The following is a 43,945-nucleotide window of genomic DNA, read 5'->3' as shown; positions in this document are numbered from 1 at the left end:
AAAAACCACATTTTATTACAATTATTTTTTCAGTGCTGTTAGCTTGATGGGCATGTGAGGTGGCCCATAAATATCAAAAAAGCATCATGATTGATCTATTAGGTATAAACGATAGTAAGAGGATAGAGGAATTGGATCGTTTAGGAGTAGACTTGGTATCGCTTCATATTGGAAAGGATTCACAAAAGGAAAAAGCTTTCGATACAAGTCATTTTGCTCTTGTCCGTCCTTTCCCTCATATGGAGGTTACTGTGGCAGGGGGAATTAACTTGGAAACCTTCCCGGACATTATCAAGGAGCACCCTCAGGTATTGATTGTCGGCAGTGCTATTACAGGTGCAGCTGATCCTAAGGGGGTTTCATCCTTGATGAAAAAGCAAATCATTCAATCTACTAAAGGTTAAAAAGAGAGGGACGGATAAAACCTATGAAACAAACGATTGAAACCGTTGCTCAAGAAATACAAGAAGTGCTTTCCCGAATCGGTGAAGAAGAAGCGCTTCACTTTGCTCGTCAGTTGAATCAAGCCCAGCGGATTTTTGTAACCGGAGAAGGCCGTTCAGGACTCATGGGAAAAGCTTTCGCTATGCGGTTGATGCATGGTAATTATCCTGTCTATGTCGTGGGAGAAACGGTGACTCCAAGCATACAGCCGGAGGACTTGCTCATCGTGATTACCGGTTCGGGATCAACAGGGAATCTCTACAATTACGCCACCAAGGCAAGAGAAATCGGAGCGCATATTGGTCTGGTTACAACCAATCCGGAATCGAAGATCGGGGAAATCAGTGAGTTCACTTTAACGATCCCAGCCGCCACGAAATATCGTCGCCCAGGGGAACCGAGTACGATTCAGCCTCTTGGGAATCAATTTGATCAAAGTGTTCATCTCGCTCTCGATGCGATTATCATTTACGCCTTGAAAGAAAAGGTAGAAGGTGACCCGAACCAAATGATGCGAGAGCGGCACACCAATCTAGAGTAAAACGTAAACGCAGTTAGGAAAGGGAGTTTCTAAACATGGCTGATGTCATTGTTTCTTATGATCAATTAAGAGAACTATGCCGCAATAAATTGACTCAAGTGGGGGTAAACCCTGAACAAGCGGAGGTTGTGGCGGATGTTTTAGTACATGCAGATTTACGCGGAGTGCATTCCCATGGCGTGTTGCGTACAGAGCATTACGTTAAGCGAATAAAAGAAGGCGGAATTAACCCCAACGCAAATATTACAGTAAAAGATACCGGACCAGCATCCGCTATTGTAGATGGAGATGACGGGTTTGGACATGTCATTGCTAAGAAGGCAATGGAATATGCCATAGAACTTGCGAAGAAAAGCGGAATTGGAATGGTAGGTATCGTAAACAGCAGTCATTGTGGTGCATTATCCTACTTCGTCAACCAGGCGGCTGAGGAAAACCTCATTGGAATGGCTATGACCCATACGGATAAAGTCGTCGTTCCATTTGGCGGAGCGAAACCGTTCTTTGGTACCAATCCGATCGCCTATGGCTTCCCAGCCAAGCAGAATAAGCCGGTTATTTTAGATATGGCAACGAGCAACGTAGCCTTTGGGAAAGTTCTTCATGCTAGAGAAGCGGGTAAGCCTATCCCAGAGGATTGGGGAGTGGATGAAAACGGAGTCCCTTCCACGGATCCTCATCAAGTAAATGCCCTATTGCCATTTGCAGGAGCTAAAGGTTACGGAATGGCCATGGTGGTCGAGGTCTTTTCCGGTCTGCTTGTCGGAGCGGCTTATGGTCCACATGTGGTTCCCATGTATGGAGATTACAATAAGAAACGAAAGTTGGGCCACTTTGTTTGCGCCATCAATCCAGCCATGTTTACGGATCCGCAAGTGTTCTTGGAGAACATGGACAGCATGATCAGTGAAATCCATGAAACACAACCTGCTGCAGGATTTGATCGTGTCATGGTACCTGGAGAACCTGAACAGTTGAGAGAAGAAGAAAGGCTGGAGAAGGGAATTCCGGTTACGGAGACTGTCTATAACTATTTGGCGGGCCAATAATTTAAAAGCTAGGAGTTGGGGGAAATGACGCTACTGCAGCAAATTGAACAAAACGGAATCGTAGCCGTTATACGTGGGGCGAAGCCGGAAAATATTCTTTCGATTGCGAAGGCACTGCGTGATGGAGGGGTGAAAACTCTGGAGATCACGGTGGAAACTCCTAGGGTTCTAAGCCTCATTGAGCAAGTTTCAAGTGAATTGGGCGATGAAGTCATCGTAGGGGCCGGAACGGTTCTGGATCCGGAAACGGCGCGAGCTACCATTATGGCGGGAGCGAAATTTATCTTTTCGCCTACCGTTAATCCCGAAACTATCAGGATGGCCAAACGCTATGGCGTAATAAGCATTCCGGGGGCGCTTACGCCAACCGAAATCTTAACGGCTTATGAAAATGGAGCCGATGTGATTAAAGTTTTCCCGGCCAATGTGTTTGGACCTCGTTACCTGAAAGACCTTAAGGGGCCGCTTCCGCATATCCCGCTTATGCCGACGGGAGGCGTAGATCTAAATAATTTGGGGGAATACATCCGGGCTGGAGCGATTGCAGCAGGAATCGGAAGTAACCTTGTGAACACCAAGAAGACCATGGATGAAGCGTACCTAGAGCAATTGCGACAAACGGCAGCCCAGTATGTTCAAGAAGTTCATCGAGCCAGATCAGAAAAATAATACAAACGACGGAGGACAATCAGCCGGAATTACCGGCTGGAGGTAAAACAGATGTATATACTAACTATCGATACAGGAACCACGAACACTCGGGTTACCCTTTGGAAGGACCAACAACCGATAAGCAAGGCCTCAAGAGAGGTTGGAGTAAGGGATACAGCGGTTGATGGGAATAACCAAAGGTTAAAGGATGGCATCAAGCAAGCGATCGAGGAAGCAGTTAGCCAGTACGGTATCACGCTTGACGATGTCAGCTCTATCTTAGCTTCAGGGATGATCACCTCGAATGTCGGCTTGTATGAGGTTCCCCATTTGCAAGCGCCTGCTGGGTTTGAAGAATTAGCAGCAGGAATGGTGAAGGTTCGAGTTTCTGATTTTATTGATCGGGATATCTGGTTTGTTCCTGGAGTTAAAAACAACGTCAAAGAAGTCACACTGGAAAACTGCGAAGAAATGGATATCATGCGCGGGGAAGAAGTAGAAGTGGTGGGCTTGATGGATCGGTTAGACATCCAAGGTCCAGCTGTGTTTATTCTTCCAGGTTCCCATACCAAATTTGTATCTATCGATGAGCGGAACAAGATGACGGGATGTTTGACTTCTTTAGCGGGTGAAATGATTTCCATGATCACACATCATTCTATTATCGCAAATGCAGTCGACAAATCGTTCGTCAAGGAATTTAAACAAGAGCTTGTGATTAAAGGCTTTGAGTACAGCCAAAAGGTTGGAATGAACCGTACTTGCTTCACCATTCGAGTACTGGATCAATTCTCGGATTTAAGTAAGGACGATCTCGCTAATTTTTTGTTGGGTGTTGTGTTGGCGGATGACTTGAAGGCCTTGAAGCACAGCCATGCTCTGCATGTATCTGCAGAATCGAAAGTGTTTGTAGCGGGCAAGGACGCTTTAAGTGATGCATTTGAAGCGATTCTTGAAGAAGATGGATATTTTAGAAGCGTTCAAGCGGTAAATACGGATACCTTGAAGGATTTGGCTGGCCATGGAGTCATTCGGTTGGCACAAATGCGAAATGACATATAGGAAAGATGAACGGCAGTCACTATAGACCGCCGTTTTTTTAGATTTTCCGCAACAAATGAGCCAACAAGGCTGCCCTGACGGGAAGCTGATCAATTAACACATGCTCGTACTCGGCATGGGGCCCATCGCCCATCGGTCCGAGTCCGTCTAATGTAGGAATGCCGAGTGCAGCTGTAAAATTCCCATCGCTTCCGCCGCCTACAAAGGCTTCGGTTAATTCGATTCCGATTTCTTCCCCGCTTTGCTTTGCTAGGGTAAACAGCTTTTCGGTTTTTTCGGTGCGTTCCATGGGAGGACGCTCGATGCCTCCTTCTACGATTAGAGAAGTGCCAGTTACCTGTGGCTTCAATTCGTACAACAGCTCACTAATGCGTTCAGCTTCAGTCATGGTGGTAACACGAAGGTCAATAACCGCCTCGGCTTCCTCAGCTACCACGTTGACTCGCGTTCCCCCTCTTGCTATCCCGACATTGAGGGTCGTCCCTTTTTCATAATCGGTAAGGCTGTGGATGTAAACGATTTGCCGGGCTAACTCTTCAACAGCGCTGATTCCTTTCTCATGGTGATTCCCCGAATGGGTGGCTTTGCCCTTGATTTTCAATTTAAACTCTCCAACGCCCTTTCTGCTTGTTTTAAGGGCTCCTGATCCTGAAACAGCCGGTTCAGGGACCAGCACGGCTATACTCTTGCTTGCTTCCTCCTCAATCAGCTGTCGTGAGCTGGCACTCCCAATTTCCTCATCCGACGTGCAAAGGAAGACGATTTTGTGCTTCAATGGAACATTCAGTTCCTTGCAAGCTTTAACTGCCCATAAGGCCTGGATAATCCCTGCTTTCATATCGAAGATTCCTGGTCCATAGGCTCTGTTTCCTTCCACCCGGTAGGTTAAGCGGCCGATATCCCAAACCGTGTCCATATGACCCATCACGAGGATTTGCCCGTCTCCCTCGCCAAAGGTGAAACGAAGATGATTGCCGGTTTTCGTTTGGGGAAAAATATCCGCTTGAACCCCTAGATGATGCAGGAAAAGCTGTTGAAGCATTTTCCCGCAGCGATCCACTGCTTCTTTATCCTCGGAAGGGGATTCTGCCCGGACAAAAGCTTCGAGGTCGCCGAGTATATTCTCTTGATTATGCTTCAAATATGCGAGTACATCTGACAAAGGAAAGCACCTTCCTTGCTTTATATTTTCGATTAAATAAAGTATACCTTCGCTAAAGGGAGTAGGATACCCAATTTTGGAAGGGGAGGCAACTTTTTATAACGAAATGAGAAAAGTATATACTTCTTCGAGTTATCACCCTTATTTCGCATAAAAAGATTTCTCTAAAGGTGGTCGGGCTACCAGTATTTGCTTCAATAAAGCTTTTTTAAAAAGTCTGTTTTATTTTACTTAGGTTTTTATCTATACTAATAGGTATCGACGTTATTTAAAGAAAGGGTTATTACACATGTCAAACGAGTTTCGGATTTGTGATGAATGCCGGATGACCAATGTTAAGTCGCTGGCAGCTAAGTTGAAGAAGTTAGATCCTAGTGCGGAAATCAAGATAGGGTGCCAGTCTTACTGTGGAATTGGGTACAAGAAAAGCTTTTGCATTGTCAATGGAAAGCATGTGACGGCACCATCAGAAGAAGAGCTGTTGGCCAAAGTGGAGAAAACCGTACAGCGTGAAGCCAGGAGACAGGCTGCGAGTACGACTTAGTTAGGGAGAGGGGGCATTTCCAGGGAACGGTGGTTTCTATGGCAGTGGCCCCCTTTGGTCTTTATATAGATACAATAAACATTAACTGATGCAGCCGGTCTTCAACGATTTTCTTTTTTTGCTGAATTTCTTCTGTGGTTTCGGGGTGGCTTTCCAGCAAGCGGTTCAAGGATTTGAGTTCGGCATAGAGCTTAGAGAAATCTTCGATATTATTGATTCTTTTCGTATAGGCTTCCATTGGTGTCCTCCAGAATTGGCTATGCAGACTTTTATTTTATCCCCCTTTCCTAATTAAGGCAATGACAAGAACCGGGGAATTTCGACTTTTTTCTTTCAGTCAAACAGGTGATAATATAGAAAAAGATAGAGAGCTCGCTCGTTAGGAGGGAATTCATGAATTTAAAGCCCAAGATTAAGGGGAATTGGCTGGAAGTGACCATTGAAGCCTCATTAGAAGGAAAGCCAATTGAAGACTTACTAAAAGACGATTTATTTATTTCAGGACGCATGATCCAGCGTTTGACCAGACAGAAGGGAATTTACTTAAATCGTAAAATTCCATTTTTAAAGAAAAAAGTAAAGGAAGGGGACTTCCTGCGTGTGCTGGTCGGTGACAAGGATGAGGGTACGCTGGTTCCTGAGAATATACCCATTGATGTTGTATATGAGGATGAAGAGGTATTGGTTGTCAATAAACAGGCGGGTATTGTGGTGCATCCGATTAAGCCTGGACAAACCGGGACATTAGCCCATGGTGTGGCCTTTTATTGGATGAGCCGAGGAGGGACAGGGAAAGTGAGACCGGTACATCGGTTGGACAAGGATACCTCTGGGCTCATTCTAATTGCTAAAAATAGCTATATTCATCAGCTGCTCGATCGGCAGCTTAGGGAACAACTGATTCATAGAGCTTATTTAACCGTTGTAAAAGGACAGCTATCTGAGAAAAAAGGGACAATTCGTGAGCCGATTGGACAGGACCCTCATAACCCCGTAAAACGCAAGGTAACTGCTAAGGGAGATGAAGCGATCACCCATTTTGAAGTCGTAGAGGAGTATAAGGAAGCCAGCCTCGTGCGTGTTCAATTGGAAACGGGCCGGACGCATCAAATCCGCGTGCACTTCGAGCATAGGGGACATCCTGTTTTAGGGGACAGCCTTTATGGCCAAAAGCATCCGTGGATTCATCGACAAGCTCTTCATGCTTATCAGCTGGAGTTTGTCCATCCTTTTCTAGAGGAAAAGATGCACTTCGAGCAGCCAGCTCCAGAAGATATTAAACAATTATTGGAAAAATTAAAGGAATCCGGAACCAGCGTGTAGAAAAGATAAAGACAGGAAGAATAGCTGGACGGAGGAATAACTTGTGACAGCTCCCATTCTATTAGACGAAGAAAAAGTGTTTAAGGACCCGGTACATAAATATATTCATGTGCGTTATAAAGTCATCTGGGATTTGATTAATACGCCGGAGTTCCAGCGCCTGCGCCGCATCCGCCAATTGGGAACATCCCTGTACACTTTTCATGGGGCGGAGCATAGCCGATTTAATCACTCCTTAGGGGTATATGAGATTATGCGGCGTATGGTAACAAAGTTTAATCTTTCCGAAGATGAGGTTTTACTTTGCCTTTGTTCAGCTTTATTGCATGATGTTGGGCATGGCCCTTTCTCCCATTCGTTCGAGAAGGTGTTTAAGACCAATCATGAAGAATGGACGCAGAAGATTATTGAGGGGAAGACGGAAATTCATCGTGTACTATCAGGGATATCCGAGGTTTTTCCGAAAAGGGTCTCTGAAGTGATTGGGAAGACGTCTCCTAATAAGATGGTCGTCAGCCTGGTCACAAGCCAGATTGATGCGGATCGAATGGACTATCTGCTTAGGGATGCTTACTACACGGGAGTCAACTATGGCAACTTTGATATGGAGCGCATTCTTCGTTTGATGCAGCTTGTCGATGATCAAGTGGTGATCAAGTACAGCGGAATGCATGCGGTTGAAGACTATATCCTATCGCGATATCAGATGTACTGGCAGGTTTATTTTCACCCTGTAACGAGAAGTGCGGAAGTCATTTTGCGCAAGATTTTTCAAAGAGCGAAAGAGCTTTATCAGGATGACTATACGTTTCGTATATTTCCGGAACCCATGCTTCCGTTTTTTAAGGCTGGGAAGATTTCTCTAAGGCAATATTTAGACTTTGATGAGCCGACCGTACTATACTATATTCAAGAATGGTGCAGGGAGAAGGATGGGATTTTGTCTGATCTGTGCAGGCGCTTCCTTCATCGCAGGCTATTTAAATATATCGAATATGATCCGAACGATTATCGCACGTGGTCGGATTTGGAGGCACTCTACTTAGAAGCAGGCATTGATCCGCGTTATTATCTGGAGTTCGATTCTCCCTCGGATTTGCCCTATGATTTTTATCGGTCTGGGGAAGAGGAGGAAGAGCGAATGCCGATCTTGCTTTTAATGCCTAATGGGGCTTTAGAGGAGCTCTCCAGAAAGTCGGAGATTGTACAAGCCATATCTGGAAAACGGAGATTTGACCATAAGCTCTACTACCCGGAGGATTTGGTGTCGGATGAAATCCGCAAGCGCATAGGGGGGAAGTAGGTTGTTGCAAGAACATGCCAAGGTGCTCTTATTGCTGGAGCAGGCAGGAGAAGTCGTGGGGCGTAAGAAGCTGCAGAAGATGGTCTACATAACGCAGAAGCTTCGATTTGATTTTAATCAGCGTTTCTATTTTCATTTTTATGGACCGTACTCTGAAGAACTGACACTGGAAGTGGAGGAGCTATGTGACCTGGGTTTTTTGGAGGAAGTCCTTGAGGATAAAGGCAATTATAATGTCTATCGCTATCGGATTACGGATAAAGGAAAAGATTTTCTGCAGCATGTGAAGGCGGATGTAGGAAATCTTTTGCCTGTTCTAGCCCAGCAGATGAATGCATCCAGTGCGCGTTTTTTAGAACTGGTATCCACTGTATTGTATTTTGAAAGGCTTCCTAGAGAAGAAGTGGAAGAGAAAATTCAAACGCTGAAAGCAAAGTCGAATTACACGACAGATGAAATAACCGATGCCTATACTTGGATTGAAGGGCTGAGGAAGACTGTCCAACTGTCTGGTTAAATTGCCTGAGGATGTGCTATTGCGATAAAATAGGGGCTAGAAAACTTGGCTGACGCTAAGCTCCTAGTGCGGCGTCTACAAGTTTCCTCGTGCTGTCCAAATTATGTAACGAAGTTATAAATTCTGACAGTATAAAGAAAAAGGGGCTGAGCAAACGTTGGATTTATTAAACAACAATAAGAAAAAAGGCATTGACCTGAATATTATCAGTAATACGAATACGCATGGCGGGTTCGGAGCGGGAATGATCAACTTAAGCAATGTTTCCTCGATCATCATAGAAGGCGAGGAAGCTTATATAGATCTAGGCGCCCTTCATGCGAAAAGCAAGGTAGAAAAAGGAATCAAATTCACAACCAATAAGGATGAAGTGCCGAACGGAAAGAAAAGCTTCATCGTCTGGGTGGCAGCTGATCGGAATGAACAGGGACCTTATTATGCTGGGGTCACCTCTTGTGAGATGCTTGTAGACCGCGAAGCGCGCAGAGGCTGGAAAATCCTTGCCGACCACGTGAATCGAATGGATGCGGCAATGAAGCGAAAAGTCATGCTGGATAACTTGGATGCGTCAGAGAAGGCTGCTCTTAAGAAGCTGCTTATGGAAAATAACCCGACCATGTGGGAGAACTCTTCGGATGCTCTGAAAGAGGCATTGGCCTAGGCGAAAATATGAATTTTTTTGGCAGGCAATTGTCTCCTGATCTAAAAAGTTGTAAACTTAATTATGTTGTTTACACACTGAAACAACAGGACGAATGAAAGGGGTAGGATGATTCCTGCCCCTTTTGTTTTGCACTGCATGGAATACACCGATCGGAGGGAGACTATGGTTATCCCGATCGGTGAGGTGAAAGACATGAATAACAATCAAGATCATTTTGCGCGCCATGGTGGCGTCCATTTCTCCAATAACGTTTCTCCTGAGCAAATTAACGAGTTTGTCCGCCAGCTTCCAGCTGGAAAGAGGGATAGTTTGTTTGAAGTTTTGCAGGAGCTGCAGAGCAGTGGGTTGATCACCATTCACAATGATCATGTGTTTACAGATGGTGAAGGAAATATTGGTGGAAGTGAAGAGTGTTAATAGCGACAAATTGCAGGAGGGTGACCCAAAAATTCCGGTTTTTGGGTCACCCTCTACCTTTTTTACATCTATTTTCACGCTAAATCCAAAAAAAGGGAGGCTAATCCCCAAAATTTTCCGTGCTTTTTACAGGACAGCCTCTTTTACCTTGCTATGTTATATTGCAAATATTTAATTCACTTTACCAACTAAATATCCGCTTCCAGAATGGTTTTTCTTTAGGTGCTTGCTCCTCTTTTAAATCCTCCGGATCGGTGCCGGGAGGGAGGTGCTCGGTGCAGTATTCGGTCGGCTCTGTTCCCTCGGCGAAGTAGACGAGTTCTTGCGTCGGGCAATGGGCGGTAGCCAGTTTATTATTCTGCGGGTTAATGTAAACGGCGTTTACCCCATCCGGCACTTCAAACAAGGAAGGTGGTCTTCCCGAGAGGGCTGTTTCCATAAACTCAGCCCATAGAGGGACAGCTATCCTGGCATCATTGATGGGATCCATTTTCTGTCCTTCATCGTAGCCTGTCCAAACGGCAAGAGAGAGCTGCGGCGTAAAACCGACGAGCCAGGAATCATAATCTGTGGTTCCGGTCTTGCCAGCTACAGGACGCTGAAGTTGGTTAGCAACTCGGAAGCCAGTTCCTCCTTCTTCAAATACCCCCTGCATAAGATGGGTGAGAAGGAAGGCGGGTACGGGCTCGGTTACGCGAGTGCGAATCCCTTTCTCTTCAACAATGATCTTTCCCTCCTGATCCTCAATCTTCAAAATCGCTACAGGTTCAACCTTTTCGCCTAGGTTGGCGATGGCGGCATAGGAGGCGGCCATTTCCATCGGCGATACAGGCACTGTTCCCAGAGCAAGGGAAGGGATGGCCGTCATCTGGCTTTGGATGCCCAAGCGCTGAGCAGTTTCCACTAGTTTCTCTTCGCCTAGGAGCATGTGTGTCTTTACAGCGTAAATATTATCGGAACGGGCAATCGCCTCATGGAGATTAATATAATCATGGGCGTAGGAGTCCCCGAAATTCTTTGGAATGTATTGCTTATCCTGTCCGTAGGTGAAAACGGTCGGTTCGCTTTTCAATTCAGACAACGGAGTAAAGCCGTTCTCTAAAGCAGCCAAGTATAAAAAGGGCTTGAAGGAGGAGCCGGGCTGGCGTTTGGCAAAAACGCGATTGTACTGGCTTTCCTTATAATCCCGACCGCCTACCATCGCCTTGATTGCACCTGTCTTGGGGTCCAAGGCGATTAAAGCAGCTTGCAAGGGACGATCTTTAGGCAGATATTTTTCTACGGCAGCTTCTGCTTTCTCTTGCATGTCTGGATCCAGTGTGGTGTAAATTTTCAAACCGCCATGGATAAGCTGCTCCTCAGAAAGCTTATATTTTTCCTTGACTAAGTAGGTGATATAATCGCGAAAATACGGAGCTTTGACTCTTTCTTCCGATGAGACGAGTCCGGGCAGCTGCAATTCCGCCGCATAAGCTAAGTCCGCTTGTTCTTGGGTTATATATCCGTTTGTCGTCATCGCGTTAAGAACTACCCTTTGACGGTTTTTAGACTGCTCCATATTCAAATAAGGAGAGTAAAAGGCAGGTCCCTTTGGAATGCCCGCAAGCATAGCTGATTCTGCCAAGGTAAGCTCTGACACATCTTTGCCGAAATAGGTTTTAGCGGCTGCTTGTACGCCGTACGCGGCATGGCCGTAATAGATTTGGTTCAAGTACATAGACATCAGTTGGTTTTTGGAATAATTCAGCTCCAATTGAACGGTAAGAATAGCTTCCTTGATTTTTCGCTCCCAAGTTTTATCCAGGGTTAAGTAAAGGTTTCGGGCTAGCTGCTGCGTAATCGTACTGGCCCCTTGAACCTTGGCCATATGCTGGATATCGACTACGATGGCTCGCGCGAGACGAAGAAAGTCAAAGCCGACATGGCTGTAAAAGTTTTTATCTTCAATAGAGATTGTGGCCTGGATTAATTCCGGAGGAATTTGCTCTAGGGGAACGACCGTCCGGTTTTCTCCTCCAAAAAGCGTATCAATGACTTCCCCATTATCAGCATAAATCGAAGTGGTTTGTTCTATAAAGGAAGGGGGAAGGGGCTGGGACCTAAGATAAAGCAAAAAGAAAGTTAAGAGAATCGCGGATACAAACATACCAATAAGGCCAAGGGTGAACATTTTTCGCATGAAACGGAACATGCGGCGAAGCGGGATATTACGGATGACTTCCATAGGTTTTTCCTCCTTTCCTGGATTTGGGGCTTATAACTATTTCCAGTATGGGGAATTCTATTAAATCTTATACTACCTCTATTGCATATAGGGAAACGAATGCATATAATGTAATTTGTTGTTTATAACCAGTATGGATAAACTTCTCAACACAGACAAACAATACCTTTAACTGGGCCAAAAATATAGGAAATGAGGAATGGAAAATGGGAGGACTTTGGTTTACTGAAAAGCAAACAGAGAACTTTGGAATCACTATTAAGATCAATAAGACTTTACATACAGAGCAAACTGATTTTCAAAAATTAGAGATGGTTGAAACCGAAGAATTTGGCAATATGCTGTTGCTAGATGGCATGGTCATGACCAGCCAAGTGGATGAATTTGTTTATCATGAAATGGTGGCTCACCCTGCTCTTCATACTCATCCCAATCCAAAGCATGTGTTAGTAGTTGGCGGCGGTGACGGTGGGGTTATTCGCGAAATTATGAAGCATGACAAAGTAGAAAAAGCCGTTCTTGTTGATATCGACGGGAAGGTTATTGAATACTCGAAAAAGTATTTGCCTGAGATTGCTGGAGAACTAGATAATCCGCGGGTAGAAGTGCAAGTGGACGACGGCTTTATGCATATCATCAAGAGCAAGAACTTGTACGATGTGATTATGGTCGATTCTACAGAGCCGGTTGGACCCGCTGCTCCTTTGTTTGAGCGTGGCTTCTACCAAGGGATCTTTGAGGCTTTGAAGGAAGATGGGATTTTTGTTGCTCAAACAGATAACCCTTGGTTTAAAGCGGATTTAATCCAAAAAGTAAACAAGGATGTTCGTGAAATTTTCCCGATTACACGCACGTACATTGCTAACATCCCAACTTACCCATCTGGCATGTGGACATTTACCATGGGATCTAAGAAATATGATCCGATCGCTGTCAATGAAGCAGATATCAAAGACCTTCCTACTAAGTACTATTCTCCTGAGCTTCACCATGCTTGCTTTAAGCTCCCTAAGTTTGTGAAAGCTTTGGTTGAATAGGAGGCCTTGAAATCATGAGATTTGATGAAGCTTATTCCGGCAATATATTTATCGGGGCCCAGCAGGATTATGAGAAAGCTCAGGTCGTCATTTATGGCATGCCTATGGACTTTACCGTAAGCTTTCGTCCGGGTTCTCGCTTCGGCCCGCAACGCATTCGCGAGGTATCGATTGGGCTAGAAGAATATAGCCCTTATGTGGACCGCCTTTTAGAAGAAGTGAACTACTTCGATGCGGGAGACATTCCTTTAGCGTTTGGAAATCCTGGTCGCAGCTTAGAGCTGATCGGAGAGTATGTCGGCAAGCTGTTGGCTGACGGCAAGTTCCCGCTGGGACTAGGCGGGGAGCATTTGGTTTCCTGGCCGATCATTCAGGAAATGTATAAGAAATATCCGGATCTTGTTCTTTTCCATTTTGATGCGCATACGGATTTGCGTGATCATTATGAAGGAGAACCGTTATCCCATGCCACACCTATTAAAAAGGCTTGTGATCTCATGGGTGGAAAGAATGTGTATTCCTTCGGGATCCGTTCCGGTTTAAAGGAAGAATTCGACTGGGCCAGGGAAAACATGAACTTGTATAAGTTTGACGTACTGGAGCCTTTGAAGAAAGTGCTTCCTACGATCGGCAACCGCCCTGTATACCTCACCGTCGATATCGACGTGCTGGACCCATCAGCTGCTCCAGGAACCGGAACCTTGGAAGCAGGCGGGATTACCTCTAAGGAATTGCTAGCTTCCATTCATGCTATCGGAGAAGCGGGAATTAATGTAGTCGGATGTGACTTGGTTGAAGTCGCTCCGGTGTATGACCATTCCGAGCAAACTCAAATTGTAGCATCAAAAATTGTGCGTGAAATGATGCTTTCGTTTATTAAGTAGATGTGAAGAGCACCTTACCCTTGTGCCAGGGGGAAAGGTGCTTTTTTGTTTTGAGCCTTTTTGGTTGGCCGGGGTGCCGGACGGAATAACGGGAGTTTCTCCCGTTATTGGCCCTCCAGTCGCACCTGCCAAGCTCCATCTGAAAAACCATGTCACATTAGCTAACATAACTGCTACATGTTTAAGAAAAAAATTGTATAACTTAATTAAGCAACTTGAACTACGGAAAAAAGAAAGGAAAGAAAAAATAAGATTTGGGTAGGAGGAGAAAAATGAAGCTAGCAGATTTAAAGAAGAGTGGGCATTCCCCCTCACTGGTCGCATCGTTTTTGTACTTTGACGTGAGCTTTATGATTTGGGTATTGTTGGGGGCGCTAGGGGTATTCATTACCCAGGATTTTGGTTTGTCTCCAGCTGAAAAGGGTATGATTGTCGCCGTTCCTATTCTTGGCGGTTCCGTTTTTCGCATCATTCTAGGCATATTAACCGATCGGATTGGACCTAGAAAAACAGCAATTGGCGGAATGGTGGTTACGATGGTCCCTCTCTTGTGGGGCTGGTTGTTCGGAACGACAATGGGGGAGCTTTACGCCATCGGAATTTTGTTAGGTGTTGCCGGAGCTAGCTTCGCTGCTGCCTTGCCGATGGTTAGTCGCTGGTATCCACCACACCTTCAAGGGCTAGCGATGGGGATTGCTGGTGCAGGAAATAGCGGAACCTTGTTTGCCACTCTTTTTGGACCAAGAATCGCTACGGCTTATGGTTGGCATACCGTTTTTGGAATTGCTCTTATTCCCCTTTTCCTTGTATTTATTGCTTATATCATGATGGCAAAGGATGCGCCATCCCAACCTGCACCAAAACCGGTGAAAGATTATTTGCTTTTGTTTAAAATGAAAGATACATGGTATTTCTGTCTATTATATGGAGTAACCTTTGGAGGTTTTGTTGGACTTTCAAGCTTTCTTAGTATCTTCTTTGTCGATCAGTATCAGGTGTCTAAGGTAACGGCAGGCGATTTTGTCACCCTATGTGTGGCAGCGGGAAGCTTTTTGCGACCAGTTGGGGGTTTATTGGCCGATCGGTTTGGCGGGATTCGTGTCCTTACCTTCCTATTTATTGGCTTAGGGCTTATGATGTTCGGGGTGAGCCAGCTTCCGTCGTTTACCATCGTCATGGTTCTCCTGTTCGTTGGAATGGGCTGTCTGGGTATGGGAAATGGGGCTGTTTTCCAGTTGGTTCCTCAACGCTTCCAAAAAGAGATTGGAATGATCACGGGTATTGTAGGAGCTGCAGGTGGATTAGGCGGTTTCTTTATCCCTAACTTATTAGGTACCCTTAAGCAAATTACAGGGACCTACGCGAGTGGCTTCCTTGCCTATTCGTTGGTTGGAATCATTGCATTGGTGATCCTTGTTGTCGCACAGTCCTCATGGAAGAAGACTTGGAAATTGGAAGGCGAATCAGTACGTATATAGAATTCTAGAAAAAAGCTCTCTGAAAAGAGAGTTTTTTTCACGTCTTCTTGTTTTTGCATATGAAAATACCTAAAATAAGAAGAATATAGGCAAAATAGGTGATTCTATGCAACCGGTGAAAATACATATTACAACGCATATGGAGCAGCAGGGACAGAAGCTCGAACAAACCTGTTCCGGAAAACTATTTCCTAAAGGGGAGGGCTGGTATCTTGTTTACAAAGAAGATTTGGGAGAAAACCAAGAGGTATCGGCTACGATCAAGCTCTCCAAGGAAATGGTAACGATTATTCGAACAGGAGCCATCCGCATGAGACAGGAATATATTTTGGGACAATGGACAGAAGGAAAGTATGAGGGTCCTTTTGGCCTAATGTGGATGGAGACAAGGGCGGATCACATAGAGTTTAGCGAAAAGCACGTTTCCTTAAGCTATCACTTAAAGTTAAATGGGGAAGACATGGGCCGCTATGAGGTGGCGATGAAGATGGAGGGTTTATCATGAATATCGTTGAGAAAGTAAAAGAAACCATTGTTGAAGAAATTAAAGAGGCAGCAGTCAAATCAGGACTTGTAGAAGCGGAGCAGATTCCGTCCTTCGTATTGGAAGTCCCGAAGGAAAAGGCACATGGCGACTACGCAACGAATATTGCCATGCAGCTGACGAAAATAGCGAGAAAGCCGCCTCGCCAAATTGCTGAGGCGATTGTTGAAAACTTAAACAAGGAAAAAGCTCATATTTCCAAGGTTGAGATTGCTGGACCCGGGTTTATCAACTTGTATATGAATAATAGTTATCTTACGGATGTGATCCCTCAGGTGATTGCAGCAGGAGATAATTATGGACGGACAAACTTTGGAAACGGAATGAAGCTTCAAGTGGAGTTTGTCAGTGCCAATCCGACAGGCAGCTTGCACTTAGGACATGCAAGGGGAGCAGCGGTTGGCGATGCCCTGTGCAATGTATTGGATATGGCTGGCTTTGATGTAAGCCGGGAGTATTATATCAATGACGCAGGCAACCAAATTGCCAACTTGGCTTACTCCATTGAAGCTCGTTATATGCAGGCACTAGGCAAAGAGTGGCCGATGCCAGAGGATGGCTATCATGGACAGGACATTGTTGAGTTTGGCCAGGAATTAGCTCAAGAAGCAGGGGACAAGTATGTCGGATTGAGCGAAGAAGAGCGATTCCAGTTTTTCCGCAGTTATGGGCTGGAAAAAGAATTAGCCAAGCTTAAAAAGGATTTGAAAGACTTCGGCGTAGAATTTGACGTATGGTTTAGTGAAACTACTCTTTACGAATCGGGTGCGGTAGTTGAAATTGTAGAAAAGCTTCGTGAACGAGGATATATCTATGAAGAGGATGGAGCTACCTGGCTAAGATCGACGGACTTCGGTGATGACAAGAACCGTGTGTTGATCAAAAATGACGGTAGCTATACGTACTTGACTCCAGATATCGCTTATCACCAGAATAAATACTCCCGCGGGTTCGAAAAGCTGATCAATATCTGGGGAGCCGATCACCATGGGTATATTCCGCGGATGAAGGCAGCGATGCAGGCGTTAGGATATAATGCGGACCAACTGGAAGTGATCATTAATCAAATGGTCAGCTTGTATCAAGGCGGAGAGAAAGTGAAAATGTCCAAGCGGACAGGAAAAGCCGTGACCATGCGTGATTTGATGGAAGAGGTAGGAAGAGATGCGGTTAGATACTTCTTTACGATGCGCAGCTCGGATGCCCACTTGGATTTCGATATGGACTTAGCGGTTTCTAAATCCAATGAAAACCCGGTATTCTATGTTCAATATGCGCACGCCCGGATCTCGAGCATCTTCCGCAAGGCGGAGGAAGAAGGGGTAGAATGGCAAAACGCTGGGGCTGACCTTAGCTTGATTACCTCTGAGAAAGAGATCGAATTGTTGAAGAAGGTAGGGCAATTCCCTGAAGAAATCAGTGTGGCTGCGGATCAATATGCTCCTCACCGCATTGTTCGTTATGCACATGAGTTAGCGACTTTGTTCCATAGCTTCTACAACGCTGAACACGTTGTAACAGAGGATCGGGCTCTAACCGTGGCTCGCTTGAATTTGCTGAAGGCGGTGCAAACGACTCTTCGCAATGCATTGAGAGTGATTGGAGTTAGTGCTCCGGAAAAGATGTAAGAAAAAGAAAAAAGGTGTTCCGAAATCATTCGGAACACCTTTTTATATTGGTATTACTATAAAGGTAAGGTAGGGGCTACATTTTGTGAGTAGCCTCTATTTGTTTTATATAGAAAACACACATATAATATTTGATTGTTTCAAATTAAAAATATTGACAAACACTTCAAAAAAATAATAACATAAGTATATATTTAAAACATCGTTTTAAATATAAAACTACGAAGGGTTGTGGTTTGGGGAGAGTATACCCGCAGCTGAAAATATTTAATAATTCTGAATCATTGAATTTGACAAGGGGGAAGGCTGAATGAAAAAGAGAGTATTAAATCTATGCGTATCTGCTTTGTTGTTTGCGGGATTAGTTGGCTGTGGGACCGCGAAGGAAACGGAAGGGGAAGTAGCAGCTCCAAAAGAACAAGCTGCATCTTCTGATCAGCCGGTTGAGATTCGTTACGGCGGAGGTTTCTCCACAGAAGAGAATCTTTGGCTAATGGAATTGGACCCATCTCTTACCCCAAATCAAGGAAAAACTTACAGCTTAAAAATGACCCAGTTTCGTGCCAATGCGGACAGATTGAACGCTTATCAAGCTGGACAGATTGATGCGGGATCCATTGGACAGGGAGCCGCAATGATTACGGCCTCTCAAGGAATACCCATTAAAGTAGTGGCCAGTGTGGCGAAAGAAACCCCAGGAAAAGGCTTCAATGCGCAATTTCTTGCTTTAAAAGAATCGAACATTGCTTCGGTCAATGATCTTAAAGGGAAAACCATAGGCATCCCTGACTTCAAGTCCCCTACAGACATGTGGGCGCGTGCAGCTGTAAGATCGGCTGGACTTGATCCGGACAAAGATGTGAAATATGCAATCATTCCTATTCCATCCATGACTGAAGCGGTCAAGTCGAAGAAAATTGATGCCGGCATGTTTCCATCAGAGTTTGCAGCAAAGGCGGAAAAGAGCGGTGAATTCGTACAAGTGTTTACATCAAAGACAGGAGTCGATGTAGATGAAGATTTTTATGTCATGTTCATGAATCCAGAATTTGTGGAGAAGAATCAGCAGGCTGTCAAAGATTTCTTGGCGGATTATGCAGCCGCTACAAAGTACTATATTGAACACCAGCAAGAGGTAAAGAAGCTGCTGGTTGAGAAGGGGAAAGTAAAGGCCGATCCGGAGTTTTATGTGGACGCGCCTGATTTTAATCGCTCCGAGACAGCCTCTCTTAATAAAGAAGGGTGGAAACAAATTCAGGATATTCTCTTAAAGGATAAATGGCTTGAGGCACCGGTCGATCTGGAGAAGCTCCTTGATACTTCCTTGCTTCCGAATCCTTAATTGTGATAGGGGGAGTGTTCGGCTTATCGTGCTCTCCCTTAATATTCTGCGAGAAAAATGCTAGATCAAGGAGGAAATGTAATGGTAAAGCAAACCCCTGCTATCGAAATCAATCAATTGAGCAAGGTATATTCAGAGGGAAAGGAACAAGTGGTTGCCATCCAGGAAGTGAGTCTGAATATACCGGAAGGTAAATTCGTTAGCATTGTAGGTCCAAGCGGATGCGGAAAAAGCACTTTCTTGCACATTGTCGGAGGCTTTATTCCCAAGTCAATAGGGACGGTCCGGATTCGCGGAAAAGAAGTCGAAAAGCCAGGACCAGACAGGGGAATGATGTTTCAGGAGTCGGCCTTATTTCCATGGAAAACGGTCAGTGAAAACGTGGCTTGGGGGCTGGAAGTGCAAGGCGTGCCTAAAAAAGAGCGGCAGGAGACGGTGGAGCATTACCTCAAGCTTGTGCATCTCTGGGAGTTCCGCAATCATTTGCCATCGCAGCTGTCCGGAGGCATGAAACAACGGATTTCGCTTGCTCGCGTACTCGCTTTTAACCCGGATGTTCTGCTCATGGATGAACCCTTTGGAGCTTTGGATGCCCAAACTCGGGAAAATATGCAGGTGGAATTGCAAAGGATTTGGAAAGAATCGCAAAAAAGCGTATTGTTCGTCACCCATGATATTGATGAGGCAGTTTTTTTGAGTGATATTGTGGTGGTATTTACCGGAAGGCCAGCCGTTATAAAAGAAATCATTGAAATTGATTTTCCACGTCCACGCAACCTGGATATTCACAAAACAGCCGAGTTCACCAAATACCGGAATTATATCTGGGACTTGCTGCACCAAGAGCACAGGAAGCCAACCTTAAAAGTATCGGAGGTCGTAAATGGATAAACGGTTCCGGAAGATCGCATTCATTGAGTTGGTTTTTCTAGTTACGGTTTGGCAGGGGTTGGCATCAACACAATTGCTTCCGGGCTACCTTTCTAGTCCTATCGTGATTGGTATGCAACTTTGGGGCTTGCTTGCCACGGGAGATCTATTTTTGAATGCCGGTGTCAGTCTTTATCGCTCTTTTCTGGGTTTTCTCCTTGTAGGTGTAGTCGGCGTCAGCTTTGGAATATTAGCTGGATATTATAAGCGCATCGGCACCTTTTTTGAGCCTGTTATTTTGCTATTCAATCCCGTTCCGAAGATTGCCTTATTGCCGATTCTGATGGTGTGGTTCGGTATCTCAGATGTAACGAGGGTTTTGATTATATTTTTGACGGCATTTTTTCCCTGTTTTATTGCCACTCGTGATGGGGTGCACGGAGTAAAGCAAGTCTATATATGGGCTGGTGAAAATATGGGGGCCAGCCGCTTCCAGATCTTGAGGAAAGTTGTTTTTCCAGCAACCCTCCCCAAGATATTTGATGGTTTGAGAGTATCTCTAGGGCTGACTTTTATCATGATGTTTTCTTCTGAAATGATTGGGTCATCCAATGGTCTGGGGCTGGGCTTTTTAATTTTGAGCGCGGATATTGCCGGACGGACCGATTTAATGTTTGCATCCATTATCATCATTGCATTTCTTGGTTTCTTTTTTGATCGCATTTTGCTGGCCGTGCGAGGCAGATTCCTGTGGTGGGCAGAAAAATAGGAGGTGAAACATCTTGGAAAAAGTATGGAAGAAAATCATGGATTTTCAGGCTGTCATCTGGCTCGTTCTGTTATGGGAGATGATTGCTTTATCAGGCATGATGCCTGAGCGTTTGTTTCCTTCATTATTCAAGGTGGCTGCAGTCGCTTTTGATCTGGTCGTCTCCGGGATGGTCTGGGACAACCTCTACGTGACGCTTTTTAGGCTATTTGCCGGATTTGGATTGGCCGCGCTAGTAGGTGTTCCCCTGGGGCTGATGATGAGCAGGTATTCCCTTCTAAATGACTGGATGCAGCCATTGTTTTCAATCGGTTATCCCATTCCTCGGGTAGCTTTGTATCCTATTTTTGTTTTTATCCTTGGGATTGGCTCAGGATCTAAAATCCTCGTTATTTTTATGGAGTGCATTTTTCCTATTGTCATTAATACCTATTATGGATCCCTTCGGATCAATCACCTGTATGTATGGGCTGCTCAGAATATGGGGGCCAGCCAGACGCAATTATTTTGGAAGGTTTTGTTTCCGGCTACCATCCCGTCGATTTTTACCGGTTTTCGGATCGCGATTCCTCTCGCTTTAGTAATTACCATTCTTACGGAGATGATTGGCTCGACAGATGGAATGGGATACTTGTTGAGTTATATGTCGGCATCGCTTATGCAAGAAAAGGTGTTGGCTGGGGTTATTCTTATTACCGCAATAGGATTTTTGTTAAGTGTTCTCTTAGAACAGGTACAGCGGCGGTTCGTTTTTTGGCAGTAGTAAATGGAAAAAATGCAATGGTTAAGGAGGCGAGAAGTTATGAAAAGGAAAAGTTTCGCTGGTTTAATTTCTATTACTCTATCATTGGCACTAGCAATAGGAGTATTCTCATCCCCGTTATCCACTTCAGCTGACCAAGCTCAAAAAGAGAAGAACGCTGATTTTAAGGTAACTCTCCTTGGAACCGGTTCCCCGCTTTTGAGTATGGAGCGATTTGGTAATGCTACACTAGTTGAAGCAGGTGATGAGAAATTGCTTTTTGATGCAGGGCGTGGAACTGCCTTAAGATTGAGCCAAACCAACATAATGCCTGGCAAAATTAACAAGCTGTTTCTTACCCACTTGCACTCCGATCATACAATTGGCATTCCTGATGTATGGCTGACGGGTTCTTTGCCGACAGCAGGCAAAAGGGATACAGCATTTGAGGTTTGGGGGCCTAAAGGCACAAAGGAAATGATGGATTACATGGAAAAGGCATTCGAAGCGGATATCGAAGTCCGAAACGAAAATCAGCAAGAAAATCTTAATGGTCTTGATGCAATTGGGCATGACATTGAGCAGGGAGTCGTATTTGAAAAAAATGGAGTCCAAGTCATTGCTTTTCTGGTTGATCATGGTCCGATGGAACCTAGTTTCGGTTACAGAGTGAATTATAATGGGCATTCTGTAGTGATTTCTGGTGACACGCGTTACAATGAAAACTTGATTCGTTTTGCGAAGGGGACTGACTTGCTTATCCACGAGGTTGCTGCAGCTAGGCCAGAAGAGAAATCACCAGCATTAGAAAGAATACTAGATATTCATACCACACCTGAGGAAGCTGGAAAAGTATTTAGCCAAGTAAAACCAAAGCTAGCCGTCTATTCTCATATCGTATTGCTTGGAGGTCTAACCGATACAGAGGCCAATTTATCCGTCAGAACGAGCAAAACATACAATGGAGAGGTAGTTGTTGGCGAGGATCTTATGTCGTTTGAGATTGGCGAAAAGATAAAGATAAAGGAGCCTCAGTTTGTTCTTGTGAAATAGTTTGCTGTATGTATGATGGCCACTTGTGAGATCTAGTCCAAGACTCGTAGGTGGTCACTTTTATCATGGCTATTCCAAATAGTGACTAATTGACATATAAAAGATATTTATCTATTATTACAATATTAAAATAAAACATAGTTTTATATATAAAACAACAAAGAACTATTTTACTAGGAGGTTTATCATATGCCATTTATTCAAGTTGGTGATTTGTCGATCCATTATGAGATTGCAGGGCAGGGCGAGCCTTTGGTATTGCTCCATGGAATGTCAAATAATTCCCAATCCTGGAAGAAGCAAATGAAAGAATTGCAGGAATACTATACAGTTATTGCTTGGGATGCCCCTGGATACGGACAAAGCTCTGATCCTCAGGAAGAGTTCAGGCATTTTTCGCAATTCGCAGATGTACTAAAGGAATTTATAGAGGAATTACATTATGATTCGATTTATCTATTGGGACATTCCATGGGAGCAGCTATTGCTTTGGATTTTTGCCACCGTTTTCCCTCAATGGTCAAAGCGCTGATCATAGCCGATGCTACCAGGGGATCGGCAGCATTAAGCAAGGACGAAAATGAAACCAGACTAAAAAACCGATTAAATGCCATTGAAACGATGGAGCCGCATGAAATCGCAAAACAGAGAGTAAAAGCGCTTCTAGCCCCTCAAGTTGCTGAAGAGGTAAGGATGGAAGCGGAAAAGATTATGTCACAAGTAAGGCTGGCAGGGTACAGATCAGTGGCGTATTCCCTTTACCATGTGAATCAAATGAACTTCCTTTCCTTCATCTCCACACCTACGCTGGTCATTTGCGGGGAGTTGGATAGCGTTACACCGGTCAGCGAATCGAGGATTTTTCATGAAAACATCCCAGACTCGGAGTTTGCCATTATACCTGGAACCGGACATTTATGTTATCAGGAGGATCCTGATTCCTTTAATCGCCAGGTGTTGTGTTTTCTCCAAGAGTTAATTCCTTCATCATGAAAGGGAACCTCTAAGTGTCTAATGAAGAAAAAGATCGATACCTTTCCCACTCGCTAATTAGAGGCCTTGAGATATTAGCTATGTTTGACATGAAAAACCCAACCTTATCATTAGTTGAGATCGCCCATGGATTAGGGGTTAGTCGGACTGTACCCTATCGCTTGCTATATACTCTACAAGCCGTAGGACTTCTCCATCAAGATGAAAATACCAAGAGATATGGATTGACTCCTAAGGTACTGGAACTGGGGTTTTCCTATTTGAACACCTTGCAGCTTCCTGAAATCGCAAGGCCTTATTTGGAACAGCTCCGGGATGAAACCGGTGCGTCAAGTCATCTCGGAATCCTTGATGGACGGGAGGTTGTCTATGTGGCCAGGGTGCCTGCAAGAGGGGTGTCCACAGTGAATGTTACGATTGGATCCAGGTTGCCAGCCTACGCAACAGCCATGGGCAAATGCTTGCTGGCCTTTCAATCCAAAGATTGCTTGCGCGGTATGTTGTTTGGTACTGATTTAATGCCTTACACAGAGCATACCAAAACAATGAATGGGGAGCTGCAATGGGAATTGGATTCCATTCGCAAAAATGGATTTGCGATAAGCAATGGGGAATTTGAGAGTGGAATCCGTTCGATAGCTGCCCCTATTTTTGATCAGCAAGGTTCGGTTATTGCCGCATTAAACGTAGCTGCATCGGAGTCCATCCTAAAAGATGATTTTATATCCAATGCGGGGCTGCGGGTTGTAAGCGAAACGGCGGATGCCTTATCCCGTTGTTTCGGTTACCGTTCCATGGTGAATACAAAAGAGTAGGGAGGAATAGTATGCTTCACTCAGAATGGTTACAGTTTACTGATGGAGGTAAAAGCTATAAGATTTACATCTCACGGATGGCAAAAGCAAAAGCCCCTCTGCCAGTTGTAATGGTAATTCAGGAACTATGGGGGACGGATGCGCACATATTGGATGTGGCCGATCGTTTGGCCAAGGCTGGATATTTGGCAGTGGCCCCTGATTTGTATGCGGAAAACGGAAAACGTCCTGAAGTATTAAAAGAAGATCGGATTGAGGAGGTGAAAGCGTTTTTAGATACGCTTCCTTCTACCTCATGGCATGATCCGGAAAAGCGTGAACAAGCACTTCAACTGCTGCCGGCGAGGAAACAGGAAGAAATCGAAGCGACCTTTCGTGAGCTATTCGGAAGATTGAAAAAGTTACCGGAAAGTTTGGAGATTTTGCAAGCAACGTTTGCTTATTTGCAGCATGCAGAGTTAAGCCATGGTCAAAAAGTGGCCTCCATTGGCTATTGTATGGGTGGAGCGCTGTCAGTTATGTTGGCCTGTACGGAGTCTCGGCTTTCCGGTGCGGCTGTCTACTACGGTAACCTGCCTAATAAGGAGCAGCTTCAAGAGATTCAGTGCCCTGTAATGGGTTTCTTCGGAAGCTTGGATGAGCGCATAACCAGTCAAGTACCCGATTTTGCAGAAGGGATGCAAAAAGCAGGGAAAGCTTTCAGTTATAAAATTTATGAGGGGGCACTGCATGCTTTTTTTAATGACACACGAGCTTCGTACCATGCAGCTGCATCCCGGGACGCCTGGTCAGCGACATTAGGGTTCTTTCATGAGGTGTTGGATTAAGGGTTGGCAAGAAACAACTGCTTTATGACAAGACAGAATAAAGAGGTAAGCTAGAGATTATTCATTCCTAATCCGCAGCTTACTTTTTTTTTGTAATGGTTGCTAGTTTTTATCTTAATATTTGTTCATTCTCATAGGAGATAAAACAGGGTTTTATAAAAATTTATTGGGTAAAATGGATTTAATAACCAAGACCTTGCTTGCAAGAAGGGAATGAATAGCTTTTATGTTTTCCCGTAAGGGGTTTAGAAAAAACAGAAATAATAATCAAGAAAAATTGGTTGTAAATCAGGAAATGAATCTTTCTATGAGCTGTTGAAAAGGAAGCTATTCGTTTCCAAGGTTAAACAAGTAAGTACATTTTCCGATTGCTTGTAGCAACTATCCATTGGCCATCCGGTACTTTTGATTGATCAGGAACGGGATGGATTTGCATTGGATTGGCAAAATGGGAGAAACGTTCGGTTGAAGAGCCTTCAGCTGAATCCGTCGTAAGGGGCCCCCGGGATGGGTTCACAGAAACGTTAGGGGTTAATACATCACTTCTCAAAAGTGAAATGGGGATCTATATTGGGCATAACGTTAATAATAACTCTTATGGCTCTTTATGAATGGCCTAAAATGAATCCAAAACAGAAAAAAGAGAAGATAACTTTTGTAATTTTATCTATTTCCGGGTGGTTACTCGCCATCCTTCTCATACTCTATCCGGACATTTCAGGACCCACTCAGATGATCGATTTGATTTTCAAACCATTAGGCAAGATGATTGAAAAATAGTGTAATACTAAATCAATTCTATCCGGGTTTATCTATGGTTCTATGATAAAATATTCTTAACTGGAACCGGATTGAAATCATCCGGCAAGTGGGAGGAGAATATAGGTGGCAAGTGAAGAGAAAGATCGTTATAATTCCAATTCCCTAGTCAGAGGTTTGGAGATTTTGAAAATGTTTAATGAAGAATATCCGACGCTATCTTTAGCGGAAATAGCACAGAGGCTTGGGGTAAGCCGAACGGTGCCCTTCCGTTTATTATACACTCTTCAAAGTATCGGCTATCTTCATCAGGATGAAAATACCAAAAGGTATAAATTGACTCCAAAAGTTTTGGAGTTAGGTTTTGCTTATTTAAATACTCTACAACTTCCTGAGATTTCCCAACCGTATTTGGAACAGCTTCGGGACGAAACAGGAGCATCCAGTCACCTTTCTATTCTGGATGGTAATGAAGTTGTATATATTGGAAGTGCACCTACAAGAGGGGTGGCGGCCATAAATGTCAATATTGGTTTGCGATTACCTGCCCATGCAACGGCCAATGGAAAAATACTGCTTGCTTTCCAGCCGAAAGAGCGTTTAAACCAGATTTTGTACGGCTCTGAATTAAAACCTTTCACGGAGCGAACGCAAACGTTGATAGTAGATCTGCTGCAGGAATTGGAGTCCATTCGAGAACAGGGATATTCGATAACCGAAGGAGAACACAGGAACGGCATCAGATCAGTTGCAGCCCCCATTTTTGAACGCAGTGGAGAGGTGTTGGCTGCAGTGAATACTGTTGCCACAGATTCATTGTTTACGGATGAGTTTATACAAAAGGTAGCCCTTCCTAAGGTCCAAGATATTGCTGAAAAATTATCTGGCTTTATGGGTTATTCCTTATCAAGAAGTTAAAAATGAAAACCCGTATAACTATAAGGACTTGCAATGGCAAGTCTTTTTTGTGTTTACACGATTAAGACAGGGAGTCAATCCTAAGAAATTTGGAAATTTTATTCTTATATGTTTTAAATACAAAACTAGGTTATGGATTAAAAACAAATTACTGTACTTATATTGACAATATTATTTAAAAATTTTATTATTATATTAAATAAAAACATAGTTTTATATATAAAACTAATTTCGTATTTGTAATTAAAAAAGGAGGGAAAAAGCATATTGCCTAATAAACAATACAGAAATAATCAAGCTTTTGGAAACGCATTCAATAAAAAGTGAAGCAAATAGATTCGTTTTAATTGAAAAGGGGGTTATGTTATGTTTACGAATCAGAGGCGATGGATTTATATTGCACTACCTATTTTTTTCTTCTGGTTTTTTGGGCAAATTGACAAGCTGGGAATTTCAGTCATTCAGACAGACCCTGAATTTCTAAATACGCTCGGCCTTACTGGACCTGATAAAAACGCCAAAATTGGTTTTATGACATTCATTTTTACAGTTTCGTATGCGTTTTCAAATTTATTCTGGGGCGTCATTATCGATAAGCTTGGTGCCCGAAAAACTGCCCTTATGGGATTGGGGATATGGACGGTGACCATGGTAATGGGTGGACTTGCCACCTCTTACGAAATGTTTTTAGTCAGTCGGGTTATATTGGGCATAGGCGAAGGCATGATGATTCCGGTTTCCGGCAAGTTCATATCCAACTGGTTTAACCAGCGTGAGCTCGGCCGCGCGCAAGCTTCCTGGATTGCAGGAAATTACTTGGGCCCGGCTCTAGGTGCCATTATATTGTCCGCTTTTATTGCTTCAATGCACTGGCATGCTGCATTCTACGCCCTTGCTTGCTTTAACTTACTCATTAATATTCCGATGTTCCTATTCTTGACTCGCGAAACACCGGAACAGCATCCCGGCATTCATAAAGAAGAATTAGCTTATATTCGACAATCGCATTCAATAGGGAAAGAAACATCTAAATCAAGCTTTACTCAAGATTACCGGTATTGGATCGTTTGGTTCGGGATGCTTATGGCTTCATTCCTTTTCTTTGGCCTCAGTATCTGGCTTCCGACGTACTTGGTTCAAGGAAAACAATTTGCTCGTGAAGCGATGACGGGAATTACCTCCTTATCTTGGCTTTTTGCCTTGGGGTTTGTCCTGTTATGTGGGTATTTATCGGATAAAACGCGCCGTCCTGGATTGCTTGCAACCATTTTATTCGGATTATGTGCGGTATTACTGGGCATTGCTACGGTAACACCTAGTCCAATTGTTGCTGGGCTTTGCTTGGGACTGGCTATGGGTACCCAAGGTGGTGTTTTCCATCTAAGCAACTTATTCATTGTTAAATATTCTACCCGGGAAACAGCTGGACGTGCAGCTGGACTTATGGGCTTTACGAACATCCTTGGCGGTGTATCCAGTTATGTCATGGGTTGGATGCGCGATATGGCTGGAGGCGATTTCGGCCCTTCGATTATTATGTTAATTGTGGCTGCTGTTCTTGGCTTCTGCTCCTATCTATTTACTTTAAAGAAGGAGGCAGAAGAGGCTCGCAGTCAAACTCCGAAATCGAATAGTGTGGTAGCTTAACCGATGACGGGGCATTTCTAACCTTAAAAAAGGTTGGAAGTGCCTCTTTTTTATTCTTATTTATCGATACTTAATAAACTTTGTTAAGTTTTATATACAAAACAAAGTTTTTCATATGTAAAATTCTTAATTTTAAACATTGACAATATGGTTAAGTGATCTTAGAATAAGAGTATAAATAAAACAATGTTTTGTATTTAAAACAAAAGAATATTGTATAGGATTAAAAAACGAAAAATTTACAAATGGGAAAAGGGAGGATTTAAAATGGCAGCTGAAAAATTTTCTATTCAGGAATTTGAGAAGAAGTATGTGGCGAGATTGAGCGATCGTACGTTAGATTGGAATGTTTTAAAATTCCAAGAAGAAATTGATCCGAAATATAGAAGAGCTCAAAAGAGATATATCGGCCGCGGCGCAACGGCTAACAATGATTCCAATGTCATTCAGGCAGAACGCTTTACTTTAAGTACGATGGTACTGCCGGCAGGATGCGAAGGACCGCTCCACCTTCATGATGACGTGGAAGAAGTGTTCTTTATCTTGAAAGGAAAAGTGACGGCATTAATCCAAGCGGATAATGACAGCGAAGTCTATGAAATCCAATTAGGGGAAAGAGATTGTATCAGCAGTCCTCCTGGGGTTTATAGAGGGGTAAGAAATGACGGGGATGAGGAAGCGTTAATGTTAGTTATGTTGGGTGCTTCGAAACCTAATTTGCCGACTTATCCGGAAGGAAGCGCATTGGAAGAGCTCCGCAAGCAGCGCGCGAAAGAAAGAGAAGCGATTATTAAAGGGTAATCCGGATTGCATTGCAGATAGGGGGGCTCGGCTAGGGCCTTCCTATATAACTAAAGAACAACTTAGTGGGGGTGGGTTATATGCTAGGAATTACGCATTTGCGGCACATTAGCTTGATTACTCCAGTCTTGAAGGAACAAGCTGATTTTTATGAGCAGGTTTGGGGTTTGGATCAAGTCTATCAAGATGAGCATTCGGTCTATTTCCGCGGGGCAGGTCCGGAGCATCATATCTTAAGCTTGCATGCTGGCGAAAAAAGAGGACTGCATCATATCAGTTTTGGGATGGTTGATAAGAATGCGGTCGATCAAGCGGCGGAAACATTGGCAGCCAAAGGGGTTCGGATTGTCTCGCAGCCTGGTTATCTAGATGAAGCGGGAAAAGGATACGGCCTTCGCTTCTTGGATCCGGAAAATCGCTGCATTGAGTTATCCGCATGGGTTGAAATTCATGTATCCGACTGGAACAAGAAAAACGTCGATCCGATTATGCTCAATCATGTGGTCATGAACACGGTCGACCTGGATATGATCGTTGACTTTTATACCAACGTGTTAGGGTTTAAAGTCACCGACTGGAGCGAACATCAAATGGCCTTCCTGCGCTGCAACAAGAAGCATCATTCGATTGCTTTCAATCAGGATGTCCATGCTTCCGTAAACCATATCGCTTATGAAGTCAACAGCGTGGATGAAGTGATGAGGGGAATCAGCAACGTAAGGAAATCTGGCTTGCAGGAATTATGGGGGCCGGGCCGCCACGGTCCAGGAAACAACATATTCTGTTACTTCCAAGATCCTGCGGGATTTGTGATGGAATACACGTGTTACCTCGAAACGATTGAAGATGAGTCGGAGTGGAGAGCGAGGGTTTGGAAGCGCGTCCCTCATCTGATGGATCAATGGGGAACAGCAGGACCGCCTAGACCCGAAGCGCGCAAAGCGATGGCCGGAGAACCAGATCAGGGTTGGGTAGATCTGAAGACATTAGCCTAATCGATGGCAGGAGAGGAGTGACAACATGGATTTAGGTTTGAAAGATAAAGTGGCTGTCATTATGGGGGGAACTTCCGGTGTCGGCTTAAAGGCAGCAGAAATCTTTCTTCGAGAAGGGGCGAAGGTGGCTGTATGCGGCCGCAGTCAGGATCGGATGGAGAAAGCTTGTGATCACCTTTTGAAATTCGGAACGTCGGACGCTATCTTTGCCATGACCTGTGATGTGACTGATAAGGAAGATGTAAGCGGATTTATTAATGGAACCGCTGAGAGATTTGGCGGAGTAGATATTCTGGTCAATGCGGCAGGACAAAGTGTCATGGGATACTTTTTTGATATCACCGATGAGCAATGGGAAGAACAGATCCAGCTGAAGTATTTCGCAATTATATATGCTGTCCGTGCTGCTTATCCGCATTTGGTAAAGCGAGGCGGGGGAAGAATCATCAATATCAATGCCACCTTATCGAAAGAGCCGGAACGACATATGGTAGCCACGGCCGCCACGAGAGCTGGACTGATGAATCTGAGCAAAACTCTGTCTCATGAATTGGCTCCGGATAACATTTTGGTGAACTCTGTCAGCTTAGGCTTGATTCGAACAGATCAATGGGAACGAAGAAGAAAACAGAATGCTCCGGATGTCGATCCGAAAGAATATTACGCTGATTTGGCAAAGAAGAGAAATATTCCGTTAGGACGTGTGGGAGAAGCGGAAGAAGTGGCTAATGTCATTGTTTTCCTTGCCTCGCAACAGGCAAGTTATGTTTCAGGTTCGACAATTGAGACAGCTGGGGCATTAGGCAAGGCGCTCTAATACGCTTAAGAGGGGTGGAGATAACATGAAACAATTAGAGCAAATGGAATTTACAACAGCTGATGCGGTTGTGCAAGAGCTTGTCCGTGCGGGAGTGGAAGTTGCATTCGGAATTGTCAGCATTCATAATATGCCAATCTATGATGCGATCCTTCGGGAAGGAAGTATTCATTTGGTATGTTCTCGCGGAGAAAGCGGAGCCGTTAATATGGCTGACGGGTATGCCCGAGCCACCGGGAAACTGGGTGTTGTGATCACCAGTACGGGGACCGGGGCTGGGAATGCCGCTGGATCTTTAGTTGAAGCATGGGCTGCGGGAGTTCCGCTTCTGCATTTGACCGGAGAAGTAGCCTCTCCTTATTTGGGAACAGGCAGAGGATACATCCATGAGATGAAGGATCAGCTATCCATGATGGAAGGGTGCAGCAAGAAGGCCATCCGCTTAAGAAAACCGGAACAAGCGGCTAGCGTAGTCAGACAAGCGATCCAGGAGGCTTGGGCTGCTCCGAGCGGACCGGTTACGCTGGAAATTCCGATTGATTTCCAGTCTGCGATTATTCCCAACTCTCCTATTGAGGAGCTTTTCGTTCCAACTCCTGAAAGTTTAGCGATACCTCAGCCGCCGGCAGAAGTGGTATCCAAAATAACCTGTGCGAAACGTCCGATTCTTTGGGCAGGCGGTGGCGTGATCACATCGGGAGCATCCAATGAAGTTCAGGAACTTGCGGAATTGATTGGAGCAGCGGTGATTACCAGCCAGTCCGGAAAAGGAGCCATCCCGGAGGATCACCCTCAATGCATTGGTCATTTCGCAGCGAATGAGTTGACGAAAGAACTTGTCAAAACATCCGATTTAGTGATCAGCATTGGTGTTCGTTTCCGCGGGAATGAAACATCGAATTGGAAAATAGCTCTTCCTGAGGAGCATATCTCAATCGATGCGGACTGGAACGCGGTGAACCGTAATTATCCTGTTTCCTATGGACTTGTGGGAGACGCCAAGAACATCTTGAGAGGAATCATCCAATCTATCAAAAAGCAAGAGATTGCTCCAAAACCTGCCTATTTGGACGAAGTGTTAACCGTGCGAAATGAGCAGAGGGCACAGCTTCGAAGCACACTGGGGCCTTATGAGCAGTTTTTGGATGGCATGAGAAGGGTATTACCTCGTAATGCCATATTAGTTCGGGATGTGACCGTACAAGCGAATGTTTGGGGAAGCCGCTTGTTTGAAGTATACGAGCCAAGGACTTCGATCCATGCATCTGGCGGAGGGATCGGTCAAGGATTGCCTACAGCTATTGGGGCTCAGATAGGATGTAAAGATCGGACGGTTGTTCTGATGGCAGGAGACGGCGGCTACATGGTGAATGTCGGTGAAATGGCAGCCGCAGCCCAAGAAAATATCCCCCTCATCGTTGTATTATTCGATGACGCAGGCTATGGAGTCTTAAGAAATATTCAGGATGCAGCCTATGGGCGCCAAGTAGCGGTAGATTTATGGAGCCCGGACTTTGTTCAGCTCGGTCAGTCCATGGGATTTGAAGCAGTCAGGATCGGTTCTTCCGATGAATTCGTAGCAGAGCTGGAAAAGGCTGTTGCGAGAAGAAACAAACCTTCGATCATTGTCGTCGATATGAACGCAGTGGGTCCGATGGCCAAGCCTTTTGGAGGGCCTCCAGGAGCAGCGGAAGCGTTTCGTCCGAAAAAAATATAATGGAGGGATTTTCTGTGGTTACCAACTACCCTAGTGTGTCAGCAAAGTCTCTCATTCATGGGGAATGGATTCAAGCGACTAAGGGCACGAGCGTCATTAATCCAGCCAATCTAAGTGAAGTCGTTGGTGAAGTGGGATTATGTACACAAGAAGAGGTCATGCAGGCTATTGATTCCGCCTCTCTGGCATTTACAAGCTGGTCCCAATCCGCCATTGAAGATCGGGCCAATCGAATGAACGCTGCCGCTCAGGAGCTCAAGGCGATCATTGAAGAAAGTGTTTCCTTGTATGTCCGTGAAAATGGAAAGGTCTTGGTGGAAGCTAAAAAAGAATTGCTTCGCTGTGTGGATGTCATGGTTCAAGGAGCGAAGGCCTTAATGGAATGGTGGTCTCCCCAAACCATCCCCGGGAATCAAAAAGTGGAAATCCGGAAGCGGCCAAGAGGGGTTGCAGCTATTATTACGCCGTGGAATTCACCTATGCTCCTTACATTCAAGCGAGTGATTCCAGCTGTTTTAGCAGGGAATACGGTAGTTGTGAAACCAGCAACGAACTGCCCATTAACGATCATGACTTTTCTAAAAGTCGTAGCCTCGCATTTTCCTCCCGGTGTCATTAATATTGTGACAGGTTCCGGCAGAATGATAGGGGAGATCTTATGCTGTGATCCAAGAATCCGCACGGTTGCTTTCGTTGGAAGCACAGAAACCGGAAAGGACATCATGCGCTTGGCTTCTGGAACCGTTAAAAAGCTTTACATGGAACTTGGCGGTAATGATCCTGCTCTTATATTATCCGATGCCGTTGTGGATGAAGCAGCCGTCCAGCGGTTGCGCATGGGAATATTGCGCGCGGCTGGCCAAGTTTGCTCGGCCATCAAACGAGTGTATGTCCATGAATCCCGCTATGATGAAGTGGTCGCAAAATTGACGAAAGAGTTTCAGAGAGTCGTAGTAGGCAATGGCATTCAGCCGGAAGCTACGATGGGTCCGCTGAATAATAAAGCTCAATTTGATTATGTCAAGGGTCTTCTTGAGAGAGGGGCTGCATCCGGTGCCCAAGTCATCGCGGCTGGCCGGCAGCTAGATCCTGAATCCTGGGAGCAAGGGTATTTCATGCTGCCATCGATAGTGACAGGAGTAGGGCAAAGCAGTGAAATTGTGCGTGCAGAACAGTTTGGTCCGATTATTCCCATTCTGCCTTTCTCAGATGTAGAGGAAGCCATCCGGATGGCAAATGATACGGAATTCGGCCTCAGGGCATCCATTTGGACAGAGGATGAAGCGAAAGTCATTGAAATAGCCGACCGGTTGGAAGCTGGAGCGGTTTTCCATAATAATCACACCGTATTTCAGGATCTTCATCTCGATTTTCCTGGACTGAAGGAAAGCGGGTTATCCCGTGAAACCAAATGGTGCGGATTGGAGTTCTTTGCAGATTCTTATGGTTTAGCCAACTAAGAAGGGGGAAAATAAAAATGAGAATCGGATTAATCGGGTGCGGAAATATCGGGAAATTTCTTCTCCAAAGTGTAAACATCGAAAACCTTCTTCCAGAAGGAAAAATTGTCGCGATCTATGACAAGAATGAAGAGTACGCCAGTCAAGTCGCTCTTCAGTTTGATACGCAGGCCTTTGCGGACGTCCACGCGTTAATTCAATCAGATGTGGATCTAGTGATCGAAGCGGCTAACATCCAAGTGGTGCAAGCCTATGCGCCAGCCATTCTGGAAAATGGGAAGGATTTGCTCCTTATTAGTGTAGGAGCTTTGGCTGACAGCGGTTTTTATGAACAATTAAAGACGCTTTGCATAGCGAATGGAACGAAAATTTATTTGCCTTCCGGCGCGATCGGGGGACTGGATGTATTAAAAGCAGCCATGTCTAATGGTCAGCTGGATTCGGTGTCCATCACCACGAGAAAGCCTCCGCAAGCTCTTCCGGATGCTCCAGCTGACAGGGAGTGCGTATTGTTCGAAGGCCCTGCATCTGAGGCTATTGAATTGTTCCCGCAAAATATAAATGTGTCCATCATTCTCTCTTTAGTAGGATTGGGACCTAATAGAACAAGTGTGAGAATTATTGCGGATCCGAAAGTCACCAAAAACAATCATTGCATAGAAGCGTCAGGTACGTTCGGGAAATTGACCCTTCAGGTAGAAAATGACCCGATGCCCAATAATCCAAAAACGAGTTATTTGGCCGCTCTAAGCGTGTTATCGACCTTGAAGAACAGAAATGAAATTATTCGCGTTGGCTAATGAGGGAGTGCCTGGCACTCCTGAATAAGCTCTAATGGATTACACCTATAGGTACAGTAGCTACCTAAATTCGTTTTTGCAAATACACGAGTTTAACTTGTTGAAATAGATCTATCAAGAATCACGGGGGGCTACACCATGTTTAGAGGGCAAATGCGCTGGATTTACATCGCCATGCCGATATTCTTCTTCTGGTTTTTTGGACAAATCGATAAGCTGGGCATTTCCGTCATCCAGACAGACCCTGAGTTCTTAAATTCACTTGGCCTGACCGGCCCGGATAAGAATGCTAAAATTGGCTTCATGACATTCATCTTTACAGTCGCCTATGCGTTTTCCAATTTGTTTTGGGGTTTTATTATCGATAAGCTTGGGGCGCGAAAGACGGCGATCATGGGATTATCGGTATGGACCCTCACTATGATCTTGGGAGCCTATGCCACTTCCTATGAAATGTTTTTGGTCAGCCGAGTCATTTTGGGCATAGGAGAAGGAATGATGATACCGGTTTCCAGCAAGTTTATAGCCAATTGGTTTAACCGGCGTGAGCTCGGCCGTGCGCAAGCTTCCTGGCTTGCCGGAAACTACTTGGGACCTGCACTAGGTGCGATCATACTATCCGCTGTTATTGCGTCTATGCATTGGCAGGCCGCTTTTTACGCACTCGCCTGCTTTAACTTGCTCATTAACATTCCTATGTTCGTATTTTTGACGAGAGAAACACCGGAACAGCATCCCGGGATTCATAAGGATGAATTGGCCTATATTCGCCAATCGAATTCGAGTGAAAAGGTTCAAGCCAAACCAAGCTTTGCTCAGGATCACCGCTACTGGATTGTTTGGATTGGCATGCTGATGGCTTCCTTTCTTTTCTTTGGGCTTAGCATTTGGCTTCCGACATACTTGGTTCAGGGAAAACAATTTGCCCGTGAAACTATGACGGCGATTACATCTTTATCCTGGCTATTCGCACTGGGCTTTGTGGTGGCTTGCGGATTTTTGTCAGACAAAACCAAGAGACCTGCCTTGCTGGCGACGATTCTGTTTGGTTTATGTACGATCTCTTTAACGGTAGCCATCTTTACGCCAAGCGCAATGCTTGCAGGACTATGTTTGGGATTGGCAATGGGAACACAAGGCGGGGTTTTTCATCTGAGCAACTTGTTCATTGTAAAATACTCAACGCCGGAGACAGCAGGGCGAGCTGCGGGGCTTATGGGCTTTACTAACATTCTTGGCGGTTTTTCAAGTTATATCATGGGGTGGTTGCGCGATATATCTGGAGGTGACTTTGGTCCTTCCATCATCATGCTGATTGCTGCTTCCGCACTGGGGTTTGTTGCTTATCTGTTCACGCTAAAGAAAGAAGCGGAGGAAATCCGGCAATCACGCGCTGATGCAGAGGAATATATCCCGAAGGATGCATTGGCATAAGAGGCCTGCAGACCTAAAGTAAGCTCTAATGGAGAGTTGAAGGAGGAAGATGAAAATGATCAAAAAGGATACGCTCTTGGAGGAAATGTCCCGAGAAAACCAACTCGACTATTTGAATGAAACTGTTAGACCGGAGGAAGGGGTTATTCCTGCCTACATCCTGGGAGATCCAGCGGTTTACAAGCTGGAGCATGAAAAGATTTTCCTGAAGACATGGCTATTCCTTGGCCATGAGTCGGAAATTCCGAATAAGGGCGACTATATCATGAGAGATTTAGCCGGTTACTCTGTTATCATTTCCAGAGGTGAAGACGGTGCCATTCGAGGGCTTTACAACATGTGCACCCACCGGGGAATGAAACTGTGCCGGGCGGATAAAGGGAACAAAGCTCATTTTACGTGTCCTTATCACGGTTTTACTTTTAAAAACACGGGTGATCTGATCGGGGTTCCTTTACAGCAAGACATTTATGGCGGAAACTTGGATGTTTCCAACATGGCATTGCATAAGGTAACTATTGATTCGTACAAAGGGCTTCTGTTTGGAACCTGGAGTGAGAACCCGCAGCCTTTGTCAGACTTTTTAGGGGATTTCAAATGGTATCTGGATATTGTAGTCGGTCGAGCGGAAATGGAAGTGATGGGGCCTCCACAGAGGTTTATCGTTCACTCCAACTGGAAGATCGGTTCAGATAACTTTGTCAGTGACTCCTATCATACCATGGTGACACATGGCTCTATTGCCAAACTCGGTATGGTACCTAACGCCACCTATTCCAAGAAGGGTTATCAGGCAGGAACAAGGAATGGACACGGATTGAATATCGGCATGCCTAATCCGGATTTTGCGTTTGAGGAGAGCCTTATTCCGGAATTCAAGTCCAATTTGTCTCCTGAGCAATTTGAAATGATGTCCAATGTCAAAAACATGATTGGAACGATTTTCCCCAATCTATCTTTCTTGATATCCCATACGAAAATCAAGGGACAGTTGATTTCCAACACATCCGTTCGTCTTTGGAGACCCATTGACGTGGATAAGATGGAGGTTATTACTTGGTTGCTCGTTGAGAAAAATGCCTCGGACGATTGGAAGCAGCGTTCGCGTGAATCGTTCGTCCTGACGTTTAGTCCGTCCGGAATTTTTGAGCAGGATGATACGGAGGTCTTTACTGACATTACCGCTGCTGCAGTGGGACCGATGCCATTCCTGAAACAGTTTGCTTATAATTACACGATGGGGATGCACCGCGAGCCGGTCAATGACTTCCCAGGACCGGGAACGGTCTATGCGGATAAGTTTTCGGAAGCGAATTCAAGGAATTTTTACCGATATTGGCTAGATCTATTAAATATACAAGGCTAAAGGGGGAGTGCGTAATGAGTATGGAAAGGCTGTTGGCTACCTATGAGTTCGAACAATGGTTGTATCGTGAGGCTAAGCTGCTTGATGAAATTGACTTTGACGGATGGTTCAGCCTCATGCATTCAGATTTGCTGTATCAGATGCCGGTTCGAGTAAACAAAGAAGGAACGGAACGTCCAGACTATTCGATGGATATGTTCGCTTTTAATGATGATATCGAATTGTTGAAAATCCGTGTCGACCGCCTGAAAACGGATTATGCTTGGGCGGAGTTGCCTCCTTCGCGCACTCGCCGCTTGGTCAGCAATGTCCGCTTAGAGGAATTCGTGCCGAATGAGAAGGCTGTCGTGTATAGCTATTTGCTGATCTATCGCAGCCGCAGCACGGACATTCATCATGACTTGATTTCCGGTGAACGCCGAGATGAATTCACATATGTTAACGGAGAATGGAAGCTGTCAAAGCGTTTTTTCCTAGTTGATCAAACAACCATTAATACAAGGAACTTGGCCATATTCGTTTAATGACACAATTAAGAGAAGGAGCAGCAATAATGGCACAACTTACAGGGAAATCAGTATATATGACGGGCGGGGCTTCCGGCATCGGCAGGGCGGTTACTGAGGCGTTTATTGCTGAGGGGGCTGCTGTCACCATTCTTGATCGTTCTGAGCAAGGCTTGGAAGAACTAAAGCAACAGTTTGGCGATTCCGTTCAATGTATTGTGGGAGATGTAACGGAGTATGGCGATCATGTTCGGGCCGTGCTTACGGCGACTGAAACTTTTGGTAAATTGGATGTCCTCGTAGCAAATGCAGGCGTTTTCGACGGATTCGCCAAGTTCCTCCATGTAACGCCGGAAGCTGTCTCGGAAGCTTATGATATGTTGTTTAACATAAATGTTAAAGGATACTTTTATGCGGCAAAAGCGGCTGTGGATGAGTTGAAGAAAACCAATGGCAACATGATTTTTACTGTATCAGGCGCTGGATTTTACCCAGATGGGGGCGGGGTTTGGTATACAGCAAGCAAGCATGCGCAGATTGGATTGCTGAGGCAGCTGGCCTTCGAATTGGCTCCCGATATTCGCGTGAATGCGGTAGCTCCGGGAGGTACCCTTACTGCCCTTCATGTCATTCCTCCTCTCCAGCCATTTGTAAAAGCGGTTGATAATGAAACGAAAGCGAAAAGTATTCAAAAGCGCAATCCTCTCCAAATCGCGATGTCTTCTGAGGATCATGTAGGGGCTTATGTCTTGCTGGCTTCAGATCAGGCGCGTGCCATTACGGGGGAAATTATATCCAGTGACGGCGGATTATCCGTCCGTGGCTTGGGCTAAACACGAAATAAATCAGGAGTGATCTGGGTGGTAAATCAGACTCTATTAAAAAATAATGTAGTTAATCAAATCGCTTTCGTTGTCCGGGACATCGAAGCGGCATCGGAGGCGTTTGCCACTCTATTGGGAATTCCGAAACCGAAGTGGTTCTTAACAGGAGGTCCTGAAATATCGCAAATCGTGTTTCGGGGTCAGCCTACGGCATCTCAATGCAAGCTGGTTTTCATCGACACCCCTGCTGTGCAGATCGAACTGATTGAACCGAATCAAGAGCCCGGAACGATGCGTGAATTTTTGGATACGGTAGGGGAAGGGATTCACCATATCGCTTTTGATACCGATCATCTGAAGGATCAACTTCATGTTCTGGGCGAAGCGGGATATCCCGTACTGCAAACAGGTGAGTTTACTTCCAGCAATGGCCGATATGCTTATGTGGATACTTTAGTGGATTGCAAAACGCTTATTGAACTGCTCGAGAGAGATGAACCACAGCCAAAGGCCGCCCAAGAGCCCATAGCCGAATCGCTCCAACCATTGCTTGGAACGGCTAAAGTGGAGCAGCTAGCTTTTGTTGTCAAAGATATTGAGGCGGCTGCGGATGCCTATTGCACCTTGCTTGGATTGAAGAAGCCGCCCTTGCTGCCGCCTGGTCCGGCTGAAGTGACACAGATCGAATATTTGGGTCGGCCTACAGAAGGAAAAGCCAAAATGATGTTCATAAAAACCCCCTTAATTGAAATCGAATTGATCGAGCCAGCAGCAGATTCTCCAAGCACTTGGAATCAGCATCTTGAAGAGCATGGGGAAGGGGTTCACCATATTTCGTTTGTTGTTCAAAACATGGAAGAAAAGATCCGTTTACTGGAGGAGATGGGGTATCCAGTCATCCAGAAGGGGAATTTCTGGAATGGCAAAGGAAAGTATGCCTATATGGATACAACATCGGACTATAAAGTCATTATAGAGCTGCTGGAGAAGTTTAATTAGCCATTCAATTATCTGAACGTTAAATAACAAGCAAATATTCTTCATTAACAGGTGATTAAGGAGAAACAGACATGGATCGAGTTCGGATCGAAAAAGACTTTTTGGGTACCAAGGAAGTGCCGGCTGATGCTTATTATGGGGTACAAACTCTCCGAGCGGTAGAGAATTTCCCGATTACCGGCTATCGGATGCATGGGGAGTTGATCCGGGCGATCGCGATGGTGAAAAAAGCAGCAGCACTGACCAATATGGAAACGAAGCGGCTGCATCAGCCCTTAGGTGATGCGATTGTCCTGGCAGCGCAGGAGATCATTGAAGGTAAGTGGCATGATCAGTTTATCGTGGATCCCATCCAAGGGGGCGCGGGCACCTCGTTTAATATGAACGCCAATGAGGTGATTGCCAATCGTGGGCTAGAATGTCTGGGGAAGAGCAAGGGAGATTATTTCAGCTTAAGTCCCAACACCCATGTCAATATGGCGCAGTCTACGAATGATGCTTTCCCGACTGCCATCCATATTGCCGTGCTTAACCTGCTCGGCAAGCTGTTAGCAGCCATGGAAGAAATGCATGAGGCGCTCCAACAAAAAGCGAATGAATTCGATGGCATCATCAAGATGGGACGGACCCATTTGCAGGATGCCGTTCCGATCCGCCTGGGCCAGGAGTTCGAGGCTTATAACCGGGCTTTGGGCCGTGACATCAAAAGATTAAAGCAAACCAAAGAACATTTATATGAAGTCAATCTTGGGGCCACCGCAGTGGGAACGGGCCTGAATGCTGATCCGCTCTATATTAAGCGATCTGTAGAGATTTTGGCTGAAATCAGCGGACTGCCGCTTGTCTCAGCAGAGCATTTGGTGGACGCAACGCAAAACACGGATGCTTATACCGAGGTTTCTGCTGCCCTGAAGGTCTGTATGATTAATATGTCTAAGATGGCCAATGACCTTCGCTTGATGGCGTCAGGACCGCGAACGGGGTTGGGGGAGATTTCCTTGCCTTCCCGCCAGCCGGGCTCTTCCATCATGCCGGGTAAAGTGAATCCGGTGATGTGTGAAGTAATCAATCAAGTGGCTTTTCAAGTGATGGGAAATGATCATACGATTTGCTTGGCTTCTGAAGCCGGACAGTTAGAGTTAAATGTGATGGAACCTGTTCTGGTTTTCAATCTCATTCAATCTTTAAGCATCATGAATCAGGCTTTCCATGCCTTTCGCATCTATTGTTTGGAAGGGATTGAAGCCAACGCAGAACGGTGCAGAGAATATGTGGATAAGAGCGTTGGCATCATTACCGCGCTGAATCCTCATTTGGGTTATGAGACATCGGCAAGAATTGCTTATGAAGCGATCCAAACGGGCCGTTCTGTTCGGGAGCTTTGTCTGCTGCATCATGTCTTGACGGAAGAAGAGCTGGATATCATTCTTGACCCATATGAAATGACGAAGCCGGGCATCGCTGGCGCAGCGTTGCTGCAAAGAGCTTAAAATACCGTGAACCGACAAAAGGAGAGAGTCTAACATGTCATCATTACGTGAACAATCCCTTGCCTTGCATCGGGAGCATAAAGGGAAGCTTGGGGTGTTTGCTAAAGTTCCTGTAAGAAATGCGGGAGATTTGAGTCTTGCTTATTCTCCAGGCGTGGCCGAGCCTTGCTTGGAGATATTTGAGGATGAGGCGAAGGCTTATGAGTATACGGCAAAAGGCAATCTCGTTGCGGTGATTTCCAATGGAACAGCTGTACTTGGCTTAGGGAATATCGGTCCTCATGCTGCGCTGCCTGTAATGGAAGGAAAATCTTTGCTGTTTAAAGAGTTTGCAGGCGTGGACTCCTTTCCGATTTGTCTTAATACGGAAGATACGGAAAAGATAATCGAAACGGTGAAGCTCTTGGAGCCGTCTTTTGGCGGCATTAACTTGGAGGATATTGCTGCCCCCCAATGCTTTGAAATCGAAGAACGATTAAAACAGGAATGCAATATTCCCATTTTCCATGATGATCAGCATGGCACAGCGATCGTTACGGCAGCCGGTCTAATCAATGCCTTGAAATTGGTTAATAAGCGGATGGACCAAATACGCGTGGTCGTGAATGGAGCGGGTGCAGCGGGAATTGCGATCGTCAAACTGTTAATCCATCTAGGAGTAAAGGATATTTACCTTTGTGATACGAAGGGTATTATCTTTAAAGGCAGAAGCGAAGCGATGAATGGGCTAAAAGAGGAAATGGCCAGAATCACCAATCGGGATTTGAAACAAGGCACGCTTGCCGATGCGCTTGAAGAAGCCGATGTCTTCATTGGCGTTTCTGCCGCAGGAGCTGTTACTGCAGAAATGGTTCGTTCCATGAACAAGGATGCCATCCTATTCGCGATGGCAAACCCTAATCCCGAAATCATGCCGGAAGAGGCTAGAGCAGCAGGTGCCCGGGTCATTGGTACTGGCCGTTCGGACTTTCCTAACCAAGTCAATAACGTATTGGCCTTTCCTGGAATTTTCAGAGGAGCACTCGATGTCCGTGCGAAAGAAATCAATGAAGCGATGAAGATTGCAGCGGTTTATGCAATCGCGGGGTTGGTTTCGGATGACGAGCTGAATGCGGATTATGTCATTCCCAATCCTTTTGATCCGAGGGTAGCTTCCCATGTAGCATCAGCAGTGGCGAAAGCGGCGGTGGAATCTGGAGTGGCGCGTATCTCTAACTTTCATAATCACGAGGAGTATGCTGTGGTAAAGAAATAGAAAAGAGGTTGTCCCACAAGAAGAAAAATAATAAGGCGATAGTTGGAATAATCCACGTATCATCGATAATACGATCCAAAACGGAGTCATTATCATGATTAGTAGAGGATTTGATACTGTCGATTAACTATAGGTTGAATTTTCAGGGGTCTGGATGATAACGGGAGTTTTTCCGACTAAACTTCAAAAATCATAATTTTCTTCCGTGTTTTTGAGAAATAACCGGACTTTCTCCTGTTATCTGAAACCTGCATTAGCCCAATCTGCTGTAAGGTTGCCGAACAGTGCCGTTTAGTTGGAAAAACGACCACTATTGGCAGAAAACCGTTCAAAATAGTGGGATGGAGCTGAATTAGGTGGAGCTTTTACAACTATTTCCGCTTTATCTTGTTGGATTTTAATTATAAGTCGCTTTTTTCCACTTATTCAAGATGGCCCTGCCCTTCAAAAAAAAAATCAATTCTCAAAAGGTCGGTAAAACCGACCTTTTGGGACGTCCTCGTTTTTATACGGAATAAGAATGTATAAACTTCTACGATTTATCATCCTTATTCTGCCTAAAAAGCTTCCTCTAAAGGTGGTCTGGCTACCCTGGAATGCTTTAATGAAGCTTTTTTTAATGATCGCCGTGATTTCCCTTGTCAGGGTTGGTTGCAGACCAATTATCCTGCTCAGGATTGTAATCGATGATCACGCCATCCAAAAATTCATTCCCTTTTTCAAGGATAACCTCAATACCAGCCGTTTGCACTACCTCATCCTTTTCGCTAGGCTTGTCCAGACCTAGCCCGTAATGAGCATGGTCCCCATGGGCATGAGAAACATAGACGCGCAGCTTAAGCTCCTTATCGTCTACTCCATTCAAAATTTCAGTTACTTTTACTGCCGCGTTTTCCGTTAGGGTGCATTTCATATAAATAGGCTCCTTTATGGTTAATTCCTATATTGTATCGCACTTTGGCGGTTAAGACAAAAAGGACGCTCGCTGATCCAAGATTGAAATAGAGAAGGCTTTTCATTTATAGTAAAGATAATAGATTGTGCCGGAAAATTGGCATTCTGATAAGATCTCAGCACCTTGTCCAAAGGAGGGGAACGTTCGTGAAGCAACGGCCAGTCACCCATGAAATGCTGGAAGCGATTTTGGGGGCTATTGATGAAGGGATCCATGTCGTCGATGCCGAGGGAATTACGATTTACTATAATCATGTTGCTGCCAAGCTGGATGGTTTATCGGTAGAGGAAGTTATGGGCAAGCATCTGCTGGATGTCTT

Annotated in this window: 47 protein-coding genes (1 of these 47 cut by a window edge); 42 read left to right on the top strand and 5 right to left on the bottom strand. The window is 45.0% G+C overall.

The window, feature by feature from the left end:
• Positions 1-59: 59 nt before the first annotated feature.
• Genes ABLT31_RS21060 through ABLT31_RS21040 form a run of 5 tightly spaced genes read left to right on the top strand, consistent with a single transcriptional unit; the run spans position 60 to position 3,747 of the window.
• Positions 60-404: an orotidine 5'-phosphate decarboxylase / HUMPS family protein gene (locus ABLT31_RS21060; RefSeq protein WP_367755344.1), complete on the top strand. Its 345-nt coding sequence runs from the start codon at positions 60-62 to the stop codon at positions 402-404.
• A gap of 23 nt (positions 405-427) precedes the next feature.
• Positions 428-985: a 6-phospho-3-hexuloisomerase gene (hxlB, locus tag ABLT31_RS21055; protein ID WP_367755342.1), complete on the top strand. Its 558-nt coding sequence runs from the start codon at positions 428-430 to the stop codon at positions 983-985.
• 35 nt (positions 986-1,020) lie between these two features.
• Positions 1,021-2,034 (top strand): ureidoglycolate dehydrogenase, encoded by a 1,014-nt coding sequence (gene allD, locus ABLT31_RS21050; RefSeq protein WP_367755339.1) that lies wholly within the window; start codon positions 1,021-1,023, stop codon positions 2,032-2,034.
• Positions 2,035-2,058: 24 nt separating this feature from the next.
• Positions 2,059-2,703, top strand: coding sequence for a bifunctional 4-hydroxy-2-oxoglutarate aldolase/2-dehydro-3-deoxy-phosphogluconate aldolase (locus tag ABLT31_RS21045; RefSeq protein ID WP_367755337.1), 645 nt, complete (start codon positions 2,059-2,061; stop codon positions 2,701-2,703).
• A gap of 51 nt (positions 2,704-2,754) precedes the next feature.
• On the top strand, positions 2,755-3,747 hold the full coding sequence (locus ABLT31_RS21040; protein ID WP_367755335.1) for a 2-dehydro-3-deoxygalactonokinase: 993 nt from the start codon (positions 2,755-2,757) through the stop codon (positions 3,745-3,747).
• A 37-nt stretch (positions 3,748-3,784) separates the two neighbouring features.
• Here ABLT31_RS21040 and ABLT31_RS21035 read toward each other — a convergent pair whose 3' ends face one another.
• A complete protein-coding gene (locus tag ABLT31_RS21035; protein ID WP_367755333.1) occupies positions 3,785-4,909 on the bottom strand; it encodes a M20 family metallopeptidase in 1,125 nt (374 codons plus the stop codon).
• A 289-nt stretch (positions 4,910-5,198) separates the two neighbouring features.
• Here ABLT31_RS21035 and ABLT31_RS21030 point away from each other — a divergent pair, with 289 nt between their 5' ends.
• A complete protein-coding gene (locus tag ABLT31_RS21030; RefSeq protein WP_367755331.1) occupies positions 5,199-5,453 on the top strand; it encodes a YuzB family protein in 255 nt (84 codons plus the stop codon).
• Between the two features lie 61 nt (positions 5,454-5,514).
• On the opposite strand, the gene ABLT31_RS21025 is transcribed toward ABLT31_RS21030, so the two are convergent.
• Positions 5,515-5,691, bottom strand: a complete 177-nt coding sequence (locus ABLT31_RS21025; RefSeq protein ID WP_367755329.1) for a hypothetical protein — start codon at positions 5,689-5,691, stop codon at positions 5,515-5,517.
• Between the two features lie 155 nt (positions 5,692-5,846).
• On the opposite strand from ABLT31_RS21025, the gene ABLT31_RS21020 reads away from it, so the two are divergent.
• The 5 genes from ABLT31_RS21020 to ABLT31_RS21000 all read left to right on the top strand — a co-directional run bounded on the left by ABLT31_RS21020 (position 5,847) and on the right by ABLT31_RS21000 (position 9,677).
• On the top strand, positions 5,847-6,776 hold the full coding sequence (locus ABLT31_RS21020) for an RluA family pseudouridine synthase (protein ID WP_367755327.1): 930 nt from the start codon (positions 5,847-5,849) through the stop codon (positions 6,774-6,776).
• A 43-nt stretch (positions 6,777-6,819) separates the two neighbouring features.
• Positions 6,820-8,079, top strand: coding sequence for an HD domain-containing protein (locus ABLT31_RS21015; RefSeq protein ID WP_367755325.1), 1,260 nt, complete (start codon positions 6,820-6,822; stop codon positions 8,077-8,079).
• Position 8,080: 1 nt separating this feature from the next.
• Complete coding sequence (locus ABLT31_RS21010; RefSeq protein WP_367755323.1) at positions 8,081-8,596, top strand: YwgA family protein; 516 nt, start codon at positions 8,081-8,083, stop codon at positions 8,594-8,596.
• Between the two features lie 157 nt (positions 8,597-8,753).
• A complete protein-coding gene (locus ABLT31_RS21005; RefSeq protein ID WP_367755321.1) occupies positions 8,754-9,257 on the top strand; it encodes a YwhD family protein in 504 nt (167 codons plus the stop codon).
• A 195-nt stretch (positions 9,258-9,452) separates the two neighbouring features.
• Complete coding sequence (locus ABLT31_RS21000; protein WP_367755356.1) at positions 9,453-9,677, top strand: hypothetical protein; 225 nt, start codon at positions 9,453-9,455, stop codon at positions 9,675-9,677.
• 181 nt (positions 9,678-9,858) lie between these two features.
• Here ABLT31_RS21000 and ABLT31_RS20995 read toward each other — a convergent pair whose 3' ends face one another.
• Positions 9,859-11,901 carry a transglycosylase domain-containing protein gene (locus ABLT31_RS20995; protein ID WP_367755319.1) on the bottom strand — a complete coding sequence of 681 codons (2,043 nt, stop codon included), beginning with the start codon at positions 11,899-11,901 and terminating at the stop codon, positions 9,859-9,861.
• A 206-nt stretch (positions 11,902-12,107) separates the two neighbouring features.
• On the opposite strand from ABLT31_RS20995, the gene speE reads away from it, so the two are divergent.
• The 13 genes from speE to ABLT31_RS20930 all read left to right on the top strand — a co-directional run bounded on the left by speE (position 12,108) and on the right by ABLT31_RS20930 (position 24,883).
• Positions 12,108-12,938: a polyamine aminopropyltransferase gene (speE, locus tag ABLT31_RS20990; protein ID WP_367755317.1), complete on the top strand. Its 831-nt coding sequence runs from the start codon at positions 12,108-12,110 to the stop codon at positions 12,936-12,938.
• A 14-nt stretch (positions 12,939-12,952) separates the two neighbouring features.
• The gene (speB, locus tag ABLT31_RS20985) at positions 12,953-13,822 is read left to right on the top strand and encodes an agmatinase (RefSeq protein WP_367755315.1); all 870 of its coding nucleotides are present in this window, start codon (positions 12,953-12,955) and stop codon (positions 13,820-13,822) included.
• 272 nt (positions 13,823-14,094) lie between these two features.
• Positions 14,095-15,300, top strand: coding sequence for an MFS transporter (locus ABLT31_RS20980; RefSeq protein ID WP_367755313.1), 1,206 nt, complete (start codon positions 14,095-14,097; stop codon positions 15,298-15,300).
• Positions 15,301-15,406: 106 nt separating this feature from the next.
• Positions 15,407-15,805 carry a YwiB family protein gene (locus tag ABLT31_RS20975; protein WP_367755311.1) on the top strand — a complete coding sequence of 133 codons (399 nt, stop codon included), beginning with the start codon at positions 15,407-15,409 and terminating at the stop codon, positions 15,803-15,805.
• On the top strand, positions 15,802-17,472 hold the full coding sequence (gene argS, locus ABLT31_RS20970) for an arginine--tRNA ligase (protein WP_367755309.1): 1,671 nt from the start codon (positions 15,802-15,804) through the stop codon (positions 17,470-17,472). The genes ABLT31_RS20975 and argS overlap by 4 nt, the downstream gene beginning before the upstream one ends.
• A 310-nt stretch (positions 17,473-17,782) precedes the next feature.
• Positions 17,783-18,814, top strand: coding sequence for an ABC transporter substrate-binding protein (locus tag ABLT31_RS20965; RefSeq protein WP_367755307.1), 1,032 nt, complete (start codon positions 17,783-17,785; stop codon positions 18,812-18,814).
• An 81-nt stretch (positions 18,815-18,895) separates the two neighbouring features.
• Positions 18,896-19,705, top strand: coding sequence for an ABC transporter ATP-binding protein (locus ABLT31_RS20960; RefSeq protein ID WP_367755305.1), 810 nt, complete (start codon positions 18,896-18,898; stop codon positions 19,703-19,705).
• Positions 19,698-20,453, top strand: coding sequence for an ABC transporter permease (locus tag ABLT31_RS20955; RefSeq protein ID WP_367755303.1), 756 nt, complete (start codon positions 19,698-19,700; stop codon positions 20,451-20,453). The genes ABLT31_RS20960 and ABLT31_RS20955 overlap by 8 nt, the downstream gene beginning before the upstream one ends.
• Positions 20,454-20,466: 13 nt before the next feature.
• Positions 20,467-21,216: an ABC transporter permease gene (locus ABLT31_RS20950; RefSeq protein WP_367755301.1), complete on the top strand. Its 750-nt coding sequence runs from the start codon at positions 20,467-20,469 to the stop codon at positions 21,214-21,216.
• A 39-nt stretch (positions 21,217-21,255) separates the two neighbouring features.
• Positions 21,256-22,248 carry an MBL fold metallo-hydrolase gene (locus ABLT31_RS20945; RefSeq protein WP_367755299.1) on the top strand — a complete coding sequence of 331 codons (993 nt, stop codon included), beginning with the start codon at positions 21,256-21,258 and terminating at the stop codon, positions 22,246-22,248.
• Between the two features lie 189 nt (positions 22,249-22,437).
• Positions 22,438-23,241 carry an alpha/beta fold hydrolase gene (locus ABLT31_RS20940; protein ID WP_367755297.1) on the top strand — a complete coding sequence of 268 codons (804 nt, stop codon included), beginning with the start codon at positions 22,438-22,440 and terminating at the stop codon, positions 23,239-23,241.
• 14 nt (positions 23,242-23,255) lie between these two features.
• The gene (locus ABLT31_RS20935) at positions 23,256-24,056 is read left to right on the top strand and encodes an IclR family transcriptional regulator (protein ID WP_367755294.1); all 801 of its coding nucleotides are present in this window, start codon (positions 23,256-23,258) and stop codon (positions 24,054-24,056) included.
• A gap of 11 nt (positions 24,057-24,067) precedes the next feature.
• Positions 24,068-24,883 (top strand): dienelactone hydrolase family protein, encoded by an 816-nt coding sequence (locus ABLT31_RS20930; protein WP_367755292.1) that lies wholly within the window; start codon positions 24,068-24,070, stop codon positions 24,881-24,883.
• A gap of 343 nt (positions 24,884-25,226) precedes the next feature.
• Here ABLT31_RS20930 and ABLT31_RS20925 read toward each other — a convergent pair whose 3' ends face one another.
• Positions 25,227-25,400: a hypothetical protein gene (locus ABLT31_RS20925; RefSeq protein ID WP_367755358.1), complete on the bottom strand. Its 174-nt coding sequence runs from the start codon at positions 25,398-25,400 to the stop codon at positions 25,227-25,229.
• Between ABLT31_RS20925 and ABLT31_RS20920 the strand changes: the two genes are divergently transcribed.
• From ABLT31_RS20920 to ystJ, 17 genes are all read left to right on the top strand, one after another.
• Complete coding sequence (locus ABLT31_RS20920; RefSeq protein WP_367755290.1) at positions 25,324-25,494, top strand: spore germination protein; 171 nt, start codon at positions 25,324-25,326, stop codon at positions 25,492-25,494. The genes ABLT31_RS20925 and ABLT31_RS20920 overlap by 77 nt on opposite strands.
• Positions 25,481-25,663, top strand: coding sequence for a hypothetical protein (locus tag ABLT31_RS20915; protein ID WP_367755288.1), 183 nt, complete (start codon positions 25,481-25,483; stop codon positions 25,661-25,663). The genes ABLT31_RS20920 and ABLT31_RS20915 overlap by 14 nt, the downstream gene beginning before the upstream one ends.
• A 105-nt stretch (positions 25,664-25,768) precedes the next feature.
• The gene (locus tag ABLT31_RS20910) at positions 25,769-26,560 is read left to right on the top strand and encodes an IclR family transcriptional regulator (protein ID WP_367755286.1); all 792 of its coding nucleotides are present in this window, start codon (positions 25,769-25,771) and stop codon (positions 26,558-26,560) included.
• A gap of 366 nt (positions 26,561-26,926) precedes the next feature.
• Positions 26,927-28,207 (top strand): MFS transporter, encoded by a 1,281-nt coding sequence (locus ABLT31_RS20905; RefSeq protein WP_367755284.1) that lies wholly within the window; start codon positions 26,927-26,929, stop codon positions 28,205-28,207.
• Between the two features lie 267 nt (positions 28,208-28,474).
• Positions 28,475-29,008, top strand: a complete 534-nt coding sequence (locus ABLT31_RS20900) for a cupin domain-containing protein (protein WP_367755282.1) — start codon at positions 28,475-28,477, stop codon at positions 29,006-29,008.
• 80 nt (positions 29,009-29,088) lie between these two features.
• On the top strand, positions 29,089-30,003 hold the full coding sequence (locus tag ABLT31_RS20895; protein ID WP_367755280.1) for a VOC family protein: 915 nt from the start codon (positions 29,089-29,091) through the stop codon (positions 30,001-30,003).
• A gap of 25 nt (positions 30,004-30,028) precedes the next feature.
• Positions 30,029-30,820, top strand: coding sequence for an SDR family oxidoreductase (locus tag ABLT31_RS20890; RefSeq protein ID WP_367755278.1), 792 nt, complete (start codon positions 30,029-30,031; stop codon positions 30,818-30,820).
• Between the two features lie 25 nt (positions 30,821-30,845).
• Positions 30,846-32,537: a thiamine pyrophosphate-binding protein gene (locus ABLT31_RS20885; RefSeq protein WP_367755276.1), complete on the top strand. Its 1,692-nt coding sequence runs from the start codon at positions 30,846-30,848 to the stop codon at positions 32,535-32,537.
• 14 nt (positions 32,538-32,551) lie between these two features.
• On the top strand, positions 32,552-33,997 hold the full coding sequence (locus tag ABLT31_RS20880) for an aldehyde dehydrogenase family protein (RefSeq protein ID WP_367755274.1): 1,446 nt from the start codon (positions 32,552-32,554) through the stop codon (positions 33,995-33,997).
• A 17-nt stretch (positions 33,998-34,014) separates the two neighbouring features.
• The gene (locus ABLT31_RS20875) at positions 34,015-34,797 is read left to right on the top strand and encodes an aspartate dehydrogenase (protein WP_367755272.1); all 783 of its coding nucleotides are present in this window, start codon (positions 34,015-34,017) and stop codon (positions 34,795-34,797) included.
• Positions 34,798-34,935: 138 nt separating this feature from the next.
• Positions 34,936-36,231, top strand: coding sequence for an MFS transporter (locus ABLT31_RS20870; protein WP_367755270.1), 1,296 nt, complete (start codon positions 34,936-34,938; stop codon positions 36,229-36,231).
• Positions 36,232-36,286: 55 nt separating this feature from the next.
• Positions 36,287-37,597 carry an aromatic ring-hydroxylating oxygenase subunit alpha gene (locus tag ABLT31_RS20865; RefSeq protein ID WP_367755268.1) on the top strand — a complete coding sequence of 437 codons (1,311 nt, stop codon included), beginning with the start codon at positions 36,287-36,289 and terminating at the stop codon, positions 37,595-37,597.
• Positions 37,598-37,611: 14 nt separating this feature from the next.
• Positions 37,612-38,121: an aromatic-ring-hydroxylating dioxygenase subunit beta gene (locus ABLT31_RS20860; protein WP_367755266.1), complete on the top strand. Its 510-nt coding sequence runs from the start codon at positions 37,612-37,614 to the stop codon at positions 38,119-38,121.
• 29 nt (positions 38,122-38,150) lie between these two features.
• Complete coding sequence (locus ABLT31_RS20855) at positions 38,151-38,936, top strand: SDR family NAD(P)-dependent oxidoreductase (RefSeq protein WP_367755264.1); 786 nt, start codon at positions 38,151-38,153, stop codon at positions 38,934-38,936.
• 27 nt (positions 38,937-38,963) lie between these two features.
• Positions 38,964-39,926 (top strand): VOC family protein, encoded by a 963-nt coding sequence (locus ABLT31_RS20850; RefSeq protein ID WP_367755262.1) that lies wholly within the window; start codon positions 38,964-38,966, stop codon positions 39,924-39,926.
• 71 nt (positions 39,927-39,997) lie between these two features.
• Positions 39,998-41,416 (top strand): aspartate ammonia-lyase, encoded by a 1,419-nt coding sequence (gene aspA, locus ABLT31_RS20845; RefSeq protein WP_367755260.1) that lies wholly within the window; start codon positions 39,998-40,000, stop codon positions 41,414-41,416.
• A 34-nt stretch (positions 41,417-41,450) separates the two neighbouring features.
• Entirely contained in the window at positions 41,451-42,671 is a 1,221-nt protein-coding gene (ystJ, locus tag ABLT31_RS20840) for an NADP-dependent malic enzyme (protein ID WP_367755258.1), read from the top strand.
• 616 nt (positions 42,672-43,287) lie between these two features.
• Here ystJ and ABLT31_RS20835 read toward each other — a convergent pair.
• Entirely contained in the window at positions 43,288-43,584 is a 297-nt protein-coding gene (locus ABLT31_RS20835) for an iron-sulfur cluster assembly accessory protein (protein WP_367755256.1), read from the bottom strand.
• A gap of 215 nt (positions 43,585-43,799) precedes the next feature.
• On the opposite strand from ABLT31_RS20835, the gene ABLT31_RS20830 reads away from it, so the two are divergent.
• Positions 43,800-43,945, top strand: the 5' portion of a protein-coding gene (locus ABLT31_RS20830; RefSeq protein ID WP_367755354.1) for a sigma-54 interaction domain-containing protein. It continues 1,255 nt past the right edge of the window; 146 of the gene's 1,401 nt are visible here — the first part of the coding sequence; its start codon is at positions 43,800-43,802; its stop codon lies beyond the right edge, outside the window.

This window comes from Ammoniphilus soli (assembly GCF_040813775.1).
Note: the sequence above shows the minus strand (reverse complement) of the source record. Positions and strands in the feature narration are given on the sequence as shown.

Excerpts from the sequence above, each read along its gene's own strand:
- ABLT31_RS20955 (WP_367755303.1), top strand. The coding sequence starts at position 19,698 with ATGGATAAACGGTTCCGGAAGATCGCATTCATTGAGTTGGTTTTTCTA.
- ABLT31_RS20890 (WP_367755278.1), top strand. The coding sequence starts at position 30,029 with ATGGATTTAGGTTTGAAAGATAAAGTGGCTGTCATTATGGGGGGAACT.
- ABLT31_RS20965 (WP_367755307.1), top strand. The coding sequence starts at position 17,783 with ATGAAAAAGAGAGTATTAAATCTATGCGTATCTGCTTTGTTGTTTGCG.
- ABLT31_RS21040 (WP_367755335.1), top strand. The coding sequence starts at position 2,755 with ATGTATATACTAACTATCGATACAGGAACCACGAACACTCGGGTTACC.
- ABLT31_RS20855 (WP_367755264.1), top strand. The coding sequence starts at position 38,151 with ATGGCACAACTTACAGGGAAATCAGTATATATGACGGGCGGGGCTTCC.
- allD (WP_367755339.1), top strand. The coding sequence starts at position 1,021 with ATGGCTGATGTCATTGTTTCTTATGATCAATTAAGAGAACTATGCCGC.
- ABLT31_RS20905 (WP_367755284.1), top strand. The coding sequence starts at position 26,927 with ATGTTTACGAATCAGAGGCGATGGATTTATATTGCACTACCTATTTTT.
- ABLT31_RS21045 (WP_367755337.1), top strand. The coding sequence starts at position 2,059 with ATGACGCTACTGCAGCAAATTGAACAAAACGGAATCGTAGCCGTTATA.
- ABLT31_RS20865 (WP_367755268.1), top strand. The coding sequence starts at position 36,287 with ATGATCAAAAAGGATACGCTCTTGGAGGAAATGTCCCGAGAAAACCAA.
- ABLT31_RS20995 (WP_367755319.1), bottom strand. The coding sequence starts at position 11,901 with ATGGAAGTCATCCGTAATATCCCGCTTCGCCGCATGTTCCGTTTCATG.
- hxlB (WP_367755342.1), top strand. The coding sequence starts at position 428 with ATGAAACAAACGATTGAAACCGTTGCTCAAGAAATACAAGAAGTGCTT.
- ABLT31_RS20895 (WP_367755280.1), top strand. The coding sequence starts at position 29,089 with ATGCTAGGAATTACGCATTTGCGGCACATTAGCTTGATTACTCCAGTC.
- ABLT31_RS20980 (WP_367755313.1), top strand. The coding sequence starts at position 14,095 with ATGAAGCTAGCAGATTTAAAGAAGAGTGGGCATTCCCCCTCACTGGTC.
- speE (WP_367755317.1), top strand. The coding sequence starts at position 12,108 with ATGGGAGGACTTTGGTTTACTGAAAAGCAAACAGAGAACTTTGGAATC.
- ABLT31_RS20885 (WP_367755276.1), top strand. The coding sequence starts at position 30,846 with ATGAAACAATTAGAGCAAATGGAATTTACAACAGCTGATGCGGTTGTG.
- ABLT31_RS20860 (WP_367755266.1), top strand. The coding sequence starts at position 37,612 with ATGAGTATGGAAAGGCTGTTGGCTACCTATGAGTTCGAACAATGGTTG.
- speB (WP_367755315.1), top strand. The coding sequence starts at position 12,953 with ATGAGATTTGATGAAGCTTATTCCGGCAATATATTTATCGGGGCCCAG.
- aspA (WP_367755260.1), top strand. The coding sequence starts at position 39,998 with ATGGATCGAGTTCGGATCGAAAAAGACTTTTTGGGTACCAAGGAAGTG.
- ystJ (WP_367755258.1), top strand. The coding sequence starts at position 41,451 with ATGTCATCATTACGTGAACAATCCCTTGCCTTGCATCGGGAGCATAAA.
- ABLT31_RS20870 (WP_367755270.1), top strand. The coding sequence starts at position 34,936 with ATGTTTAGAGGGCAAATGCGCTGGATTTACATCGCCATGCCGATATTC.
- ABLT31_RS20875 (WP_367755272.1), top strand. The coding sequence starts at position 34,015 with ATGAGAATCGGATTAATCGGGTGCGGAAATATCGGGAAATTTCTTCTC.
- ABLT31_RS20960 (WP_367755305.1), top strand. The coding sequence starts at position 18,896 with ATGGTAAAGCAAACCCCTGCTATCGAAATCAATCAATTGAGCAAGGTA.
- ABLT31_RS21025 (WP_367755329.1), bottom strand. The coding sequence starts at position 5,691 with ATGGAAGCCTATACGAAAAGAATCAATAATATCGAAGATTTCTCTAAG.
- ABLT31_RS20835 (WP_367755256.1), bottom strand. The coding sequence starts at position 43,584 with ATGAAATGCACCCTAACGGAAAACGCGGCAGTAAAAGTAACTGAAATT.
- ABLT31_RS20975 (WP_367755311.1), top strand. The coding sequence starts at position 15,407 with ATGCAACCGGTGAAAATACATATTACAACGCATATGGAGCAGCAGGGA.
- ABLT31_RS20945 (WP_367755299.1), top strand. The coding sequence starts at position 21,256 with ATGAAAAGGAAAAGTTTCGCTGGTTTAATTTCTATTACTCTATCATTG.
- ABLT31_RS20900 (WP_367755282.1), top strand. The coding sequence starts at position 28,475 with ATGGCAGCTGAAAAATTTTCTATTCAGGAATTTGAGAAGAAGTATGTG.
- ABLT31_RS21020 (WP_367755327.1), top strand. The coding sequence starts at position 5,847 with ATGAATTTAAAGCCCAAGATTAAGGGGAATTGGCTGGAAGTGACCATT.
- argS (WP_367755309.1), top strand. The coding sequence starts at position 15,802 with ATGAATATCGTTGAGAAAGTAAAAGAAACCATTGTTGAAGAAATTAAA.
- ABLT31_RS21000 (WP_367755356.1), top strand. The coding sequence starts at position 9,453 with ATGAATAACAATCAAGATCATTTTGCGCGCCATGGTGGCGTCCATTTC.
- ABLT31_RS20930 (WP_367755292.1), top strand. The coding sequence starts at position 24,068 with ATGCTTCACTCAGAATGGTTACAGTTTACTGATGGAGGTAAAAGCTAT.
- ABLT31_RS20940 (WP_367755297.1), top strand. The coding sequence starts at position 22,438 with ATGCCATTTATTCAAGTTGGTGATTTGTCGATCCATTATGAGATTGCA.
- ABLT31_RS21030 (WP_367755331.1), top strand. The coding sequence starts at position 5,199 with ATGTCAAACGAGTTTCGGATTTGTGATGAATGCCGGATGACCAATGTT.
- ABLT31_RS20915 (WP_367755288.1), top strand. The coding sequence starts at position 25,481 with ATGGCTCTTTATGAATGGCCTAAAATGAATCCAAAACAGAAAAAAGAG.